Annotated in this window: 55 protein-coding genes (2 of these 55 only partly in view); 36 read left to right on the forward strand and 19 right to left on the reverse strand. The window is 71.5% G+C overall.

Annotation, left to right across the window (positions count from 1 at the left end):
* The 10 genes from RAN62_RS24020 to RAN62_RS24065 all read left to right on the forward strand — a co-directional run.
* Positions 1-297, forward strand: the 3' end of a protein-coding gene (locus RAN62_RS24020) for a cellulase family glycosylhydrolase (protein WP_305786999.1). Its footprint begins 1,242 nt before the window's first position; 297 of the gene's 1,539 nt are visible here — the last part of the coding sequence; its start codon lies off the left edge, out of view; it ends in the stop codon at positions 295-297.
* A gap of 113 nt (positions 298-410) precedes the next feature.
* Positions 411-1,049: a PASTA domain-containing protein gene (locus RAN62_RS24025; protein WP_305787000.1), complete on the forward strand. Its 639-nt coding sequence runs from the start codon at positions 411-413 to the stop codon at positions 1,047-1,049.
* A 35-nt stretch (positions 1,050-1,084) separates the two neighbouring features.
* A complete protein-coding gene (locus tag RAN62_RS24030) occupies positions 1,085-3,130 on the forward strand; it encodes a cellulose binding domain-containing protein (protein ID WP_305787001.1) in 2,046 nt (681 codons plus the stop codon).
* Between the two features lie 425 nt (positions 3,131-3,555).
* Positions 3,556-4,077: a hypothetical protein gene (locus RAN62_RS24035; protein WP_305787002.1), complete on the forward strand. Its 522-nt coding sequence runs from the start codon at positions 3,556-3,558 to the stop codon at positions 4,075-4,077.
* On the forward strand, positions 4,070-6,370 hold the full coding sequence (locus RAN62_RS24040) for a hypothetical protein (RefSeq protein ID WP_305787003.1): 2,301 nt from the start codon (positions 4,070-4,072) through the stop codon (positions 6,368-6,370). Before RAN62_RS24035 ends, RAN62_RS24040 begins: the two co-directional genes overlap by 8 nt.
* 3 nt (positions 6,371-6,373) lie before the next feature.
* Positions 6,374-7,246 (forward strand): hypothetical protein, encoded by an 873-nt coding sequence (locus RAN62_RS24045; RefSeq protein WP_305787004.1) that lies wholly within the window; start codon positions 6,374-6,376, stop codon positions 7,244-7,246.
* Positions 7,243-8,442 carry an OmpA family protein gene (locus RAN62_RS24050; protein ID WP_305787005.1) on the forward strand — a complete coding sequence of 400 codons (1,200 nt, stop codon included), beginning with the start codon at positions 7,243-7,245 and terminating at the stop codon, positions 8,440-8,442. The genes RAN62_RS24045 and RAN62_RS24050 overlap by 4 nt, the downstream gene beginning before the upstream one ends.
* A 16-nt stretch (positions 8,443-8,458) precedes the next feature.
* Positions 8,459-9,724, forward strand: coding sequence for a hypothetical protein (locus RAN62_RS24055; protein ID WP_305787006.1), 1,266 nt, complete (start codon positions 8,459-8,461; stop codon positions 9,722-9,724).
* Between the two features lie 19 nt (positions 9,725-9,743).
* A complete protein-coding gene (locus RAN62_RS24060) occupies positions 9,744-10,970 on the forward strand; it encodes a helix-turn-helix domain-containing protein (protein WP_305787281.1) in 1,227 nt (408 codons plus the stop codon).
* A 41-nt stretch (positions 10,971-11,011) separates the two neighbouring features.
* On the forward strand, positions 11,012-11,401 hold the full coding sequence (locus RAN62_RS24065) for a hypothetical protein (RefSeq protein ID WP_305787007.1): 390 nt from the start codon (positions 11,012-11,014) through the stop codon (positions 11,399-11,401).
* A 6-nt stretch (positions 11,402-11,407) separates the two neighbouring features.
* Here RAN62_RS24065 and RAN62_RS24070 read toward each other — a convergent pair whose 3' ends face one another.
* Positions 11,408-11,530, reverse strand: a complete 123-nt coding sequence (locus RAN62_RS24070; RefSeq protein WP_305787008.1) for a hypothetical protein — start codon at positions 11,528-11,530, stop codon at positions 11,408-11,410.
* 45 nt (positions 11,531-11,575) lie between these two features.
* On the opposite strand from RAN62_RS24070, the gene RAN62_RS24075 reads away from it, so the two are divergent.
* The 3 genes from RAN62_RS24075 to RAN62_RS24085 are packed head-to-tail and all read left to right on the forward strand — an operon-like array spanning position 11,576 to position 13,958.
* A complete protein-coding gene (locus tag RAN62_RS24075; RefSeq protein WP_305787009.1) occupies positions 11,576-12,382 on the forward strand; it encodes a transporter substrate-binding domain-containing protein in 807 nt (268 codons plus the stop codon).
* 2 nt (positions 12,383-12,384) lie between these two features.
* Positions 12,385-13,179 (forward strand): amino acid ABC transporter permease, encoded by a 795-nt coding sequence (locus tag RAN62_RS24080; RefSeq protein WP_305787010.1) that lies wholly within the window; start codon positions 12,385-12,387, stop codon positions 13,177-13,179.
* 5 nt (positions 13,180-13,184) lie between these two features.
* The gene (locus RAN62_RS24085) at positions 13,185-13,958 is read left to right on the forward strand and encodes an amino acid ABC transporter ATP-binding protein (RefSeq protein ID WP_305787011.1); all 774 of its coding nucleotides are present in this window, start codon (positions 13,185-13,187) and stop codon (positions 13,956-13,958) included.
* Here the strand turns inward: RAN62_RS24085 and RAN62_RS24090 are convergent.
* Genes RAN62_RS24090 through RAN62_RS24110 form a run of 5 tightly spaced genes read right to left on the reverse strand, consistent with a single transcriptional unit; the run spans position 13,924 to position 17,360 of the window.
* The gene (locus tag RAN62_RS24090) at positions 13,924-14,307 is read right to left on the reverse strand and encodes a hypothetical protein (protein WP_305787012.1); all 384 of its coding nucleotides are present in this window, start codon (positions 14,305-14,307) and stop codon (positions 13,924-13,926) included. The genes RAN62_RS24085 and RAN62_RS24090 overlap by 35 nt on opposite strands.
* Complete coding sequence (locus RAN62_RS24095; protein WP_305787013.1) at positions 14,304-15,431, reverse strand: molybdopterin-dependent oxidoreductase; 1,128 nt, start codon at positions 15,429-15,431, stop codon at positions 14,304-14,306. The genes RAN62_RS24090 and RAN62_RS24095 overlap by 4 nt, the downstream gene beginning before the upstream one ends.
* Positions 15,404-16,069 carry a class I SAM-dependent methyltransferase gene (locus tag RAN62_RS24100; RefSeq protein ID WP_305787014.1) on the reverse strand — a complete coding sequence of 222 codons (666 nt, stop codon included), beginning with the start codon at positions 16,067-16,069 and terminating at the stop codon, positions 15,404-15,406. Before RAN62_RS24100 ends, RAN62_RS24095 begins: the two co-directional genes overlap by 28 nt.
* Positions 16,066-16,704, reverse strand: coding sequence for a TIGR04282 family arsenosugar biosynthesis glycosyltransferase (locus RAN62_RS24105; protein ID WP_305787015.1), 639 nt, complete (start codon positions 16,702-16,704; stop codon positions 16,066-16,068). The genes RAN62_RS24100 and RAN62_RS24105 overlap by 4 nt, the downstream gene beginning before the upstream one ends.
* Positions 16,701-17,360, reverse strand: a complete 660-nt coding sequence (locus RAN62_RS24110) for a glycosyltransferase family 2 protein (RefSeq protein WP_305787016.1) — start codon at positions 17,358-17,360, stop codon at positions 16,701-16,703. The genes RAN62_RS24105 and RAN62_RS24110 overlap by 4 nt, the downstream gene beginning before the upstream one ends.
* Positions 17,361-17,503: 143 nt before the next feature.
* Between RAN62_RS24110 and RAN62_RS24115 the strand changes: the two genes are divergently transcribed.
* The 4 genes from RAN62_RS24115 (at position 17,504) to RAN62_RS24130 (ending at position 21,740) form a co-directional block, all read left to right on the forward strand.
* Positions 17,504-18,562, forward strand: a complete 1,059-nt coding sequence (locus RAN62_RS24115) for an NAD-dependent epimerase/dehydratase family protein (protein WP_305787017.1) — start codon at positions 17,504-17,506, stop codon at positions 18,560-18,562.
* Positions 18,563-18,726: 164 nt separating this feature from the next.
* Positions 18,727-19,989, forward strand: coding sequence for a hypothetical protein (locus RAN62_RS24120; RefSeq protein WP_305787018.1), 1,263 nt, complete (start codon positions 18,727-18,729; stop codon positions 19,987-19,989).
* A 54-nt stretch (positions 19,990-20,043) separates the two neighbouring features.
* On the forward strand, positions 20,044-20,727 hold the full coding sequence (locus RAN62_RS24125) for a response regulator transcription factor (RefSeq protein ID WP_305787019.1): 684 nt from the start codon (positions 20,044-20,046) through the stop codon (positions 20,725-20,727).
* Complete coding sequence (locus RAN62_RS24130; protein WP_305787020.1) at positions 20,724-21,740, forward strand: sensor histidine kinase; 1,017 nt, start codon at positions 20,724-20,726, stop codon at positions 21,738-21,740. The genes RAN62_RS24125 and RAN62_RS24130 overlap by 4 nt, the downstream gene beginning before the upstream one ends.
* On the opposite strand, the gene mtnP is transcribed toward RAN62_RS24130, so the two are convergent.
* Positions 21,709-22,512 (reverse strand): S-methyl-5'-thioadenosine phosphorylase, encoded by an 804-nt coding sequence (gene mtnP / locus RAN62_RS24135; protein ID WP_305787021.1) that lies wholly within the window; start codon positions 22,510-22,512, stop codon positions 21,709-21,711. The genes RAN62_RS24130 and mtnP overlap by 32 nt on opposite strands.
* A 118-nt stretch (positions 22,513-22,630) precedes the next feature.
* On the opposite strand from mtnP, the gene RAN62_RS24140 reads away from it, so the two are divergent.
* Positions 22,631-24,538, forward strand: coding sequence for an acyl-CoA dehydrogenase family protein (locus tag RAN62_RS24140; RefSeq protein ID WP_438874539.1), 1,908 nt, complete (start codon positions 22,631-22,633; stop codon positions 24,536-24,538).
* 159 nt (positions 24,539-24,697) lie between these two features.
* On the opposite strand, the gene RAN62_RS24145 is transcribed toward RAN62_RS24140, so the two are convergent.
* The 3 genes from RAN62_RS24145 to RAN62_RS24155 form a co-directional block, all read right to left on the reverse strand.
* On the reverse strand, positions 24,698-25,378 hold the full coding sequence (locus tag RAN62_RS24145; RefSeq protein ID WP_305787282.1) for an NADPH-dependent F420 reductase: 681 nt from the start codon (positions 25,376-25,378) through the stop codon (positions 24,698-24,700).
* Positions 25,379-25,442: 64 nt separating this feature from the next.
* Positions 25,443-26,093 (reverse strand): DUF6308 family protein, encoded by a 651-nt coding sequence (locus tag RAN62_RS24150; protein WP_305787023.1) that lies wholly within the window; start codon positions 26,091-26,093, stop codon positions 25,443-25,445.
* A 118-nt stretch (positions 26,094-26,211) separates the two neighbouring features.
* A complete protein-coding gene (locus RAN62_RS24155; protein WP_305787024.1) occupies positions 26,212-26,478 on the reverse strand; it encodes a GlsB/YeaQ/YmgE family stress response membrane protein in 267 nt (88 codons plus the stop codon).
* A 137-nt stretch (positions 26,479-26,615) separates the two neighbouring features.
* On the opposite strand from RAN62_RS24155, the gene RAN62_RS24160 reads away from it, so the two are divergent.
* From RAN62_RS24160 to RAN62_RS24175, 4 genes are all read left to right on the forward strand, one after another.
* Positions 26,616-27,290 (forward strand): response regulator transcription factor, encoded by a 675-nt coding sequence (locus RAN62_RS24160; RefSeq protein WP_305787025.1) that lies wholly within the window; start codon positions 26,616-26,618, stop codon positions 27,288-27,290.
* Complete coding sequence (locus RAN62_RS24165) at positions 27,287-28,651, forward strand: HAMP domain-containing sensor histidine kinase (protein WP_305787026.1); 1,365 nt, start codon at positions 27,287-27,289, stop codon at positions 28,649-28,651. The genes RAN62_RS24160 and RAN62_RS24165 overlap by 4 nt, the downstream gene beginning before the upstream one ends.
* 125 nt (positions 28,652-28,776) lie before the next feature.
* Positions 28,777-29,319 carry a GerMN domain-containing protein gene (locus RAN62_RS24170; protein ID WP_305787027.1) on the forward strand — a complete coding sequence of 181 codons (543 nt, stop codon included), beginning with the start codon at positions 28,777-28,779 and terminating at the stop codon, positions 29,317-29,319.
* Positions 29,320-29,368: 49 nt separating this feature from the next.
* Positions 29,369-29,737 (forward strand): TM2 domain-containing protein, encoded by a 369-nt coding sequence (locus RAN62_RS24175; protein ID WP_305787028.1) that lies wholly within the window; start codon positions 29,369-29,371, stop codon positions 29,735-29,737.
* An 89-nt stretch (positions 29,738-29,826) separates the two neighbouring features.
* On the opposite strand, the gene RAN62_RS24180 is transcribed toward RAN62_RS24175, so the two are convergent.
* The 5 genes from RAN62_RS24180 to RAN62_RS24200 are packed head-to-tail and all read right to left on the reverse strand — an operon-like array spanning position 29,827 to position 34,852.
* A complete protein-coding gene (locus tag RAN62_RS24180) occupies positions 29,827-30,651 on the reverse strand; it encodes an ABC transporter permease (RefSeq protein WP_305787029.1) in 825 nt (274 codons plus the stop codon).
* On the reverse strand, positions 30,651-31,526 hold the full coding sequence (locus RAN62_RS24185; RefSeq protein WP_305787030.1) for an ABC transporter permease: 876 nt from the start codon (positions 31,524-31,526) through the stop codon (positions 30,651-30,653). The genes RAN62_RS24180 and RAN62_RS24185 overlap by 1 nt, the downstream gene beginning before the upstream one ends.
* Positions 31,526-32,614: an ABC transporter ATP-binding protein gene (locus RAN62_RS24190; RefSeq protein ID WP_305787031.1), complete on the reverse strand. Its 1,089-nt coding sequence runs from the start codon at positions 32,612-32,614 to the stop codon at positions 31,526-31,528. The genes RAN62_RS24185 and RAN62_RS24190 overlap by 1 nt, the downstream gene beginning before the upstream one ends.
* Positions 32,611-33,819, reverse strand: coding sequence for an extracellular solute-binding protein (locus RAN62_RS24195; RefSeq protein WP_305787032.1), 1,209 nt, complete (start codon positions 33,817-33,819; stop codon positions 32,611-32,613). The genes RAN62_RS24190 and RAN62_RS24195 overlap by 4 nt, the downstream gene beginning before the upstream one ends.
* Positions 33,820-33,865: 46 nt before the next feature.
* Positions 33,866-34,852: a LacI family DNA-binding transcriptional regulator gene (locus tag RAN62_RS24200; RefSeq protein ID WP_305787033.1), complete on the reverse strand. Its 987-nt coding sequence runs from the start codon at positions 34,850-34,852 to the stop codon at positions 33,866-33,868.
* Positions 34,853-34,987: 135 nt separating this feature from the next.
* On the opposite strand from RAN62_RS24200, the gene RAN62_RS24205 reads away from it, so the two are divergent.
* From RAN62_RS24205 to RAN62_RS24225, 5 genes are all read left to right on the forward strand, one after another.
* On the forward strand, positions 34,988-37,918 hold the full coding sequence (locus RAN62_RS24205; RefSeq protein ID WP_305787034.1) for a beta-galactosidase: 2,931 nt from the start codon (positions 34,988-34,990) through the stop codon (positions 37,916-37,918).
* Between the two features lie 174 nt (positions 37,919-38,092).
* The gene (locus tag RAN62_RS24210; RefSeq protein WP_305787035.1) at positions 38,093-39,091 is read left to right on the forward strand and encodes a helix-turn-helix transcriptional regulator; all 999 of its coding nucleotides are present in this window, start codon (positions 38,093-38,095) and stop codon (positions 39,089-39,091) included.
* Positions 39,092-39,123: 32 nt separating this feature from the next.
* Positions 39,124-40,110, forward strand: a complete 987-nt coding sequence (locus tag RAN62_RS24215) for a helix-turn-helix transcriptional regulator (protein ID WP_305787036.1) — start codon at positions 39,124-39,126, stop codon at positions 40,108-40,110.
* Between the two features lie 90 nt (positions 40,111-40,200).
* Entirely contained in the window at positions 40,201-40,560 is a 360-nt protein-coding gene (locus RAN62_RS24220; RefSeq protein WP_305787037.1) for a response regulator, read from the forward strand.
* The gene (locus tag RAN62_RS24225) at positions 40,557-42,020 is read left to right on the forward strand and encodes an RAD55 family ATPase (protein WP_305787038.1); all 1,464 of its coding nucleotides are present in this window, start codon (positions 40,557-40,559) and stop codon (positions 42,018-42,020) included. Before RAN62_RS24220 ends, RAN62_RS24225 begins: the two co-directional genes overlap by 4 nt.
* Positions 42,021-42,113: 93 nt before the next feature.
* Here RAN62_RS24225 and RAN62_RS24230 read toward each other — a convergent pair whose 3' ends face one another.
* A complete protein-coding gene (locus tag RAN62_RS24230) occupies positions 42,114-43,004 on the reverse strand; it encodes a calcium-binding protein (RefSeq protein ID WP_305787039.1) in 891 nt (296 codons plus the stop codon).
* Between the two features lie 187 nt (positions 43,005-43,191).
* On the opposite strand from RAN62_RS24230, the gene RAN62_RS24235 reads away from it, so the two are divergent.
* The 6 genes from RAN62_RS24235 (at position 43,192) to RAN62_RS24260 (ending at position 50,718) form a co-directional block, all read left to right on the forward strand.
* Positions 43,192-44,301 carry a trypsin-like serine protease gene (locus RAN62_RS24235; protein WP_305787040.1) on the forward strand — a complete coding sequence of 370 codons (1,110 nt, stop codon included), beginning with the start codon at positions 43,192-43,194 and terminating at the stop codon, positions 44,299-44,301.
* Between the two features lie 90 nt (positions 44,302-44,391).
* Positions 44,392-45,621, forward strand: a complete 1,230-nt coding sequence (locus tag RAN62_RS24240; RefSeq protein ID WP_305787041.1) for a cytochrome P450 — start codon at positions 44,392-44,394, stop codon at positions 45,619-45,621.
* Positions 45,622-45,670: 49 nt separating this feature from the next.
* Positions 45,671-46,750: a BMP family ABC transporter substrate-binding protein gene (locus RAN62_RS24245; RefSeq protein WP_305787042.1), complete on the forward strand. Its 1,080-nt coding sequence runs from the start codon at positions 45,671-45,673 to the stop codon at positions 46,748-46,750.
* Complete coding sequence (locus RAN62_RS24250) at positions 46,740-48,344, forward strand: ABC transporter ATP-binding protein (RefSeq protein ID WP_305787043.1); 1,605 nt, start codon at positions 46,740-46,742, stop codon at positions 48,342-48,344. Before RAN62_RS24245 ends, RAN62_RS24250 begins: the two co-directional genes overlap by 11 nt.
* 177 nt (positions 48,345-48,521) lie before the next feature.
* Entirely contained in the window at positions 48,522-49,607 is a 1,086-nt protein-coding gene (locus RAN62_RS24255) for an ABC transporter permease (protein ID WP_305787044.1), read from the forward strand.
* Positions 49,608-49,794: 187 nt separating this feature from the next.
* Entirely contained in the window at positions 49,795-50,718 is a 924-nt protein-coding gene (locus RAN62_RS24260) for an ABC transporter permease (protein ID WP_305787045.1), read from the forward strand.
* 329 nt (positions 50,719-51,047) lie between these two features.
* Here the strand turns inward: RAN62_RS24260 and RAN62_RS24265 are convergent, their stop codons facing one another.
* Positions 51,048-52,286 carry an APC family permease gene (locus tag RAN62_RS24265; RefSeq protein ID WP_305787283.1) on the reverse strand — a complete coding sequence of 413 codons (1,239 nt, stop codon included), beginning with the start codon at positions 52,284-52,286 and terminating at the stop codon, positions 51,048-51,050.
* Positions 52,287-52,440: 154 nt separating this feature from the next.
* Positions 52,441-52,875: an Lrp/AsnC family transcriptional regulator gene (locus tag RAN62_RS24270; RefSeq protein WP_305787046.1), complete on the reverse strand. Its 435-nt coding sequence runs from the start codon at positions 52,873-52,875 to the stop codon at positions 52,441-52,443.
* A 123-nt stretch (positions 52,876-52,998) separates the two neighbouring features.
* Between RAN62_RS24270 and RAN62_RS24275 the strand changes: the two genes are divergently transcribed.
* Positions 52,999-53,874 carry a tryptophan 2,3-dioxygenase gene (locus RAN62_RS24275; protein ID WP_305787284.1) on the forward strand — a complete coding sequence of 292 codons (876 nt, stop codon included), beginning with the start codon at positions 52,999-53,001 and terminating at the stop codon, positions 53,872-53,874.
* 1 nt (position 53,875) lies between these two features.
* On the opposite strand, the gene RAN62_RS24280 is transcribed toward RAN62_RS24275, so the two are convergent.
* On the reverse strand, positions 53,876-54,997 hold the full coding sequence (locus RAN62_RS24280) for a cytochrome P450 (RefSeq protein WP_305787047.1): 1,122 nt from the start codon (positions 54,995-54,997) through the stop codon (positions 53,876-53,878).
* Positions 54,998-55,387: 390 nt separating this feature from the next.
* Between RAN62_RS24280 and RAN62_RS24285 the strand changes: the two genes are divergently transcribed.
* Complete coding sequence (locus tag RAN62_RS24285) at positions 55,388-56,275, forward strand: DUF1996 domain-containing protein (RefSeq protein ID WP_305787048.1); 888 nt, start codon at positions 55,388-55,390, stop codon at positions 56,273-56,275.
* A 194-nt stretch (positions 56,276-56,469) separates the two neighbouring features.
* Positions 56,470-56,852 carry the 5' end (the start) of an RHS repeat-associated core domain-containing protein gene (locus tag RAN62_RS24290; protein ID WP_305787049.1) on the forward strand. It continues 3,943 nt past the right edge of the window, so 383 of the gene's 4,326 nt are visible here — the first part of the coding sequence; it begins with the start codon at positions 56,470-56,472; its stop codon lies off the right edge, out of view.

Here is a 56,852-nt window from a genome sequence, read left to right on the forward strand (position 1 = left end):
ACCAGCACGGTCAGCGCCTGGAACACCGGCCTGACCAACAGTGTGACCGTCACCAACACGGGCACGACGGCCGTCAACGGCTGGACGCTGAGCTTCGCCCTCCCCGCCGGCCAGACCATCACCTCCGGCTGGAGCGCCACCTACACGCCCGCCACCGGCACGGTGACCGCGACGAACGCGAGCTACAACGGCACCCTCGCCCCGGGCGCCTCGACCACCATCGGCTACCAGGCCACCCACACCGGCAACGCCGCCGCCCCGGCGTCCTTCACCCTCAACGGCACCACCTGCACCTGATTGGCCCGTCATACGATCACGGCGGACAGTTCCATCCGTACGCGGGAAAGTCGCGGGTCGTCACTGTCCACGATCAGATCTCCGCGGAAGGAGCCGGTCCGGTCGGCGGCACCGTGCCGTGGACGACCAGGTCCATCGCCCCGGTGGTGCTGATCGTCACCGGGCGCGGTGACCCGGGTGCCCGGCGCAGGGACCCGTCGGCGCCGATCGGCCGGACCGGTCATGTCGTTGATCCGACGTGGACAGACGCCGGGGCGCTGCCGGCCGGGACGGCGGCCGACCCGCTGTCCTTCCTGCCGCTGCCCGTGCCGCCTCCGGTCCTCACCGAGCTGCAGCTGACGATGGTCACCATTGCCGCGCTGACCCCCGAGCTGCGGAACGGCGCCGGCGACATGCTGACCGCCGACGTCGCCTGCCGGCTGCCCTTCGCCCGGTCGCACACGACGAACGCGCTCAATCACGCCGAGGCGCTCTACGACCGCGGGCTCCAGGGTCAGGTGCTGGCCATTCTCGACCGGTTCCGCGTCCGGACGCCCGGCCCGGTCCCGGGCGGCGACGTGCTGGTGCCGGACCTGCTCGGACTGGCCCGGTCGGCCGCCCGGGAGGCGCTGGAGGACGCGGGTCTCCGGGTGCGCTTCATCGGCACCGCCGGCAACCGCACCGAGGTGGTGTCGCAGGATCCGGCCGGGGGTGAGCCGGCGGCCGGCGGCTCCGCCGTCGTCGTCCGGACGGGACCGCTGGACGGCACCTGACAGTGCATTGACATTCGTCATTGTGCAAGCTCAGGATGGGAGCGCTCCCAAGTCGCTCCTATTCCGCGGAGATCGTTGTGCGAATTGTCAGTCTGGCGAGCGCCGTCCTGCTCGCCGTCACGGGCCTGAGCGCCCCGGCGCAGGCGAAAGCCGCCGCCGACACGCGCGTCGACGTCGACGTGCGGGCCGGGCTCGCCACCGTCGGGGACGTAGCGCTCGGCGTCAACCACGCCGTCTGGGACTCGCAGCTGGGCACCCCGGCCGTCACCGACCTGCTGCGGGACGCCGGCGTGTCGATGGTGCGGTACCCCGGCGGGTCGTACGCCGACATCTATCACTGGAAGGACCACACCGCACCCGGCGGGTACGTCGCCCCGGACACCGACTTCGACACGTTCATGGCCGGCGCGGCGCGGACCGGGGCCGAGCCGATGATCATCGCCAACTACGGCACCGGGACGGCGCAGGAGGCGGCCGACTGGGTGCGCTACGCCAACGTCACCAAGGGGTACGACGCGACGTACTGGACGATCGGCAACGAGAACTACGGCAACGGGCACTACGGGTCGGCGTGGGAGGCGGACGACCACGCGGACAAGAGCCCGGCGGAGTATGCGCGCACCGTGGTCGCGTACGCGGAAGCCATGAAGGCCGTTGATCCTGACATCAAGATCGGTGCCGTGCTCACGATGCCCGGCAACTGGCCCGACGGGATCGTGGGCGAGGGCGATCAGGGCACCTGGAACCAGGAGGTCCTGACCCGCGCCGGATCCGTGATCGACTTCGCCGACGTGCACTGGTACCCCGGCGGCGCCACCCCCGCCGAGGCGCTCACCAAGCCCGCCCACATCGAGGACGCCGTGCGGTTGCTGCGCGAGCAGATCGACACGTACGCGGGCGGCCGCGACATCGGCATCAGCATGACCGAGACGAACGTCGACGTGGGCAGGAACACGCAGCCCGGTGCGCTCTTCCTGGCCGACGTCTACAGCGGATTGCTCGCCCAAGGCGTCTTCACCGTGCACTGGTGGAACGTGCACAACGGCCTCGACAAGGTCAGCACGGTGGCGGGACAGACCGACTACAACGACTTCGGCCTGCTGTCCAGCGGCAACTGCACACCCTCCGGCGACGTGTGCCAGCCACCCCTCAACACCCCCTTCGCGCCCTATCACGCCTTGCAGCTCATGGGCCAGTTCGCCCACCCCGGAGACCAATTCATCGGTACGGGCTCCAGCGCCGGCCTGGTCAGCACCCACGCCGTCCGCCGGGCCAACGGCGACGTCGCCGTCCTGCTCATCAACAAGGACCCGGACGCCGCGCACACCGTCGCGCTGAACTACCACGGCTTCACGCCCGCCCCGGCGGCTCCCGTGGTGAGCACCTTCACGAACGGTGCGGCCGGGGTGACTACGGGCCCGGCCGGCTCGGCGGATTCGCAGACGCTGGCGCCGTACTCGATCAGTCTGCTGACCCTGCACCCGGCCGGCGCCGCGACCGGCCCCGCAGCACCCGCCCAGCCGGCCGCCACCGTGACCGACCGGACCGCCACGATCTCCTGGTCTGCCACCGGCCTCAAATACGAGGTCTACCGCCAGAACAACGGCGTCTCCGAGCTCCTGGGGGAGACGACCGGCACGTCGCTGACCGTCCGCAACCTCGAGCCGGGCCGCCGCTACACGGTCAATGTCCTCGCCCGCGACGCCGCCGGCCGCCTGTCCAAAGCATCCCCACCGGTGACCTTCACAACAGGAACGCCGGCGACGGCCGCCTGCACGGTCAAGTTCCGTGACACCAACGACTGGGGCAACGGCTACGTCGGCTCGATCGACATCACCAACAACGCGGCCGCCGCGGTCAACGGCTGGACACTGACCTTCACCTGGCCGACCGCCTGGCAGAGCGTCAGCAGCGGCTGGAACGCCACCTGGACCCAGACCGGCCGCACCGTCCGCGTGACCAGCGACACCGCCCTGGCCGCCGGCGCCACCACGAACGTCGGCTTCGTCGGCGCCTACAGCGGACCGAACGTCCTCCCCGCCGTCTTCACCCTCAACGGCACCGTCTGCACCAGCGCCTGAGCGCTGCCCCTGCCGGGCCACGACCAGTTGCATCGGGTCGTGGCCCGGCTGCGTGCGTCGATTTTGTCCGGCCTGCTCAGTCGTAAGCGGCGGGCGGGTCATGATCTCCCGCTGCCGACAGGAGATCCGGCCGAGGGGGTGGGCATCCGCGAAATCATGTTCCCGACAGATGTCACCCGCACGAGTGATCGCCTCGCGAGAAAAGCATGATCAGTCACGAGATTCCGAAGATCGGCAATGCGTGTTGCCTGTTGCCAGATTAGGCATGCCCGCGCGATGGATTGCTTCCGTCATGAGGAGGGTGCCAGGCTTCGCCGGTCCTCATCGGCCGGCCGTCAGCCGGACTCGCATTTCGGGAGACAGACCCCTTGCCGCCCTCCATCTTTCTCAATTACCGATCGTCGGACTGCGCCTCTCTCGCCGTCGTGGCGGAACGCGAGATCAACAATGTCCTCGGTGCGGGTGCCGTCTTTCGCGACAACAGCAGCATTCCCCTGGGCACCGATTTTCGCACTTATCTGTGGCGGCGGCTGTTCGCTTGTGAAGTCCTGCTCGCGCTGATCGGCCCGCACTGGTGGGACCCGATCGAGCCCGGTGGCCGGGCTCCTGTCATGAACCCGGACGACTTCGTGCGCCGCGAGCTCGAAGCGGCTTTGACCTGGAACATCCAGGTCATTCCCGTCGTCACCGAAGGCGTCGGCAAGCTCACCGGCCGCCAATTCCCGGCGTCGCTGGAGTCCCTGCCGTACCGGCAGTACCACGAGGTCAGGACGCGTAGCGCGGACACCGACCTGCGAGAGCTCGCGCACAGGCTCGGCGATCCCGAGAGGCAATCGTCCGCGCCATCCGCCGGCGGAGTCTCGATGCGCGACAACCGCGGCATTGTCCAGACGGGCAGCAATTCTCAGGCGACGCAGCACTTCGGATCGCGGCCGGACGATGACTGAAACGCCGGACACGGAGGAACAGGCCCCAGCCGAACCGGAAGCCGTTCCGCAACCGGAACAGCCGGTACCCGAGCCGCCGCCCGGGACCGGCGGAAGCGCTCCCGCATCGCCGCGGGTTGAGACCGGTGGTTCCGCGAGCGAGAAGGACTCGGACGCCGGCGTTCCCGAATCGGCCGACGAGCAGGACAGGGCGGCGCAGGCGAAGGTTTCCGCCGACTACGTCCGGGGCAAGCGCCCGACCGGCAAGACGGCAGGGCTGGGTGAGTCGGAAAGCCTCGACGAGGCGGCCGAACTGCGCCGCCTCGTCGATCGGGACTTTCACCGCTTCGCCCCGTCCCTGTCGTCCAACAGCGGAATCTTCACCGCCGGTGACGACAGCGTTGCGGTGCAGCAGCAGGTGACGGTCGTTGTCAACGACGCCCGGCAGATCAGCGTGCTGCGCTCCACCTACTCCGGCGAAGCCGTGCGCCAGTTCACGGAGACCTACCTGCCGGCGCCGGGCTTCGACTACATGCTGACCACTCTGACGGACAACTTCGTCGTCGTGGTGCAGGGCGTCGAAGGCTCCGGCCGGCGGGCCACCGCTGTGAACTTGCTGCACGAGCTGGGTCTGCTCCCGATCTCCGTGCTGGACGTGGACCAGGCGGTTCCGCTGCGCGACATCGTGGAGCGCAAGCTGTTCGAGAAGCGCGGCGGTTACATCCTCGACCACTGGCAGCCGCTCGAGAACAACACTCTCGACGCACTGGGACAGCTGGCCAGGGAGGCCCGCAGCCTGATCGTCGTCGTGGCGAACGGCGAGGCCGCCGCATGCCCGCTGACGGCCGGTGTGCGCCACCCGGCTCCCGCGGCACGTGATGTGCTGGGCAAGCACTTGACGTTCCAATTACGCGATCACAACTGCACCTCCTGCACCGGCCCGCTCGACGTCCCTGCCTACGTGACCCGCCGCCTCGACGAGATCGACCGGATCCAGCCGTACGCCCTGCCCGGGAAGATGCGGGAGGTCGTCGACCTGGCCCGGGTGCTGGCGGAGAACCTGCACACCGACGTGGCGACTGCGGTTCTGGTCGAGCGTGACCGGGCCAGCCTGCGCAAAATCGCCTCGGATGCGATGCGGCTGGGTCCCGGCGGGACCGGCGGCACCGAACGCTGGCAGTCCTTCCGCCTGGCCTACGCGGTTTTCGACGGGTTTCCCCTGCGGCAGGTCTTCGAGGCCGCCGAGCTGCTGGCCCGTGAGGTCCTCCCGATCTTCGAGACGAGGGAAAGCCCGCCCGACCACGTCGTCTTCGAGGGCGCGGTGTCCGAGCTGTTGCTGGACTCGATGTACATCGCCGACCCGATCGAGCAACTCGCGACCGCGGAGGTCGTCCCGCGCCGTGCCAGGCTCGTGGACCCGGCGCTCACCCGGATGATTCTGGACGTCGTCTGGAACGACTTCGACTCGGTTCATCTGCCGCTGCTGACCTGGCTGGACGTCCTGGCGGAACACCCCAGCGCGTACGTCCGGGTGCGCGCCGCCCAAGCCGCCGCCCTGCTGGCAGGCTTCGATTTCGACCAGGTCTACCGCGCGCTGATCAGGCCTTGGGCCGAGCGTGGCCTGGCCTACCGGCAGTCCGCGGCGGCGGCCCTGCAGCTGGCTGCCGCGGAGGCCCGGCTGGCAGGCCGGGTGCACCGGCAGGTGAGCGACTGGGTGCGGTCGCCCAATCCGAACCTGCAGGACAGCGCTGCCCGGGCGTTGAGCACCACCATCGGTGCTACCGATCCCATCGGCGCCGTGGACAAGCTGCGCGACCTGGCGGGACGGCCGGACCTCGCCGTCAGCAACGCCGTCGGGCTCGCGATGGTGTCGTTGTTCGCGACCGAGGCCGCGACGCTGGTGCTCGACGAGCTCACCGCCTGGGCCTCCGGCCGCAACGTGCACCGCCGCCGGCACGCGGTGCGAGCCGTCCTGCTGCTCAGCCGGACCGCCGGGGGCAAGGGCGCGACGGACTTCTCGTCGGTGCGGGACTTCGTCGGCGCCGACGACCTGCGGCTGAGCACGCTGGCGGCGCTGTGGCGGGACGCCCTCATCGGCCCGGACACGGCGGGACTCGCGTGGGAGCCGCTACGCCGGTGGTTGATCTCCGCCGACGAGGACCGCTCACTGGACAGTTTCGTCATCGATCTGGCGTCGCGCGTGCTGCTCGGCGTGGACCGCAGCCGCGCCCTCTTTCATCTGCGCCTCTGGCGGAGCCGGCACCCGCAGTCGCCGACCGTCGCGCGCCTCTTCGAGCTCGTGCAGAAAGGTTGATCAATGACGCAATACCTCACCTTCGGGGCCCGGGTGCGCCGCGCCTGGGACACGTTCTGGGAGAGCCGGCGCCCTGACCCGCCCGTCCCCGAGCAGCGCAGGCCCGACGGTCCCCGCGACACCCTGGAGTACGAGCCGCCGACCGGCTCGGAGGTCCTCGTCGTCGCTTCCCGCGGCGACGTCTTCGACCTGCACCTGATCCCCTACTTCCAGTGGTCGAGCGCCGAGATGGATCTCGACATGCTCGCCGCGCGCAGCGGGCGCTATGTGGAGCCGGCCCGGGGGCGGCTGCTCCGCGAGGTGTGGCGCACGACCCGGGCGCACGGACCGAACGACGCCGCGGCGGCGGAGAAGGCGATCAACAATCTGCAGGTACTGCGCGACGGCTGGTGCTATACGGACGACGAGGGCATGATCCGCTGCCGCCCGACGGTCCGGGTGACGCTGGACCCGCGGCTGCGCGAGCACACGTTGCCGTTCGAACTGGACCGGCTCCGCCTCGACGCGCATCACCGCTATGGCCTCGTGCACGCCGGCTATGTGGAGGAGCGCGCGCAGCGGTGGCTCAAGGTGATCAAGAGCATCGAGTCGATCGAGGAACTCGGCGTGCTGGAGCGGCAGTTCCTCGCGCCGTTCGCGGCCATGCTGACCGACAAGGACTTCGCCTCGACGATGACCCAGCTCGCCAACGTCCGCAACGCCCGCACGAACGACCTGGCCGGCGTCCTCCGGCAGGCCGGCAAGAATCACGAGAGCGTCGGCCTCTTCGAGTTCGCACGCGCCTACGACAAGGCGGTCGAAGCCTTCTCGAGGCAGATGGGCCTGGACCCGTACCACTGGATGCACGACGGCACGACCGTGGGCGGTGCCGAGTGAAGCGGCTTGTTCCCCTCTTCCTGATCGCCTTCGTGCTGCTGGCCGGCTGCACCACTCCCGAAGCGGATCCGAAGACGGACGAGGAGAAGTGCTCGTGGATGACCGGCAGCCGGGCCGGCGACGACGAGAAGCCCCAGGGCAAGATGGCCCTCTTCGTGGACCGCTCGAACTCTGTGCGCGCGGCTTCGGCCAAGGACGAGGCGCCGGACTATCCGGAGGCCCTGGACGCGGAGCTCGATGCGGCGATCGAACGAGAGGATCGAGTCGCCGTCGCGGGCTTCGACAAGGACCTCTCGTCCTTCCGGTCTCAGGGCTTCAACACCCGGTCCACCTATGACAACCCCACCAACAAGAGGCGGCAGCAGCAGACTGCGAAACAGTGCCTGACCGGCGAGGTCGGCGCGACAGCCGCCGAGAAGCCCGCGGACAAGGGCACCGATGTGCTGACCGCGCTGCGCGAGGCTGCGGACTGGGTGGGCGACAGCCCGGGGGCCAAACGGATCGTCCTCGCCACCGACGGCCTGTCCACCACGGGCTGCGCCGATCTGACGAAGGCTTCCCTCAAGGGCAAGAAGGAGGCGGAGAACATCGTCCGGGTCTGCCTCGCCAGGCAGGAGATCACCAAGACGATGCTGACCGGCGTCTCGGTGAGCCTGGTCGGTGTCGGCCGCCCCGCTGCGGGCCGGCCGAGCGCCTCCGCCCAGCAGCTCGCCTGGCTCACCGGCTTCTGGACCAAGGTCTGCTCCGCAGCCGGCGCCGACAGATGTGACGTGTCCACCCAGCCGCTGTCCAAGCCCGGCGGCTCAGGCCGGACGGACCGCGACCTGTCTGATCCCGTCGTGGGCTTCGCGGCGGTCTGGGACATCTCCATCCCGGGAGACGTGCTCTTCGACACCGACAAATGGAATCTGCGCGCCCAGGCCCACGACGTTATCGACCAGCTGGCCGTGGACATCCGCACCGCGGATTACAGCAGCGTCCAGGTCGTCGGGCACGCCGACGCGACGGGGAGCTCCGGGGACAATCTCGTCCTGTCGCGCAAACGGGCCAAGAGCGTGGCCGCCGCCCTCGCGTCGCAGCGCATCGAGCACGTCCGCTGGGCCGGACGAGGCGAGAACGAGCCGGTCTGCACCACTTCCGACGAGGAGTGCTTGCAGCGGAACCGGCGGGTCGAAATCTTGGTGCACCAGGCGTGAGAGGGACGGGACGAGCATGACCAGCACCACCGAATCCGGGCGCTGGCGGGCGCCGGTGCACTGTGACGGGCCGGGCAGCCGGACCCAGCTGCCCGTCCTGCCCCTGGACGAGACGCGGGAGTCCGAGGCCGGAATCCTCGTTCAGGCCTACAGCGACGGCAACGCCGCGCTGGACGCCGCGCACGCCGGCATCGGGCCGGCTTGCGACGCCCTGGCCCGCACGTACTGGGCCGCCGACCAGGCGGTCGAGAGGCTGCACCATTTCATCCGGAGCGGCGGCGCCTTCCGGGCCCACCGTCAGGTGCACCGGATCGACCAGCGGCACGCAGCCGACGGGCCCGAGGACCGCCGGCGCAGGCCGTGGTGGGCGCGGGACCGCGTCGTGTGGCCGGCGGTAGCGGTCAGCGCCTGCTACGACACTGTCTTCCTGGCGGACATCCTCAGCCAGCTGCTCGACTTGAGCGGCACCGCCGCGTACGTTTCCTACCTGCCCGGCGTCGGTATCGCGGTCGGGCTCGTCGTCACTGCATGGCTGCTCGCCACCGCGTACGCCCGGCGCCGCCTGCGGGCTGAGCGCACTCTGTCCCGGGCTCTGTTCGGCCGGTACTTCCGGCGGGAGCGCAAGGAGGACGACTTGCCCTGGCCGATGTGGGGGCTCGCCGTCCTCTTCGGCCTCGGCTTCATCGGCATCCTCGCCGTCTGGGCCCGCAACCGGGCGGTCCTGAGCGGCATGGACCCGCTGGACTGGCCACTCGACCAGCTCGAATACCCCATCGCGGGCCTGCTGCTCCTGCTCACCCTCGCCACCGTCGCGCTCAAGGTCATCGCCCACAACCCCTACGCGGACGACGACGAGGCCGCCCGCAAGGCGGTCACCCGGGTGGAGAAGCAGACCGACGAGCTGCGTGCCATGGCGACGACCAAGCTCGCGGAGCACAGCGTCGCGTGGAGCGCCCTGCAGCAGGTGCTGGCCGGCACCTCTGCCCAGGCCGAGCGCTTCGTCGAGACCGGCCGTGCCCGGGTGCTCGAGCTGCGCTCCGCGCGGATGGTCCCAGGCAAACCCCTGGTCGACAGGCTCACCCCCCTCACGGCCGGGCTGTGGCCGGCCGCCGGCGAGGACGGGCGCGGCACCTCGCTCGTGGAGCAGTTACGGCTGCACACCGAGGTGCTCGACTACGCCCGGGAGCTGGTCGCCAAGCATGCGCCGGCCGGGCTGGAAACGCGGCTAGCGGCGATCGACGAGCGCTTGCTCACTCAGCTGGGTGGTGCCGAGGGCGACTAGGGTGGCTATCGTGAGGGCCATGGCCAGGCCATGTCCCCAGCAGACGGCATTCGGTCCGGAGCTGCGCCGGCAGCGTCTCCAGGCTAGGCTGTCGCTGGCCGAGCTCGGTGCGAAGGTCCACTATTCCCCGAGCTACCTGAGCCGGCTCGAGACCGGCGAGCGACGCCCGAGCGAGGACGTCGCCCGCAAGCTCGATCAGGCGCTCCGGATCAACGGTGTGCTGCAGGGCATGCTGGGCAGGCCAGTTGAGCCGGACGACGGCGCCTCGGAGGGCTGGCTGTCGCCGTACGACATCCAGGCGTCCCCCGTGGCTGGGGAGATCTCGCCCAGCGTCGGCGTGGTGCTCGACGCGATGAGGCAAGGGCTGGTGCACCTCCGGGCGGTCGGGCAGGTCTCGGCCCCCGCGGCCGTGCAAGCCCTGGCCTCGGAGCAGTCTGGCTCGCTGACGGAGGCCTGTGCGGGCTGGACGGTGCTGGAACGGGCGCAGGCCCTGGTTCTCGCCTCCCGATATGCGGAGTTCGCGGGGTGGATGGCGCAGGAAGCCGACGACGACGCGACGGCTTTCCGCCTGACCAGGCGGGCCGCGGCGCTCGCTGCCGCGGCCAACGATCGCGAGCTCGTCGCCTACGCCTTGATCCGTCGCGCGGTCATTCTCCTCTGCAGAGGGCGGCAGCACGCCCGGAAGGTGATCGACCTCGCGCGCCAGGTGCGCGCCGAGGCAAGCGACCCATGGATACGTGGCATGGCCGTGCAGCGTGAGGCTCAAGGATACGCCCTGCTGGGCGAGGACGGACGGTGCCGACGGGCCCTTGACGAGGCGGACGCCCTCGTTTCGGCGCCGGCCGGCGGCGCAGACGCCATGGCTGCGGTCCCGCTCGGCTCGTCCCACGGGACGGACAGCACGACGATCCTGCGTGGTTGGTGCCTCCACGAGCTCGGTGATCCGGACGGCGCTGCGCATGCGCTGACCGCCGGCCTCCGCCAGGTGCCGGGAACGGCGAGCCGGGCCCGTTCCCGGCTGGGCGCACGGCTCGCCCTCAGCCTGACCGGCGCAGGCGACGTGGACCAGGCGTGCACCGTACTGGAGTCGGTGCTGCCGCTGGCGCCACTGGTCGACTCTGCCACCCTCCGCACCGACCTCCGCCGCGTCGGTACCGACTTGCGCCGCTGGCACAACCACGCCGCGGTACGCCTGATCTGGCCCGAGCTGACCGCCGCCACCACGGGAGCGCCCGTGGCGCAGTGACGACCACCCGGCACAACGGACCGCGACCACGGGAGTGTGACTTGTCGACCGAGACGCACATGCAGATGATCCAGACCGTGGTGGCGCGCCTGGCCTCGCAGTCCATGACCATCAAGGGCTGGTCGGTCACGGTGACCAGCGCGATCCTCGGTTTCGGCGCGACCGCGGCCCGGCCCCTGGTGGCGCTCATCGCGGTCTATGTGATCGTCGCGTTCGCCGTGCTCGACGCCTATTACCTCGCCCTGGAGCGGGCCTACCGGGAGCTCTACCGGCAGGCCGGCACCGGCGAGGTGGAACTGTGGGCGCTGGCGGTGGCCCGACCCACGCCCCGGGGGGTGCTGACCGCCTTCCGGAGCCCGGTCATCGTCGTCCTCTACGGAGCTTCGCTGCTTGTCGCGGCATCCGTGATCGCCTTCCTGGCTCTGCGGTGATCGGGCTCAGCCGGCCGGAGTAGCGAGGTGGCCGGTGAGAATGATCGTCCGGGTGCGCTGCGCCAAGGTGAGCGCCGTGACGAGGGTGAGGTGGCCGCCGGTCCGGCTCTCCGTGTCCACCGGTGTCATCGATATGATCCCTACCGGTAATGGGGAGTTGGGGAGGGGACGACCATGAACGGGTTGCGGACGGCGGCCGTGGTGGTGGCTGCGGCGGTACTGCTGGGCGGTTGTGCCAAGAAGGACACCGGCGGCACCACCGAGAGCGGCGTGGCGCTGGTCAAGTCGGGGGCGCTGACCACGTGCACCCACCTGCCGTACGCGCCGTTCCAGGCGAAGGACGACACCGGCAAGGTGGTCGGCTTCGATGTGGCGCTGATTGATCTGGTGGCTGCGAAGCTCGGGGTCAAGCAGGAGATCGTGGACACGCCGTTCGAGGGGATCAAGTCGGGGTCCGACCTCAACGCGGGCAAGTGCGATGTGGCGGCGGCCGGGATGACGATCACCGATGAGCGGAAGAAGGTGCTGGACTTCTCCGAGCCGTACTTCGACGCCACCCAGGCGCTCGCCACGGTGGCCGGCAAGGAGGTCAAGACGCTCGAGGAGCTGAAGGGCCGGCGGGTCGGGGTGCAGGGCGCGACGACCGGTGAGGACTATATCAAGGCGCAGGTCAAGGAGAAGGGCCTCGATGTCGAGGTGGTCTCCTTCAAGGATCTGGCCGCGGCGCAGCAGGCGCTGGCGACCAACCAGATCGCGGCCGCGGTCGGCGACCTGCCGGTGTGGAACGAGTATGTGAAGGCCAACCCCGGCAAGGCGGTTGTCACGGCCGGCTTCGACACGGGTGAGCAGTACGGGTTCGCGGTCAAGAAGGGCAACGCGGAGCTGCTCAAGGCGGTCAACGACGCCATTGCCGCGGCGCGGGCCGACGGGACGTACGACCAGATCTACAAGACCTGGATCGGCGAGAAGCCGGCCAGCTGACGATGAAGCTGAGTCGCCGCCGGCGGCAGCGGGTCCTCCGTGTCGCCGGCTACGTCGTGTTCGGGCTGGCCATCCTGGCCGTGGTGGCCGCCGCGGACTGGGGCCGGCTGTCCGACGCGTTCTTCCGGTCCGACGTGGCCCGGAGCATGTTCCCCGAGGCGATCACCGTCGCCCTGCGCAACACGATCCTCTACACGCTGCTGGCGTTCGTGTTCGGGCTCACGCTCGGGCTGGTGCTGGCGTTGATGCGGTTGTCGTCGATCCTGCCGTACCGGTGGTTCGCGACGGCGTACATCGAGCTCTTCCGGGGTCTGCCCGCGCTGCTCGTTCTCTTCATGGTCGGCTACGGCGTGCCGCTGGCCTTCCCGGATCGCGAGATTCCGGGCGGCGTCTACGGCTCGGTGACGGTCGGGCTCGGGCTCACCGCGGCCGCGTACATGGCGGAGACGCTGCGGGCCGGCATCCAGGCCGTGCCGAAGGGCCAGCTCGAAGCCGCCCGTACGCTGGGAATGTCGCACCCGCGCGCGATGGTCTCCATCGTCCTGCCGCAGGCCTTCCGGATCGTGATCCCGCCGCTGACCAACGAGATCATCCTGCTGACCAAAGACACTTCCCTGGTGTACGTCCTCGGGGTGACCTCCACGACGATCGAGCTGACCAAGTTCGCCGGCGACGCGCTCAACACCCGGGTCAACCCGACGCCGCTCGTGGTCGCCGGCCTGCTCTACCTGGTCATCACGCTGCCGTTGTCGCAGCTGGTCCGGGGTCTCGAACGCCGCGCCGCGAAGGAGAGGTGACCGGCATGTCCACGATCGAGATCGCCGGGCTGCACAAGAGTTTCGGCCGGCTGGAAGTGCTCCGCGGCATCGACCTGGCCGTCGAGCCCGGCGAGGTCGTCTGCGTCATCGGCCCGTCCGGTTCCGGCAAGTCGACGCTGCTGCGGTGCGTCAACCTGCTCGAGGAGCCGACCGCGGGGACGATCCGGGTGGCCGGCGTGGAGGTGACCGATCCCGACTGCGACATCGACGCCGTACGCCGGGGGATCGGCATGGTCTTCCAGCAGTTCAACCTCTTCGGTCACCTGACCGTCCGGGAGAACGTGACCATCGCGCAGCGCCGGGTCCTCAAGCGTAGCCGCGCCGAGGCCACCCGGATCGCCACGGAGAATCTCGCCCGGGTGGGCCTGGCCGAGAAGGCGGACGCGTACCCGGCGCAGCTCTCCGGCGGCCAGCAGCAGCGCGTCGCGATCGCGCGGGCCCTCGCGATGGACCCGCAACTGATGCTCTTCGACGAGCCGACCAGCGCGCTCGACCCCGAGCTGGTGGGCGAGGTGCTCGCGGTCATGCGCGGCCTGGCCGCCGAGGGCATGACCATGCTCGTCGTGACGCACGAGATGGCCTTCGCCCGCGAGGTGGCCTCGCGCGTCGTCTTCATGGACGGCGGCGTGATCGTCGAGCAGGGGCCGCCGGCCACGGTCTTCGGCAACCCGGCCGAGGAGCGCACACGAGAGTTCCTCCACCGCGTCCTCGAGCCGACCCGGGTCAGCGCGACCGAGATCGGCGCCCCCGAGTCCTGACACCTGCGCGTACCACAGCTGTCAGCGTGGCGGTGGCGATCGCGGCGTAGCAGAGCACCAGGCCGCGCCCGTAGTGACCGTCGCTCGGGCCGAGGAGCAGGGGGACGCCGACGACGGTGATCGACGCGGCGGCGGTCAGGGCGCCGGCCACGGCGGGCCGGGCCCGGGGCGGGCACCCGCGCAGGATCAGGGCGCCGGCGCCGATCATGACGGGCAGCAGGATCGCGTCGTGGGCGACCAGCACGGCGGCGAGGAATATCAGGATGCCGGGGTTCACCACCGCACCCGTCAGGCCGTACGCCGACACCAGTGCGCCCGCGACGATCAGCCCGCGCCGGATCGCCCTCATCGTGTCTCCCGCACTCGGATGGCGCCGACCCACTTGGTCTGCATGACGCCGGGGCGATTGGGCGCGATGAGCCGCGCCGGATAGCCGTGGTCGGGGTGCAGCGGCTCACCGCCGAGGCGGAGCGCGATCAGGGTCTCCGGGTCGCGCACGTGCGGTGGCGCCACGGTGCTGACGCGATAGCGGCCACCGGTTTGCAATGACTCCACCACCGCCTCGGCCCGATCGGGATCGGTTCCGGCCAGGGCCACGAGGTCGCGCAGCCGCACGCCGGTCCACGTGCCGGTCGCGCTCCAGCCCTCCACGCAGGCGATCGGGAGCGTGGCGGTGTGCTGCGGCAGCGCTTCGAGGTCGGCGAGGCTGAGGCGCGCGGTGCCCGCCGGGCCGGTCAGCACGAGCCGGTAGTCCGAGGTGACCGACACTCCGGCGGCGGCCGCGGTGCGGTTGACCGGCAGCTGCTGCGGGCCGCTGTGCGGGCGGCGCGGCGCCAGCACCGACAACGGGAGCAGGGGAGCGAAGGTCTGCCCGGCGGTGGCGGCCGTGACGAGCCCGGCCGCGGCCGCCAGCCCGGTCAGGAAGCCGCGGCGGGCGGGGGCGTGGGGACGCGTGAGGGCTTCGCGGACGACCGGTAGCTGGACGCCGATGTGGACCAGCATGGCACCGGCCACAATCCATGCGACCTGATAGTGGGCGGTGGTGAAGAAGAAGGGCATCGGCGTGTACCAGCGCGCCACGTTGAACACCCCGCTGATCACTTGGAACAGCGCTGCCGACACGAGCAGAGCGACGCCGGCCCGTTCCAGGGCGTGTGCGGCCGAACGCACCGCCGGCCGCTGGAACAGACGCGGATAGACCGACCAGAGCTTCGCACCCAGCAGGGGTACGCAGGCCAGCCCGGTCGCCACGTGCAGACCCTGCGTGACCCGGTAGAGCCCGGCCGGCCGGGACGGCCACCAGAACCACCCCGGCGGGTGCTGCACGAGGTGACTGATCATCCCGGTCACGAAGCACACGGCGAACGCGACGCCCAGCGCCAGCCCCAGCCGACTGGTCAGCCGGGCCGACCGCAGCGATGAAGTGAAACTGTCCGGAACCGGTGTCAGGCGCGTTCCAGCGAGGCGAACCACCGTCCGGCCTCCTTCCAGGTCGTCAGCACTCGTAAGGCGTTGGCCGCGGCGAGGGGCGCGAGGTCGTCCGCCGCCACCATCGCCCAGCCGAAGGGCTCACTCGGCGCGCCGCCCGGCACACTGACCCGCACCCGCCCGGACCAGCTGGGCGTTCCGGGCGGGGCGAGCTCGGCGTGCACCCGCCCCGAGCGGGCCAGCAGGTCCCGGCACCGGCGCAGCAGCCGGCCCGGGTCCCCGCCGATCCCGATGTTGCCGTCGGCCAGCAGCAGATGCCGCCACCGGCCGTGCCCCGGCAGCGCCGAGAAGACATCGCGCCGCAGCGCACTCGCGCCGCGCTCACGGGCCAGCCGGACGGCCACCGCGCTCACGTCCACGCCCAGCGCGGGCCGCCCGGGGCCGGTCAGCGCCCGGGTCAGCCGGCCCGGCCCGCACCCCACGTCGAGCGTCGGCCCGTCGCACCGGTCCAGCAGCCCCTGATCACCGGGCAGCGCCGGGCGGACCCAGGCCGCGGCGTCCACCACGTGCGTGACGCCGGCGGGGCCATGCACGGTCAGCCGGGCGGGCTCCCCGGCTGTCGCCCGGTGCAGGACGTTGTCGAAAACGCTTACGGCGGACGGCGACTCGGTCAGAACGCTCACGCCGCCACTCCCGGGCCGAGGGCGGCGACGGCCGCGCGGAACTGGCTGTTCGGCGGGCACAGCTCAGCCACGGCGTACGCGTCCTCGGCAGTGTCAACGTCTCGCAGCACCGGCAGCGTGCCCACCCGTACACCCCGTTTCCGCAGTGCGGCAAGGGTGAGCGATCCGGTGTCCCGCGTCGACATCGGCACGTCGCGCAGCACCGTCGCGTGACCGGGATCGCGCAGCCCGAGTGCCCACCAGCCCCCGTCCGCGGCCGGCCCCAGCACCGCATCGTGCAAACCGGTCGTGAGCGAATTGAGCGCAGCGCGCAAAAGCCCCGGCGTGACCTGCGGCGTGTCCATGCCGATGAGCAGGGTGGCCGTACCCGGACGAGCGGTGTCGGCAAAAGCGTGCGCGATGCGCTCACCCAGCGAGTCGCCGCGCTGAGCCATGCGGAGCCAGCCGGACGGCGCCGGATGATCGCCGTCGACAACGAACGTTCCCGCCCCGGCCGCGGTCCCGGCGTCCAGGGTGTCGGCGAGGGCGGCCGCGGCGATCGCAGCGGCCTGCTCGGGCGTGCAAGGTGGGCACAGGCGCGTCTTCACCCGGCCCGGCACCGGCGTCTTGGCCAGGACCAGGAGCTGGGTGGTCATCGGGCCAGCACCGCGCTCATGTCGCGGACAGCGCGGACCGTCCCCCGGACCGTTCCGGTCACCTTCGACCGGGTGCCGGCGGCCCGCGGACGGTAGGTGACGTCGACCTCCTGGACCGGCCAGCCCGCCCGGCCCGCGGCGATCAGCAGTTCGAGGGGATAGCCGAACCGGCGGTCACGCAGGCCGAGAGCGAGCAGGTCGGCGCGGCGGGCGGCGCGGACCGGGCCGATGTCGTGCACGTCCAGCCCGGTGGCGCGGCGCACCCGCCGGGCCAGGAAGGCGTTGGCGAGCCGGGCGTGCGCGGGCCAGGCCCCATGGTCCACCGGCCGCCGGCGACCCACGACGAGCCGGGCTGCCCCGGCCGCAATCGGTTCCACCAAGCGAGGCAGCTCGGCCGGGTCGCACGAGCCGTCGGCGTCCAGCACGCACACCACCCCGTCCGCCGGATCCACGGCGAGGATGCCGGTATGCACGGCCGCGCCGTAGCCGAGAGCCGACTCGGCGACGACCCGGGCCCCCAACCGGCGTGCCGTCTCCGCGGTGCCGTCCGTGGAACCGTTGTCCACGACCGTCACCGCGTAGCCGTCCGGCATCCGCGCGAACAGGCCCGGCAGCGCCGGCGCCTCGTTGAGACAGGGAAGAATCACGTCCACCATGGCGGCGAAGGTATCCCCGCCCACGGCGCGGGAACCGATTCCGGCTCTTACGGATCCCTTACGCCGCAACGCTTTCTTACGAACCCCTGACGGATCGCGCTACGGGCTCCCGGGTGGCGGGGCAGCGCCCTACCGTCGCCCGGATGAGCCATGTCCTCGTCACCGGCGGCGCCGGTTTCATCGGTCGCCACGTCACCGCCGCCCTGCTCGCCGCCGGCCACGACGTCCGGATCCTCGACTCGGGCCACCCCGCCGCGCACAAACGGCCGCTGCCCCCCGACATTCACGGCGTACCCGTCACGCATGCGGATCTGCGCGACGCGGATACCGTCGGTGCCGCGCTGGACGGCATCGACGCCGTCGTGCACCAGGCCGCCATGGTCGGCATGGGCGTGGATCTCGCCGACCTCCCCGCCTACGTGGGCGCCAACGACCTCGGCACCGCGGTCCTGCTGGCGGCCATGGCCAGCGCCGGCGTACGCCGTCTGGTGCTGGCCAGTTCGATGGTCGTCTACGGCGAGGGCGCGTACGAATGTCCCGTCCACGGCCCGGTGCGCCCGGCCCCGCGCGACGTGGCCGACCTGCGCCGGGGCGAGTTCGACCCGCGGTGCCCCCGATGCGCGGCGCCGCTGGATCCAATGCTGGTCGACGAGGATGCCCCGCTCGAACCGCGCAGCGTCTATGCCGCGACCAAGGTCGCTCAGGAGCACTTGAGCGCGGCCTGGGCGGCGGGCACCGGCGGCACGGTGGCCGCCCTGCGCTACCACAACGTGTACGGCCCCGGGATGCCCCGCGACACCCCCTACAGCGGCGTGGCAGCGATCTTCCGCTCGGCTCTCGCCGCCGGCCGCCCACCCCGCCTGTACGAGGACGGCGCCCAGCGACGCGACTTCGTCCACGTTTCCGACGTCGCCCAAGCGAACGTGGCCGCCCTGGAGTCGACGGCCGCGGGTGCGGCAGCGGGGGGTCTCCGGGCTTACAACGTCGCCTCGGGCCGGCCCGCGACGGTGGGGGAGTTGGCGACGGCCCTCACCGCGGCGCTGGCCGGGCCCGCACCGATCGTCACCGGGGAGTTCCGCGCCGGCGACGTGCGGCACGTGGTGGCGTCCCCGGCCCGGGCCGCCGCCGAACTCGGCTTCACCGCCACGATCCCCCCGGCCGAGGGTTTCGCCGCCTTCGCTGACGCGCCGCTCCGCGGATGAACCGCCATCGCTCGACCGGATGCGCGAACGAGCAGTTCGCTCATGCGCGAGGCGGCACTGCGAGGGAGCCCGTGCGGAGCACCGCGAGGGGAACCGCGCGGAGCAGTGCGAGGGGGACCGTGCGGGCCGGGCGCCGGGGGGATGTGGTGGCGGCCGGGGGAGCGGTGGGGTTGTTCGCGCTGGCCGTGGGCGTGGGGGCGGTGCTCTATCTGCTCGGGCGGCCTGTGCACGCCAGTGCCGCGCCGATCACGGGGCTGTGGCGGCCGCACGGTGGCCCCGGGTCGCCGCTCGCTGTGGGCTGCGCGGTCCTGGTCGTGGCGCACGGCCCCGGGCTGAGCAGGACTTTGCCGTGGGGGCGGCTGCTCGGGGCGGCGTACGCGGGCTCGGTGTCCTGGATTCTCGCCCTGGCGCTCGTGGACGGGTGGCATCGCGGCGTGACCGGGCGGCTGACCACCGATCATGAGTACTTGAGCGAGGTGCCGGGCGCCGGTGGGGTGGCCGGGGTGCTGCACGGGTTCGCCGGTCGGATCGTCGACGGGCAGGCGGACTCGTGGACGACGCACGTGGCCGGGCACCCGCCGGGCGCCTTTCTGATCTTTATCGGACTCGATCGGATCGGGCTCGGGGGCGGGACGTGGGCGGCGCTGGTCTGTGTCGCCGGGGCCGGGGTCGCCGCGGTGGCCGTGCCGGTGACGCTGCGCACGCTCGGTGACGAGGATGCCGCGCGGGCCGCGGTGCCGTTCCTGGTGCTCACACCGGGCGCGGTGTGGCTCGGGGTTTCCGCGGACGGGCTGTTCACGGGGGTCGTCGCAGGCGGGCTGGCGTTGCTCGCGACCGCGCTGGTCCGGCGCAGCCCGCTCCTTGGACTCGCCGCCGGCTCGGTGCTGGGCTTCAGCCTCTTCCTCTCGTACGGATTCACGCTGCTGATCGTCCTCGTCGCGGCCGTCGCCCTCCTGGCCCGCCGCTGGAGTGCCCGGGTGATGACCGCTGCGGTGATCGGGGCGGCAGCACCGGTGGTGGCCCTCGCGCTGGCCGGTTTCTGGTGGCTCGACGGCATGCGCCTGGTCAGCGTGCGCTATTACCAGGGCATCGCGGCGGTCCGCCCGTACGCCTATTGGGTGTGGGCCGACCTGGCCATCCTGGCCGTGAGCGCGGGCCCGGCCGCAGCCGTCATCCTCCGCCGCGCCGCCGTTTTGCGCCGTGTGGTCCCGCCCGTGGTGCTGCCGGTCGCGGCCCTGCTGCTCGTGGTGGCCGCGAGCCTGTCCGGCTTCAGCAAGGCGGAGGTCGAGCGCATCTGGCAGCCCTTCGTCCCCTGGCTGCTGGCCGGCGCCGCCCTCATCCCGCCGCCGGACCGCGCCCGCCGCTGGCTGCCCGCCCAGGCGACCGTGGCCCTGCTGGTCAATCATCTGCTGCTCACCACGTGGTGAACGGTAAGAATTCCACAAGGTCCGTCGGCGCCGGGGCAGGCTAGCCTCGGCGGAATGCCCCATGTCCTCGTCGTCGACGACGATCCGACGGTCAGCGACGTCGTGCGCCGCTATCTCGAGCAGGCCGGCTGCCGCGTCCGGCTCGCCGCCGACGGTGCCGCCGCACTGACCGCGGCCGCCGCCGAACGGCCCGACCTCGTCGTGCTCGATCTCATGATGCCGGGGATCGACGGGCTCGAGGTGTGCCGCCGGTTGCGCCGCCGCGACCCGGATCTGCCCGTGGTCATGCTCACGGCGCTCGGTGAGGAGGCCGACCGGGTGCTCGGGCTGGAGGTGGGCGCCGACGACTACGTCACCAAGCCGTTCTCGCCGCGGGAGCTGGTGTTGCGGATCCGATCGGTGCTGCGCCGCAGTGGTCCGGCGAGCGAGCCGGCCGTACTCTCCGACGGGGGTCTGGTCGCGGACACCGGGCGGCGCGTCGCGTCGCTGGACGGGCGGGTGCTCGCGCTGACCGTCCGGGAGTTCGACCTGCTCGCGTTTCTGATCGGGCATCCGCGGCGCGCCTGGTCGCGGGCCGAGCTGCTGGCCGAGGTGTGGGGCTGGCAGTTCGGCGACCAGTCGACGGTGACGGTGCACGTGCGGCGGCTGCGCGAGAAGATCGAGGCGGATCCGGCCGCGCCGCGGCGCATTCTGACCGCGTGGGGCGTGGGCTACCGCTACGAGCCGGTGCCGGCGTGACGGATCAGTTGCTCATCGGCGCGTACGCCCTCGGCGCCGGAGGCGTGGTCGGCCTGGCCGGCCTGATCGCCCTGCGCCTGCTGCACCGCCGCTCGATCGCCCTGCACATCGCCGTGCTGCTCGGCTGCACCGTGGCGGCGGTGGTGGCCGGGGTGGTGACCGTGGCCACCGCGATGTTCCTGTCGGCGCACGATCTGCAGGTCGTGCTGATGACCGTCGCGGCCGCCGCGCTGGTCAGCCTGGCCGGCGGCGTCCTCGCGGGCCGGCGGCTCGCGGCCGCCGCCATGTGGACGGCCCAGGCGCGCGAGCGGGAGCGGCACCTCGAGGCGGGCCGCCGGGAGCTGGTCGCGTGGGTGTCGCACGACCTGCGGACCCCCTTGGCCGGGCTGCGGGCGATGGCCGAGGCGCTGGAGGACGACATCGTCTCCGACCCGGCCACGGTCGCCGACTACCACCGCCGGATCCGCATCGAGACCGACCGGATGAGCCGGCTCGTCGACGACCTGTTCGAGCTGTCCCGGATCAACGCGGGCGCACTCAGGCTCACGTTGGCCCGGGTCGCCCTGGCCGACGTGGTGTCCGAGGCGCTGGCCGCCGCGGCGCCGCTGGCCGCCGCCCGCCGGATCCGGCTGGTCGCGGCGGAGCAGGGCTGGCCGACCGTGCTGGCCAGCGAGCCCGAACTGGCCCGGGTCGTCACGAACCTGCTGGTCAACTCGGTGCGCTACACCCCGGCCGACGGGACCGTGCACGTCGAGGCGGGCGCGGGCGGCGACGGCGCCTGGCTCGCGGTCTCCGACACGTGCGGCGGCATCCCGGAGAGCGATCTGCCCCGGGTCTTCGACGTGGCGTTCCGCGGCCAGCGCGCGCGCAGCCCCGAACCGTCGGGCACCGGGGGCGGGCTGGGGCTGGCGATCGTACGGGGGCTGGTGGAAGCGCACGGCGGACAGGTGGAAGTGGGCAACATCGGCGCCGGCTGCCGCTTCACCGTCCGGCTGCCGCAGCCGGGTCGCTGATGATCGCGCCCTCCGGCGACCGGCGGCACGCGCAGCCGTCGCCGGGGTCCGCTTGGGCGATCGCCTCGGCGAGAACGGTCCGCGCCGCGGTGACATTGGCCCGTACGGTCTGCGCCACCAGATCCGCGGTGACGCTCTCCGCGCTCTCGTGCCAGCAGTCATAATCGGTCACGAGTGCCAGTGCGGCGTAGCAGAGCCCGGCCTCGCGGGCCAGCGCGGCCTCGGGCACGGCGGTCATGCCGATGACGTCCAGCCCCCACGACCGATAGAGCCGCGACTCCGCGCGGGTGGAGAACTGCGGGCCCTCGATGCAGCAGTACGTCGCCCCGTCCACCGTTCCGTCCGGCCCGGCGGTCAGGAGCACCTTGCGCAGCCGCCCGCAGTAGGGCTCCGCCATCGGCACGTGCCCCACCACCCCGCCGCCGAAGAACGTGCCCGCCCGGGCGCCCCGGGTCCGGTCGACGATCTGGTCCGGCACGACCAGGGTGCCCGGCGCCAATCGCTCGGTCAGGCTGCCCACCGCGCTGACCGCGAGGATCTGCCGGACGCCGAGCTCGCGGAGGGCGGCGATGTTCGCCCGGTACGGGACCTCGGCCGGCAACAGCCGGTGCCCGCGCCCGTGCCGCGTCAGGAACGCCACCTCCCGCCCGGCCAGGGTGCCGACCGAGACGGGGGCGCTCGGGGTTCCGTACTCCGTCGTGATCTCCACGGTCCGGACGTCCGCCAGGGTGTCCAGGTCGTCCAGGCCGCTGCCGCCGATGACGCCGATCATGGTCTGCCTCTCTCCGGGGACTCCCACGGTGGCGCGGCGCCCGGGTGCGGCGCCAGAGAGTGAGCCTGTCGGTCATGGGTTCGTAAGGTCTACCGATCATCAACGCGACTCCCGTAGCGTGACGCTGACGAACCCGTCGAGGGGGTGGGCCGTGACCGCCGACGTCTCGGAGCAGCAGGCACGCCAGGTCGCCGAGGCGGCCCGGGAGTCCACGTGGCGCAAGCCGAGCTTCGGCAAGGAGCTGTTCCTGGGCCGCTTCCGGCTCGACCTGATCGATCCGCCGCCGGCCGCCCGCGCCACGCCGCACCCGTTCCTGGCCGAGCTCGCCGGCTATCTGGCGACCGAGGTGGACGGCTCGCGCATCGAGCGGGAGGCGCGCATCCCGGACGAGGTCTTCCACGGCCTGGCCCGGCTCGGCGCCTTCGGGATGAAGATCGACGAGGCGTACGGGGGACTGGGCCTGTCGAATCTCGACTACTGCCGCGCGCTGACCCTGGCCGGATCGGTCAGCCCCGCCGTCGGCGCCCTCCTCTCGGCCCACCAGTCGATCGGGGTCCCGCAGCCGTTGAAGCTCTTCGGCACGCCCGGGCAGAAGCGCGAGTTCCTGCCCCGGCTGGCGGCCGGCGAGGTCTCCGCGTTCCTGCTGACCGAGCCCGACGTCGGCTCCGACCCGGCCCGCCTGAGCACCACGGCCATGCCGGTCGACGGCGGTTACCGGCTCAACGGCGTCAAGCTCTGGGCCACCAACGGCACGGTCGCCACCCTGCTCGTCGTGATGGCGCAGGTGCCCGGCCAAGGCATCACCGCCTTCGTGGTCGAGGGCGACGCCCCCGGCATCACGGTGGAGCGCCGCAACGCGTTCCTCGGCCTGCGCGGCCTGGAGAACAGCGTCACCCGCCTGCACGACGTCTTCGTCCCGGCCGCGAACGTCATCGGCGGCGTCGGCAAGGGCCTGCGCATCGCGCTGACCACGCTCAACACCGGCCGCCTGTCGCTGCCGGCGCTGTGCCTGAGCGCGAGCAAGCGGGCGCTGACCATCGCCCGGGAGTGGTCGGCGGCCCGGGTGCAATGGGGCCGGCCGGTGGGCGAGCACGAGGCCGTCGCCACGAAGGTCGCGTTCATCGCCGCGGCCACGTACGCCATCGAGTCGATGCTCGATCTCTGCTGCGTCCTGGCCGACGACGACCGCAACGACATCCGCATCGAGGCGGCGCTGGTCAAGCTCTTCGCCAGCGAGACGGCCTGGCGGGTCACCGACGAGCTGGTCCAGATCCGCGGCGGGCGCGGCTACGAGACGGGCGAGTCGCTGGCCGCCCGCGGCGAACGCGGCGCCGAGGCCGAGCAGATGCTGCGCGACATGCGGATCAACCGCATCTTCGAGGGCTCGACCGAGATCATGCATCTGCTCATCGCCCGCGAGGCCGTCGACGAGCACCTCGCCGTCGCCGGCGACATCATCGACCCGGCAGCGGGCCTCGGCCGCAAGGCGCGCGCCGGCGTCCAGGCCGGCGCGTTCTACGCCCGCTGGCTGCCCACGCTCGCGGTCGGCCCCGGCCAGACCCCTTCCGCGTACGCGGAATTCGGCCGGCTGGCGGCCCACGCCCGCTATGTCGAGCGCTCCTCCCGCCGCCTCGCCCGGTCGACGTTCTACGCCATGTCCCGCTGGCAGGGCAAGCTCGAGCGCAAGCAGTCGTTCCTGGGCCGGATCGTCGACATCGGCGCCGAGCTGTTCGCCATGTCCGCGGTGTGCGTCCGCGCCCGCTCCGACGCCCGCCCCGAAGCCGTCGAGCTGGCCGACCTGTTCTGCCGCCACGCCCGGCTGCGGGCCGAGGCCCTCTTCGACGCGCTGTGGACGAACACCGACACGGTGGACGTGGAGGCGGCGCGCCGGGTGCTCGGCGGTCGCTACGCGTTCCTGGAGGAGGGCGTGCAGGCCCCGCCGGCCGACCACCCGTGGGTGGCCCGCTACGAGCCGGGGCCCGCCACCGTGCCCGACGTCCGCCGCCGCGTGCCGCCGCCCGCTTAGGGTCTGTCCCGCGGATCAAGGCGGCCGCCGCCGGGCCCAGCTTCCGCCTCGCGGCGCGGTGCGGAAGGTCCGATACAACCCCGGTATCGGACCTTCCGCCCCACTTGCGAGACGAAACCTGGACCTCGCCGGCGACTCGCCTGATCCGCGGGACAGACCCTAGCCCTTACGACTCGCTGCGGCCAGGGCGTCGCGGATGACCTGCGCGCTCGCCGGCGTACCGGGAAGCTCGCCGTAGGGACCGTATGGGGTCACGTAGACCGGGGTGTCCCGCTGGGTGCGCCAGTTCTCGGCGAGCGGCCCGGCGTCCACGGCGTCGAAGCCGAGGCTGTCGAGCAGCTCGGTGACCGCCGCCTTGGCGGCCGCGTCGTCGCCCGCGATCGGCAGCGCGGAGCGGTCCGGGCTGCCGGCCGGGCGGCCCAGCGCCCCCAGGTGCCCGACCCAGATGTTGTTGAGCGCCTTCACGACGCGGGCCTGCGGGAGGTGCGCCTGCAGCAGCTCGCCCGTGGTGCCGGACCCGTCCTCCAACTCGCCGAAGACCCCGTCGCGCTCCGGGTAGTAGTTGTTGGTGTCGATGACCACCTTGCCCGCCAGGGGCTCCGCCGGGACCTCGCGGTAGGCCCGGAGCGGAACGGTCACCACCACCAGCTCACCGGCCGCGGCAGCCTCCGCGGCGGTGGCGGCGCGCGCCTTCGGCCCCAGCTCAGCCACGAGATCGCGCAGCGTCTCCGGGCCGCGCGAGTTGCTCAGCACCACGTCATGACCGGCGGCGACCGCCAGCCGGGCCACGGTGCTGCCGATGTTGCCGCTGCCGATGAGTCCGATAGTCGTCATAGTCAGCGCGAACCCCGCCGCGCCCGCCCCGATTCCGATCGTCGCCCCACCGTGACGGGCAGCACACCGGCTACGCGCCGCGCTGCCTGGCGAGAATGTCGAGCAGCCGTACGTCACTGAGCGCGACGATTCGGCGTACGCGCTCGTCCTCGTGCGTGCCCAGCAGCCGCCGCACCCGCTGCAGAGCCTCGACGTTGGCCGGGTCGATCACGTCGTCGCGGACGGCCGCCCAGAACATGCGCCTGTAGCCGCGCTGCGGATGACGAGCCGCGGCGGCCTCGGCGGCCCGGCGATAGAGCCGGACGACCCGCAGGTCGAGGATCGGGAAGAGGTGCGGCCGCTTGAGGTGCAGGACCTTCGACACCTTGCTGGTACGGATCCTCGGCGCGAGCAGGAGCTCGTGCACCGCGAGCGCCTGGTCGTAGAGCCCGCCGTCCCCGGCCGGGTCGGCTTCCCGCAGATGGGCTCGCGCGGGGATCGCTGCCAGCAGGGGCTGCGTCTGCGCGCCGGCCTGAAGGAAGTGCCCCGGCTGCTGCCCGCCGATCCGGGAATGGATCACCAGGGTGCGCCGGATCTCGTCCGCGGTGATGACGTCCGGATCGCCGGTGGGCCCGAGGTCGTAGACCCGGACGGTCTTGTCGTTGCGCCGGGCATAGGCGGCGAACCGGGCGACGGGATCGGGGACGGTGTGGCCGGCGACGCTGATCACGATCGGGGACATCCGGCCATGCTCGCGCGGCGTCGCCTCCGGCACCATGGCCCGTTCAGCGGTACTCCATGGCCGCCAAGATGGCCGTCGGGCTCCCGGGGCAGGCGGCCGCCCCGGGAGCACGGGCCGGTCAGCGACGGCGGCCGTAGAGGCCGGCGACCAGGCTGACGCCGACGGCGGCCAGGGCGACCTGGATGATCAGCTCGATCCAGTCGATGCCGTCGGTGTCGGCGACGCCGATCGCGGCGGCCAGGAACGTGCCGATGAGGGCGGCCACGATGCCGATGACGATGGTGAGCCAGATCGGGATGTTCTGCTTGCCCGGGACCACCAGGCGGCCCAGCGCGCCGATGACGAGGCCGATGATGATCGCGGTGAGGATGCTGGAGATTTCCATGGACGGCGGATTCCCGGAACGGGCGGCCCGGCAAACGGGGGTGTCCCCGATGTGTCACAACCGAGCGGGTTCCGTCATGTTGTGACGATCTCGACTCATCCCGGGCCGCCGCCGCCCGGGCCGGGCATCATGCGGATATGGGTTCCGTGTTGTTGATCGAGGACGACGACCGCATCCGCCGGTCGCTGGCCATGGCGCTGGAGGACGAGGGGTACGCCGCCCGGGGCGTCGCCACCGCCGAGGAAGGGCTGGCGGCGCAGCGGCGGGAGGCGGCCGACACCGTGCTCGTCGACCTCATGCTGCCCGGGATGGACGGGTTCGCCGTCATCCGGGAGCTGCGCCGGCACGATGACGTCCCGATCGTGGTGATCAGCGCGCGCGACGACACCCATGACATCGTCGCCGGGCTCGAAGCGGGCGCGGACGACTACATCGTGAAGCCGGTCGCCGTGAAGGAGCTGGCCGCCCGGCTGCGCGCGCTGCACCGCCGGGCGCGGGGCGTGCCGGCGGGCGGCGGCTCGGCGTACTTCGGCGATCTGGAGGTATGCCCGGAGGCCGGCGAGGTCCTGCTGGCCGACCGGCCCGTGGCCGTCACGCGGACGGAGTTCCGGCTCCTGTGCGAGCTGGCCGAGCGCCCGGGGCAGGTGGTGTCGCGCGAGCAGCTGCTCGAACGGGTCTGGGGCTACACGACCGGCGACGAGCGGCTGGTCGACGTGCACGTCGGGCGGCTGCGGCAGAAGATCGAGCCCGATCCGGGCAGCCCGCGGCACCTCGTGACGGTCCGCGGACTCGGATACAAGTTGCAGCGGTGAGGCGACTGGGACTCCGGGCCCGGGTCACCGCCGCGTTCGCCGTCGGGGCGCTCGCTCTTTCGGCGGGCGTGACCCTGGTCTCGTACGAGCTGACCCGCCGCACCCTCGCGCAGGAGCGTGAGAGCACCGCCGTCCGCGCCGCCTATTTCGACGCCGCGGTGGTGGACGCGGGCCTGGCCGGGAGCGACCCGGACGTGCTGGCCCTGCTGCGGTCCCTGGACACCGGTGCCGAGCGCGACGCGCTGCTCCAATGGCACGGCCAATGGTATTCGCTGACGGCCGATCTGCCCGTACGCGCGGCCGTGCCGCAGTCGCTGCAAGCCCTGGCCCAGCGGGGCGAGGCCGGGGCGCAGCGGATCCACCGGGACGGGTCGGCCACGCTCGTGGTCGCCGTGCCGTTGTCGGCGTCGGCGGTGCTCTACGAGCTGGTGTCACTGCGCGAGCTGGAGCGTACGTTGCAATTGCTGGCGCTCGTCCTGCTCGTGGTCGCCGTCCTGGTCGCGGGCGGCGGGGCCGCCGTCGGCTGGTACGTGACCCGGCACTCCCTGCGCCCGCTCACCGCCGTCGTGGCGACCGCCCGCGACCTGGCCGGTGGCAACCTCGACGCCCGCATGGACCCGCACACCGAGCCCGAGCTGGCCCAGCTGTCGGCCTCGTTCAACCACATGGCCGACGAGCTCAGCCGCCGGATGGCCCGCGACCGGCGCTTCGCCGCGGACGTCAGCCACGAGCTCCGGTCGCCGTTGCAGACCCTGTCCGCGGCGGCCAGCGTCGTCGAACGCCGGCGCGAGGGCCTGGACGAGCGCTCGGCCGAGGCGCTCGGCATGATCACCGAGGAGATCGCCCGCTTCCAGGCGCTCGTCGACGACCTGATCGAGCTGGCCCGCAGCGACCAGCCCGCGCACCGGGAGGCCACCGACATCGCCGAGCTCGCCCGCAAGGTGCTGCGCCGGCACGGCCTGACCGCCGCGCTGGTCGAGGTGCTGCCCGGCGCGGCCCCCGAGTGGCACGTCGACCGGCGGCGGATCGAGCAGGCGCTGGGCAACCTCGTCGACAACGCGCAGAGGTACGGTGGGGGAGTCACGGCCGTACGTCTGGGTGGCTGTTCGCGGTCGTCTTCCGCCTGCTTCGTGGAGGTCGACGACGCCGGGCCGGGCGTGCTGGCCGGCCAGCGCGACATCATCTTCGACCGCTTCGTCCGCGGCCCGGTGGCGAACGGCCGGGGCACGACCGACGGCACCGGCCTGGGCCTGTCCATCGTCGCCCAGCACGCCGCCGCCCACGACGGCCGCGCCACGGTGACCGACCGCCCCGGCGGCGGCGCCCGCTTCCGCCTCGAGCTCGGCGGGTGCTCGGAGTGACGGGTCGTGGCGCGATGACGGGTCGTGGCGCGACGACGGGTCGTGGAGCGATGACGGGTCGTGGAGCGATGACGGGTCGCGGTCGGCGGGACTCCGGCGCGGGCTGTCGCATCAAGCAAACGCTCATGCTCGTTTCTGTCGTTACGCTCACCGCCTGCGGCCTGCCCGCCCAGAGCGAGCCGCACACCGTCGACCTCCCGCGCCGGCCGCTGACGGCGCCGCTGCCCAGCGTGGCGGCCGCCCGCCCGGGTGCGTACGCCGAGATCCTGTGCCTGGTCCGCGACGACCAGCTGGTCCAGGCCGTACGCCGCATCGACGCCCCGCCCGACGCCCAGCTCCAGCTGACCCACCTGCTGGCCGGCCCCGACGAGGCGGAGCGCAACACCGGCCTGACCAGCGCCCTCACCGGTCTCACCCTGACCGTGTCGAGGTCCCCCTCCGGCAGCGAGGCCCGCGTCGAGGTCTCCGAATCCGACGAATCGGCCGCCATCGTCGACGACGCCCTCACCTACGGTCAGATCGTCTGCACCCTCACCTCCCGCGCCGACGTGAGCGCCGTCGTCTTCACCCGCCACGGCCAGCGCCTCGAAGTCCCCCGCGCCGACGGCTCCCTCTCCCGCGACCCCCTCACCGGCAACGACTACGCCGCCCTCATCGCCCCGAATTAGGGAGCCGGGCTGCGGCGGGCCCGGACCGGCCGGAGCTATCGTGGGCGCCGTGGATCCAGCCGCCTCCAACCGTCCCGCCGCGAGCTTGTCCGCGGTGAACGCGCCGGCCGAGCTGCCGGCCTGGGAGCAGCTCCGGGTCCGCCAGGCCGAGTCCGACTACGCCGCCGTCGCGAAGGACGTCCGCATCGCCTACGCCCTCTGGTGCGTCACCGGCATCCTCGGCGGCCACCGGTTCTATCTGGGCGACACCGCCCGCTCGATGGCCATGCTCTTCACCCTCGGCGGCCTGGGTCTCTGGACCCTCGCCGACGTCTTCTTCCTCGCCCGCCGGGTCCGCACCGTCAACCGCACCCGCCGAGCCGCCGTCATGGCCCGCTACCACCTCCTCGACGGCGCCGCCGAACCGACCGGCCGTTAGCGTGCGCGCACGCCTGACCTGGGACCTCCAGCCTGGCCGCCACTCCGACTCGAAAGCACCCTGCCCGACCTCCCCGGCCTGCGGAAAGCTCAGTCGTCCACGTCCTCCTTGACCCGCGCCACCAGCTGCGTCGGGTTCACGAAGCGCAACGCCACCACCAGCAGCACCAGCATCATCCCCGTGTAAACGACGGCCATCGCGTCCACCGACTGCTGCGCGCGAATGCCGGCGGCCGACATGGAGTAGAACAGCGCCACGACAAGCGTCTGCGAGTCCGGCCCCGCGGTCAGAAACGTCAGTTCGAACATGCCCACCGTGCGCACCACGACCAGAATGCTCGCCGCCAGGATGCCCGGCACGAGCAAGGGCGCCAAGATCCTGACAAAGATCTGCCGCGTACGCGCACCGCACATGCGCGCCGCCCGTTCGACCGCCGGGTCGATCTGCTCGATGAACGGCGTCATGGTCAGGATGACGAACGGGATCGACGGGACGAGGTTGGCCAGCACCACCCCGGAGAGGTGCCCGGCGAAGCCGTACTTGTAGAGCACCGTGGCGAGCGGGATGCCGTACGTCATGGGTGGCATCAGAATCGGCAGCAGGAACAGCAGATAGAGCGCGCGCCGTCCGGGAAAGGAGCGGCGGGCCAGCACGTACGACGCCGGCACTCCCACGAGTACGGAGATGACCGCCACGAGCAGGCACACGGCGAGCGTGACGCCGAGGACGGGCAGCAGCGTGAATTCGTCCCAGGCCTGGCCGTACCAGTCGGTGGTCCAGCCCTCGGGCAGCCACGTGTCGAACCATCGGGTGCCCAGCGAGTTGACGACCACCGACCCGACCACGCCGGCGAGGCCGATGAAGAAGATGATGACCGCGGTCCACATGAACCACGTGCCGATCCGGAGCCGCATCAGCCTTTGCCTCCGCTCGTGGTGCCGGTGTAGAGCAAGCTGCGCAGGCCCAGCACCACGGCGATGACGATCAGCTCGACCAGCCCCATGATGAGCGCGGCCGCACTGCCTCCCGCGTAGTCGTAGCGCACATAGGCGGCCTCGTACGCGGCGATGGAGATGACCCGGGTGGTGCCGGAGGGGTCGCCGACCAGGATGGCCGATGGGAACACGCTGAAAGCAAGCACGAACGTGAGGCAGAACGTGGTCGCCAGCCCGGGGGCGAGCAGCGGCAGCGTGATCCGGAAGAACCGCTGGGCCCAGCCCGCGCCCAGCGTCGCGCCCGCCTTCTCGAGGCTCGGGTCGATGCCGGACAGGTACGACAGCACGAGCAGGAACGCGAACGGGAAGCCCGTGATCACCAACGACAGGAACACACCCCAGTAGTTGTGCACGAGCGTCACTGGCGAGTCGATGAAACCGATTCCCGTGAGTGCTCTGTTGACCCAGCCGGCCGGTCCGAGGAAGTTCAGCAGTCCCTCGGCCGTGAGCACGGTTCCCAGCGTGATGGGGACGACGAGCACCGTGGTCAGCAACCGTTTCCCGCGGAACCGCCCCCGCATCCGGTACGCGATGGGAACCGATGCCAGCACGTTCAGCAGCGCGGCCGGCAGGGCGATTCGCAGCGTCGTCATGATGGTGTCGCGCTGGTAGGCATCGGCGAAGAACTCGCGGTACGCCCCGAGCGGCCCCCCTTGCGCGGGCTGCAACGACAAGCCGAGCCCGTAGCAGAACGGATAGATGAACAGCGCCGCGACGAACACCGTGGCCGGCACCAGCAGCAACAACTGACGATCGATGCCACGATCGGCCAGCCGGTGGCGAAGAGCGACCATCACGCGTCCTCCGGAACGATCGGGAAGATCAGCAGCCGGTCCGGGTCGAGGGCCACCTCCGCCTGGTCGCCGGGTCGCAATCCCTTGCCCGTACGCAGATGCAGGCGGACGCCGCCGGCGGTGTGCACCTCCGCGGCCACCTCCCGCCCCTGGTACTCGACGACACCGACGGTCACCGGGATCCCGTGGCCCAGATGCACGTCCTCGGGCCGGATCGCCACCTCCACTGAGTCACCGCTGGAAACGGTTCCCACGGCCGTTCCCGTCAGGCGCAGCCCGTCGCCTTCCACGACATTCCCGGCGACCGCCCGCATCGGCAGGATGTTGCGATAGCCCATGAAGCCGGCGACATGCCGATTCGCGGGCTGCGTGTGCACCTGCTCGGGCGTCCCGATCTGTTGCACCCGCCCGTTGCGGAGCACGACCAGCCGGTCCGACATGGACAGCGCCTCCTCCTGGTCGTGCGTGACGTAGACCGTGGTCAGCCCGAGCGACTGGTGCAGGCGCCGGATCTCCGTCCGCATCTCCAGCCGCAGCATCGCGTCGAGGTTCGACAACGGCTCGTCCATCAGCACCAGCGACGGCTCGAGCACCACGGCCCGGGCGATCGCCACGCGTTGCTGCTGGCCGCCGGAGAGCTGTCCCGGCAGCTTGCCCGCGTGCTCCTCCAGCCGCACCAGCCGGATCGCCTCGTCGGTGCGGCGGGCGACCTCGGCGCGCGGCCGGCGCTGCATCTTCAGGCCGAAGGCGACGTTGCCGCGGACCGACATGTGCGGGAAGAGCGCGTAGTTCTGGAACACCATGCCGAATCCGCGCCGCTCGGCCGGCAGCGTGTCGAGCCGGGTGTCGTCGCGCCAGATGCTGCCCCGGCTCAGCGGCAGCAGCCCGGCGAGACAGTTCAGGGCCGTGGACTTGCCGCATCCGGACGGGCCGAGCAGCGCGATGAATTCGCCCCGCTCGATGGTCAGGTCCAGATCGGCCAAGGCGTCGCTGCTGCCGAACCGTCGCGTGACCTGTTCCAGCCGCAACTGTCGCCATGCAGCCCCACCCGCCGTTCCCGGCCGGGCCGCCGGCTGACCTTGAGTCACTTCTTCACCTTGTTCCCGCCGACTTCCCGGTCCCACTTGTCGAAGGCCGCCACGAGGGCCTTGGCCTCCAGCGGCACCTCCAGCGGATTGCCGGCGATCAGCTGGTCGTACTCCGCGCGCCCGAATTCCTCGATCGCCTGGCGGCTGTTCTCCGGCGCCATCGACAGCGGCACGTCCTTGACCGCCGGGCCCGGATAGAAATAGCCCTTGTCGTACGCCTTCGCCTGCTGCTCCGGCGTGAGCATGAACCCGATCAGGGCCAGCACCGCGGCCTGCTTGTCGGTCGAGACGCCCTTGGGCACGACGGCATAGTGCGCGTCGGTGATCCAGTGGAAGCCCTCGAGCGTGCCGACCTTCGCCTCCTTGGGCACCGTGCCGAGCACCCGCGGATTGATGTCCCAGCCGGTCGTCGAGGCGATCATCTTCGCGGACCCGTTGGCGAGGTTCTTCATCGTCTCACTGGTGCTCGACGGGTACAGAGTCACGTACTTGTCGAGCTGTTTCAGGTAGTCCCACGTCTTGTTCCAGCCGTTGACCGGATCCTTGGGATCGGTGTCGCCGAGCAGATAGGGCAGGCCCATGAGGAAAGTGCGGCCGGGGCCCGAGTTCGACGGCCGGGCGTACTGGAATCCGCCGGGGTTGGCCTGGGCCCAGGCGAGCAAAGCCTGCGCGTCCGCCGGGGGAGTGGCCACGTTCTTGGGCAGATATTCGATCAGCGGGCCCGACGGATAATAGGTGACCGTGACGCCGGCGTTGCCCGCGAGTTTCTGCATGGCCGCGGCGCCCGGCAGATAGTTCGCCATGCCGGTGAGCCGGTTCGCATAGGCCGGCAGCAGATCCACCCAGAGCCCCTGATCGATGCCGGCGGCCAGCCCGTCGACCCCGGTGAGCACCAGGTCGATGTCGACCCGGCCGGCGCCCTGCTGCGCCTTCACCTTGCCGACCAGTTCCGGAGCCGTCGCCTTGGTGTAGGTCACCTTGCTGATCACGTCGCCGTTCTTCGCCGTGAAGTCGTCGATCATCGGCTGGGTGAGCTGCAGGTTGCCCGCCACGTCGAGCACGTTGACGGTCTGCGGCGACGACGGCTTGCCGGGCACCGGCCCGCTGGTCGTCCCGGCGTTGTTGTTCTGGTCCGGGGCACTGCACGCGGCGAGTCCGGCGGCGGCTGCGGTCATGACGAGGAACTGGCGTCTGCTGGACGGCATGGCACTGCTCCTAAGAAAGATCCGCCGAGGGGACCGGCGGGAAGAGTCAATGGGGTCGGACGACGTCGGTGGAGGAGCGCACGATCAGCTGGGTGGGCAGCTTGCGGTGGGCGGGCGGATGCGCGGGGTCCGCCATCGTCTCCAGCAGCAGGTCCACGCCGGCCTGCCCGATCCGCTCCATGTCGACGCCGATCGTGGTGAGCGCCGGGCTGACCAGGCTCGACAGCAGGATCCCGTCGAAGCCGATCACGCTGATCTCTTCGGGAACGTGGAAGTTCCGGTCCCGTAAGCGGTTGAGCAATCCCAGCGCCGTGAGGTCGTTGAAGGCCAGTACGGCCGTGACACCGGTCCTCAGCACCACGTCGGCCATGGCGGCGCCGCCCTCCACGGTCGGCGGGGCGGTGCCCACCTCGATCACCTCGATCGGCCGCGACTCGGCGGCCGACCGCAACCCGCGCAGGCGTTCCCGGTTGGCCCAAGAGGTGCGTGGCCCCGCCACGTAGGCCACCCGCTTGTGTCCCAGCACGTGCAGATGGAGCAGGGCCTGCGTCATGCCGCTCGCCGCGTCGAGGGTCACCGACGGGAAGGGCGTGAGCCGCCGGTTGAGCAGCACGATCGGGACCTTGCCGTGCAGTGCCCGCAGTTCCTCGTCGCTGGAGCGCGGCGAGCACAGCAGAAACCCGTCGACTTGTCTCAGGAGGGCCCGGATCAGCAAGGTCTCGACGGCCGGGTCCTCGTCGATGTCGCTGAGGAAGACCGAGTGGTCGAGCGCCCGGGCCCGGGTCTGCGCCGCCTTGACGACGCCGGCGAAGAAGGGGTTGGCCAGGTCGGGCAGCACGATGCCGAGGTTGCCGGTGCGCCCGGTGCTCAAGGCCCGGGCGGTGCGGTTGGGCACGTAGCCCAGCTCGCGGACGGCTCTCTGGACCTGTTCCCGGGTGTCGGGTCGCACCCCGCCGGGGTTCGCCAAGGCTCGGCACACCGACGACGCGGACACCCCGGCCAGCCGCGCCACGTCTTTGATCGTCACGGTCATGCCGCTCTCCCCGCCGTGGAAGACATCGACCTGCGTCAGTCTGGAACCGTTTCCGGAATATTGTCAACCGATGTCAGAAGCGTTGACGAACGTCGATAGGTGAGCGTTGACTGGGCGGGTCGAGAGGCGGCACGGATGAGCACACGGACAGGCCGGGCGGTCGCCGCGGCCCTGCTGGTGACGGCCCTGCTGGTGCTGACGCCCCGGCCGGCCGGGGCGACGGCGCCGGTCACCGCGGGCCCGGCGGCCACGGCGGGCACCACGGTCGGCTTCGACCGGTACTCGATGATCATCGGCGGCGAGCGCACGTATCTGTGGTCCGGCGAGATGCACCCCTTCCGGCTGCCGAGCCCGCGGCTGTGGCGCGACGTGCTGCAGAAGTTCAAGGTCAACGGGCTCAATGCTGTGTCGGTCTACTTCGACTGGGGCTACCACTCGCCCGCGCCGGGCGTCTACGACTTCACCGGCGTCCGCGACATGGACCGGTTCCTGCGCACGGCGGAGGAAGCCGGCCTCTACGTGATCGCGCGCCCCGGCCCGTACATCAATGCCGAGACCGACGGCGGTGGCTTCCCCGCCTGGCTGACCACGCAGGCCGGCCGCGCCCGCAGCGACGCCCCCGACTATCTCGCCGCCACCGACGAGTGGCAGAGCGCCATCGACCCGATCATCGCCCGGCATCAGCTCACCACAGGCGGCGGCTCGGTCATCCTCTATCAGATCGAGAACGAGCTCGCCGCAACCGGTTCCAGCCAGGCCAACTATCTGAAGCACCTGTACGACAAGGCGCGCGCCGACGGCATCGACGTCCCGATCTTCCACAACGACAAGGGGCGAAACGGCTACTGGGTGCCGCCGAGTTCCGGCGTTCCGGGAACGGTGCCAGGGCCGGTCGACATGTACGCGTTCGACGGCTACCCCGGCGGCACGTGCCGCACCGACGGCACCCCGAGCACGCCCAGCACCGCACCGGACTGGGGCATCCAAGGGGCGGGCGGCGCCAAGGGCGGCGCGACGGCCTCACCCGAGACGCCCGGCTTCACGGCCGAGTTCGGCGGCGGCTGGTTCGACTACTGGGGCAGTGTCGGCACCTATCCCTGCACCGCCGTGCGCCAGGGCAACGGCTACGAGCGGGTCTTCTACGGCACGAACATCGCCAACCGGCTGACCGTGCAGAACGTCTACATGGCCTTCGGTGGCACGTCGTGGGGCTGGCTGCCGGCACCGGTGGTCTACACCTCCTACGACTACGGTGCCGCGATCGACGAGGCGCGCCGCATCCGCCCGAAGGCCGCCGCGCTCAAGGAGCTCGGCTACTTCGTCCAGACCGTGCGGCCGCTCACCAAGGTGGAGAAGGGCCCCGGCGTCCCGGCCTCCACGCCGGCCGTGAAGATCGAGCACACCCTCAACCCCGACACCGGCACGCACTTCTACTTCGCGGCGCACAACCCGTCCAGTGCCACCACCGACGACCGGTTCACCTTCCCGCTGCAGACCGCCGACGGTACGTACACCGTGCCCGCCCGGCTCGACGGTCAGGACGCCAAGACCTTCGTCGCCGATTACGACCTCGCGGGCCAGCACCTCGTCTACTCCACGTCGGAGATCGAGACCCACCTGGACGACGGGGTCGCGTTGCTCTACGGCCGTGACGGTGAGGACGGCGAGACGGTCCTGCGCTACCCGAGCGAACCGGTGGTGCGTGTCCTCGACGGCAGCGCGGCCGTCACCTATGACGACACGACCGGCGATCTGCGGCTCGCGTACACCCATCAGGGTCTGATCCGGGTCAGCATCACGGAACCGGGCCGCCGGCCGTTCATCCTGCTGCTCGCCGACCAGACGACCGCCGACGCCTTCTGGCGCGTGGACAGCGACGCGGGCCCGGTGCTGGTTCACGGGCCGAGCCTGGCCCGCACCGCCGAGAGCCGCGGCCCGGTCCTCGCCCTCACCGGCGACACCAGCACCCCGGCCGGCCTCGAGGTCTGGGGCCCGGCCGGAACGCGGCTCGTCACCTGGAACGGTGTGCCCGTCAGCGTGCGGCCGACCGGCAGCAAGAGCCTGCGTGCCGTCGAACCGTTGCCCGGCCCTCGGTCCGTGACGCTGCCCGACCTGACGAAAGCCACCTGGAAGTACGCGCCGGAATCTCCGGAATCGGTTCCCGAGTTTGACGACTCCGCTTGGCGCACGGCCGATCTGACCACTACCAACAGCACCACGCCTCCGCCGGCCGGCCAACCGGTCCTGACGGCTGACGACTACGGCTTCCACCACGGCGACATCTGGTACCGGGGCCGCTTCACCGGTGCCACCCCGGAAACGCTGAGCCTGGAATTCGGTGGTGGCGGTGCCGGCTTGGTGCAGGCGTGGCTCGACGGGACCTACCTGGGCCAGACCGTGCTGAGCACCGGGGTCGCCGCGCCGCCGACGCGGGGCACGGCCACTCTGGCCGTACCGGAAAATATGCGGACCGACGGGCCGCACGTGCTCTCGGTCATGGTCCGCAACGATTCGCACAACGAGGACGGCGGCGTCAACGACGCCCACAAGGAGGGGCGCGGGCTGATCTCGGCATCGCTCGGCGCCGCCGTGTCATGGAAGATCCAGGGCGCCACGGGTACGGAGAAACTGCGCGGCCCGCTCAACAACGGCGGCCTGTTCGGCGAGCGCAACGGCTGGTACCTGCCCACCTTCCGCGACCGCACCTGGACCCCGGCGACGGTGCCTGCCACGACTGCCGCGCCCGGGACCTCGTGGTACCGCACCAGCTTCGACCTGCGCGTGCCGGCCGGCCACGACGCGTCACTCGGCCTGACCATCGGCGACCCGTCGGTGCCCCGCTCCGGCGGCCACTACCGGGTGCTGATCTTTCTCAACGGCTGGAACATGGGTCAGTACATCGCCGACGTGGGCCCGCAGCACACCTTCGTCCTGCCCACCGGCGTCCTCGACCCGCACGGCCGCAACACCCTGGCCCTCGCGGTCACCAGCGACGGTGGCCCCGGGAACGCCCTGGAACCGGTTCGACTGACCAGCCTCGCCACCGTCCGGTCCCCGGCCGGCTGACCCGGCGCCGCGCACAAACCGCCGGATTACGAAATGATCTTCGTCAGGCGAACGGCCGTATTCGAATAATTGCGCCGGAGGCTGGTAACGTCGGCCGGAGGGCGGCACCATTCCGGACTCCGCCGGAAGGTGAATGCGGACAATGACCCACCACCTGCCTCCAGGCGTTCGGCAATGACCGGCGCGGCCGTGAACGGCCGCCCCACCGGCGACAGCGCCGTCACGCTCGCCGACATCCGCACCCGCGACAGCGACCTCGCCGTCGAGACCGCGAGGCGCATCGCCGAGCACCGCGCGCAGATCACCGTCGACGACCCGCGCGCCGTCGATTTCCGCATCAGCACTGCACAATCGCCCACGCTCAGCGTCGATGTGGTGAGCGCGGGCGGCGTCCGCTACGTCACCACGGGCGAGCCGATCGACTTCCTGCTCGCCGGCACGCTCGAGCGGGGCCGGATCCAGCTGCGGGCGGGGAACGAGGAGGTGCGGCTGGCCCGGCGGGACGGTTTTCTCTATCCGCTGGAAAACGGTTACCACTCCGATTGTTCCGATCCGGCGCTCATCGATCTGCGCATTCCGTCGGCATATGTCGCCCAGCTCGCCGAGGAATTGACCGGAATACCCGCGGCCGCCTTGCGATTTCGATCTCTGGCCCCGGTCTCGGCGCCGATGGGCGAATACTGGGCGGCGACGGTCCGGTTCATCGCCGGCCGGATGCACGCGGCGGAGGGCGGGCCGCCGCCGCTGATCGTCGACCAGTTGCTGCGGCTGGGCGCCTCGGCGGTGCTCGCGGTCTTCCCGAACACCAGCATGACCACGGGTCCCCGGCCCGAGACCGCCACCACCGCCACGGGCGTCGTGCGCCGGGCCGTGGCCTTCATCGAGGCCTGCGCCGACCAGCCGCTGACGGCGGAGGAGATAGCGGCCGCCGTGGGTCTGGGTGTGCGCTCGGTGCAGCTGGCCTTCCGCCGGCAGCTGGACACCACGCCCATGGCCTACCTGCGGCGGGTCCGGCTGGAACGAGCGCGCCAGGAGCTCCAGGACGCCGATCCGGGCACCGGCGTCACCGTCGCGAACACGGCGCGCCGCTGGGGTTACCTGAGCCCGAGCCGGTTCGCCGGCGACTACCGGGCGGCCTTCCGGGAGAGCCCGGGGCACACCTTGCGGTCCTGACGGAGGCCGGCGATGACAGAACGGGCGGCACCATGAGCGACGACGGTGGGCTGCGACCGCAACGGTGGCGCACGATCCTCTCCGACGAGGGGCTGGCCCGGCAGGAGCTGGCCCGTCTTCTCGCCCCGGCCGGGCTGACGCTCGACGCCGCGGCCGGGAGCGGCTTCCGGCTCGGCGTCGACGCCGTCCGGCTCGGGCCGCTGCTGGCGGTGAGCATGTCGTTCGCGATGCCGCTGACCGCGACGATGGCCGGTCTCGGCGGCTACCACTTCACCCTGTCCGACGCCGGCCGGGGTCAGCTGGTGCACGAGGGGGCGAGGGTCGAGGTCGACCGGGGGCATGCCGCCGCGGCCGGGCCGGGGGACGCGGTGACCTTCCGGCACGGCGCCGACTTCCGTCCGCTGGCGCTGATCGTGGACGAGGCGGCGCTACGTCAGGAGCTGGCGGTCCTGACCGGGATGCCGGCGGCACGCCGGCTGCGCTTCGCCTCGAGCCTGACCGTCACCAGCGGTGCCGCGGCGAGCTGGTGCCGGACGGTCCGATCTTTCCGGGCCGAGGGCCTGGCGGGCGACAGCCTGCTGCAGTACCCGCTGATCGCCGAGCACATGCGGCATCTCGTCGTCGCCGGCGCGCTGCTGTGCCTGCCGCACAGCCACCGGGCCGAGCTCGACCAGCCGGCGGCCCCGATGCATCCGGCGTCCCTGCGCCGCGTGGTGACGGCGATCGAGGACCGTCCGGAGCAGCCGTTCTCTGTCGGCGACCTCGCCGCGATCGGCCGGATCAGCGTCCGGACGCTGCAGATCGGCTTCCAGCGGCACCTCGGGATGTCGCCGACCGCCTACCTCCGGCAGGTCCGCCTGGGCCGCGCGCACCAGCTGTTGCTCGCGGGGCTGCAGGGGCAGGAGACCGTGGCCGCCGTGGCCCACCGCTGCGGGTTCGCCCATCTCGGCCGGTTCAGCCGCGCCTACCGGCAGCGCTACGGCGCCGCCCCGTCGGAGACGCTGCGTCTGGGGGACTGACCCCGGCGTGTCAAGATTCGAGAATCCCGGTTAAGGCGAATTGTCCGTTTGTATCGTGAGGACACATGCCTGAGGAGCGGACGGGATCCGGTGAGCACGATTCTGGTCGTCGACGACGAACCCGACCTGCGGTTCATACTGCGCCGCTTCTTCACGCGGGCCGGGCACGAGGTCACCGAGGCGGGTGACGGGGCCGCCGCGCTGGAAGCCGTGGCGCGGAAGCGCCCGGACCTGGTGGTGACCGACATGATGATGCCGGTCATGGGCGGAGCGGAGCTGATCCGCCGGCTGCGGGCCGATCCGGCGACCGCCGCCATCCCGATCTTGTCGGTCAGTGCCGACTGGCAGGTCGCCGACGGTGCCGACGCCGCCCTCGCCAAGCCCTACCAGCGCGCTGAGCTGGTCGCCGTGGCCGAACGCCTGCTCCAGGAAGGACGCGTGAAGCAGTGAAGCATCTGGGGACCGGGCTGGCGGACCTCGACCTCATCCTCGGCGGCGGGCTGCTCCCCGGCTCGGTGGTGGTCGTCTCCGGGCCGCCCGGCACCGGCAAGACCATTCTGGCGCAGCAGATCTGCTTCGCCGTCGCCACGGCCGAGCGCAAGGCGGTCTACTACACCACGCTGTCGGAGCCGCACGCCAAGCTCGTGAACAACCTGCGCCAGTTCTCCTTCTTCGACCCCGAGGCGCTGGGCAATCGCGTGGAGTACGTGCACCTGGGCGATCTGCTGCGCGACACCCAGGCCCCGCTCGATCCGCTGATCGACGAGGTGGTGCGCAAGGCGCTCGACGACGAGCCCGCCATCGTGGTCATCGACAGCACCAAGATGCTGCGCGACTTCGTCAGCGACCACATGCTGCGCGCGGCGCTCTACGACCTCACGAGCCGGGTGGCGCACAGCGGCGCCGTCCTGCTGCTGCTCGGCGAGTACACCGAGGAGGAGGTGCACACCGGGGTGGAGTCCGCTCTGGCCGACGGCATCATCATGTTGTCGTTGGAGATCCGGGAGCCGGTCGACCGGCGCGGGCTTCGGGTGCGCAAGATGCGCGGCGCGGCGCCGCTCGGTGGGACGCACACCGTGCACATCACGGGAAACGGTTTCAGTGTCTATCCGCGCCTCGAAGCGTTCCTGCCGACCGACATGCCGGCCCGGGGCAAGCGGATCACTTCCGGCATCAGGAACCTCGACGCTCTGATGGACGGCGGCATCCCCGACGGTGACGGGACGGTCGTACTGGGCCCGTCCGGTGTCGGCAAGACGATCGGCTGCCTCGGATTCGTCGCCGAGGGGCTGGCGCGGGGCGAGCGCTGTCTCTACGTCACGTTCCAGGACACCATCGGGGAGCTGGAGGAGATGGCGGCCCGGTTCGGCTGGGACTTCCACGCCGCCCGCGAGCGGGACCAGCTGATCGTCGCGCACGTTCCGGTCGGCGCGCTCGACCTGGACCTGGACGTCCTGTCGGCGATGATCCGGCGCCATCTGACCGACGGATCGATCCGGCGCGTGGTCATCGACAGCCTGGCCGAGATGGCGCACGCCGCGCGCGAGGCGCAGCGCTTCCCCGCGTACCTGCGCAGCATGCTCGGCATCATCCGCGCCGCCGGCGCGTCGCTCTGGGTGACCAGCGAGATCCGCCTGCTCGGCCCGGTCGAGGATCCGCTCGCCGGGCTCATGTACCTGTTCCACAACGTGATTCAGGTGCGTTTCGTCGAGCATTGCGCCGAGATCGGCCGCGTGCTCAACATCGTCAAGATGCGCAACAGCAAACACACCCTCGGCATGTACGCCTGCCATGTCGACGACAACGGCGGCTTGCTCGTGGGTGAGCAGCTCGAGCGCGTCACCGGCATGCTCGGCTGGAGCGTGCTGCGCGACTGCCCGCCGTTGCCGGTGGCGGACACCCAGGCATGAGTACGGCGCCCCGGGGCCGGGGCGCCGCGCTCGTGCGTGCTCACCTCTCGCGGTTCACCGGCTCCGGGGCCGGGGCGCCGCGCTCGCGCGTGCTCACTTCTCGCAGTTCACCTTGGTGCCGGCGGCGCGTACGTAGCAGGCGTCGCCCTTGACATGCTTGCCTCCGTCGAGCCGGTCGCGGGCGGTCGCGCTGCCGGAGCCGGGGGAGTACTCGCCGACCAGGTAGTCGTCGCCCTTCTCGCCCTTGACCACGTCGTTGCCCGCGCCGCCGGTGATGCGGTCGTTGCCGTCGCCGCCCAGGAGGTAGTCGTCGCCCTCGGTGCCGTAGATGGTGTCAGCACCGTCGGGAACGTCGCCGTCGAGCTCACCGCCGACGATCGAGTCGTTGCCCGCGCCGCCGTGCAGCGTGTCGGCGCCGCCGCTGCCGGACACGGAATCGTTGCCCGCGCCGGCGTAGACGGTGTCGTTCCCGCCGCCGCCGTTGATGCCGTCGTTGCCGGCCAGCCCGTAGAGCCGGTCCTTGCCGGCGCCCCCGAGCAGGTTGTCGTTGCCGCTGCCGCCGTCGATCCAGTCGCCGCCCGTGCCCGCGATGAGCTGGTCGTTGCCGGTGCTGCCCCACGCCTTCATCGGGACGGACGTCTTGTTCCAGAGGAAGTCGTTCTTGTCGCCGAGCAGGACCGTTACCTGCGTGGTCTTCTTCGCGGTCGTGCACTTGACCTTGGTCTTGTCGCCCTTGACCGCCTGGCAGCCCTTGCCGGCCTTGACCGCCACCTTGTCGTCGAGCGTGACCGTCCGGCCCGAGACCGTGACGACCAGGGAGTTCGCCTGGCCCGCCGCCGCGGTGAACTTGACGACGGTGCCGATCACCTGCGCCTGCCCGGTCGTGGCGGCCGAGGCCGGCGCGGCGAGAAAGGCGGTCGTGGCCACCATCGTCGCGGCGGGTACGGCGACGGCCGCGAGCATCGTGCGCTTGCTGAGATTCATGCTGTCCCCCGTGCTGGATCCGTTTGCTGTGAACGAATCCTAAGAGGACGGCTCCGCCCGATCCCTCCCTGATTCGTGCCAGGAACCGGTTCCCGCAGAATCTGGAAATGTTGTTAACTGTGTTATAAATTGGCAAGCATCGATGTATGGCCCTGGAGCGAGGGAGTTGATCGATGTGGTGACAACGATGTCGGGCCGCGTGACGGCGGTGCTGGCGGTGGCTGTCCTGGCCGCCGGTGTCCAGGTGGCGCCGGCCGCGGCGGGTACGCCTGTCATGGCGGCCGGCTCAGGCGACGGGTGGGCGCGGATGGGGCAGCAGCGGCCCCTCGTGGCGGCGGCGACGGCGATCCGCTGGGAGGTCGAACGGCACGACTACCCCGGCTACGCGGGCATCGTGCTCGAGGACAAAGCCGTCGCCCTGTGGTGGAAGGGCGCCGTGCCCGCCTCGATGAGCCGCGTGATCACGGCCGCGACCCGCTCGGCTCCGGTGGAAGTGCGGGCCGCGCAGTACTCGCTCGGCGAGCTGCGTACCGCTGCCGCGCGGTTCCGGGCCGGGAACGCGGGCGTCGAGAGCGTCAAGTTCCAGCCCGACGGGAGCGGCCTGATCGCGAGCATGCGCGGTGGCGCGGCCCGGGCGGCGGACGCCGGCGTCCCGGTCACCGTCGTGCATGAGCCGGCCCTCCAGCCCATCAGCCGCGACGACGACTGGGCGCCGTGGAAGGGCGGCGCGACCATCGTCAACGCCACCCGGTCGACGGCGTGCACGGCGGGCTTCGGCGTCCGCGCGAACGGTGCGAGCTATCTGCTGACCGCGGCCCACTGCGGTCAGACCGGCGACCGCATCCAGGACGCCCGCGGCGAGTTCATCGGCACGGTCGGGAACCGCAACCAGGACCACGACGTCGCGCTGATCCCCACGAGCGGCGTGGACGGATACGTTTACGTCGGCACCCCGACCGACGGCGTCGTCTCCCCGGTCGAGGGCTGGGGCTGGACCTTCGTCGGTGAGTACCTGTGTCAGAGCGGTGTCAGCAGTTCCCGCGAGCTGGGCCGGCCGGTGTGCAACCTGAAGGTGTTGTTCTACTACGACGACAAGGAGGACCTGGTCGAGGCGGAGCAGACCGAGGGGCAGACCGCGGCGCGCCCCGGGGACAGCGGCGGCCCGATCTATTCGGTGTCGGCGAGCGGCAAGCTGGTCGCCAAGGGCACGACCACTCGGGTGGCCGGTGCTCGGATCGGCTTCCAGGACTACGGCACCGCGTGGCGCGACTTCGGCATCACACCCGCCACGCGATGATGCTTGCCGCGGCGGCGTCGGCGGGCCGCGTCGCGCTTGCCCCGCGATGACCCTTGCCCGGCGCGGCTCCGGCGGTCCACTCTGGACTGCGTGATCAGTGAACTCGCGCAGAGCTACGATCCGCTCGGAGTGCACGCCGAGGACCCGTACCCCTTCTATGCCGAGGCCCGGCGCCGCGAGCCGGTGTTCTGGTCGGAGCGGGTGGACGCCTGGGTGGTCACGCGCTTCCGGGACGTGGAAACGGTCCTCAAGGACTGGGAGGGCTTCTCCTCGGCCAACAGTCTGCGCGCGATCCGGCCGCTCTATCCGGCGACCCTGGCCGCACTGGCCGAGGGCCTGCCCCCGAAGCCGGACCACGTCACCTCCGACGGCGAGGTGCATCGCCGGCTCCGCCAGCCCTACTCCCGGCATCTGACGGCCCCGGGGCGGATCAAGGGTCTGGAACCCGGGATCCGTGCCCGGGCCGACGCGCTGGTGGACTCGTTCGCCGCGTCCGGACAGGCCGATCTGATCACGCGGTTCGCCCAGCCGCTGCCGTTGGAAACCGCTTCCGGAATGTTCGGAATCGCGCCCCCGGACGTGCCGATCGTCAAGGAGGGCAGCGAATCCGCGTTCCGGCTCGGCAGCGCCGACCTGTCGGAGGCGGACGAGGAAGCTGCGGCGCGCGCGGTCGTCATTTACAAACAACTGCTCGCCGAGTACGTCCGGCAGCGCCGGCTCGCCCCGACCGGCGACCTGATCAGCGACGTCACGGCGGCGCTCGTGGACGGCGACGGGCCGCTGACTCCCGACGAGACGGCGGAAGTGGCCGGATCATTGGCGAGCACCTTCGGGGCGGGGCACATCACCACGGCTGACCTCATCGGCAGCGCCCTCAAATTGCTGGTCGGGCATCCGGAGCAGTGGGAGTTGCTGGTCCGCGAGCCGTTGCTGATCCCGGGCGCGATCGAGGAAGTGCTGCGCTTCGAGGCGCCGATTCCGACGATGTTCCGCCATGCCACCCGTACGGCGGAGATCGGTGGGGTGGAAATCCCGGCCGGCGCGGACGTGCTGGTGGTGTTCGCCTCGGCGAACCGGGACGAGGAGCGCTACGCCGACGCGGACCGCTTCGACGTGACGCGGAAGCCGGCGCGGCACTTCGCCTTCGGCGCGGGCGTGCACACCTGTGTCGGCGCGGCGGCGGCCCGGTCGCAGGCGCGCATCGCGCTGCAGGTGCTCACCGAACGGCTGCCGGGACTGAAGCCGGTTCCCGGACGCGAGATTCCGATCCGCCGGTCGATCAACGTCCGTGGCCCGCTGGCTCTCGAGCTGACGTGGTGATCCTCAGTGGACCCTTTACTAGATCGACCATGGTGAGTTTACTGGGGAGGTGAGGAGAGCCCTGCGAGCGGTCGCCGCCGGAGCCACGGTCGTCGCGCTCACCGCCTGTGTCAGCAACGACGAGACCGCGACCCCGCCGCCGCCGTCCGGCAGCAGCAGTTCCGGCGCGGGTGCCGTCCTGCCGGGGGAGCCCGACGTGAACGGCGACGGCAAGGTGGTCATCGGGGTGCTCAGCCCCGGCGACATCAACGACAACGGCTACTACGAGAGCTTCGTGGTCAAGGCCGAAGCCTTCGCCCGGAAGCAGGGCTGGACTGTCGTGAAACGCGGAAAGGTACCGGTTTCCGAAGCACTCACCGCGGCCCGGGCGCTGTGTCAGCAGAAGGCCGACATGGTGGCGATCGGCGCCAGCGAGCTGAAGGACGCCATCCCGGCTTCCGAGGAAGCGGTCTGCGAGAAGACCGCGTGGTACGTGCCCTCGTCCGCCAACGTCCCGCAGACCCCGAAGATCATGCTGTCCAGCGACGACCCGAACCAGTCGATGCTCGTCGCCGGATATGCCGCCGGGCTCCTGATGCAGCCGAAGGGCGCCACGAAGGCCGGCTTCGTCACCGGGCCGGAGGCCGACTTCACGAAAATCGCCTCGGCCGCGTTCCAGGCCGGACTGCGCGAGCTGATCCCGGCGGCGACGGTCGTGACCACGTACACCGGGGACTTCGACGACTCGGGCAAGGCCCGCGAGGCCACGCAGGCGCAGCTCAGCCAGGGCGTGACGACGATCTATCCGTACCTGGGCGGCGCGACCGACGCGGCGACGGCGCTGGCCAATTCCGCTCGGGCCGTCACCCTCACGCCGGGCACGGACCGGTGCGCCTCGACCGATCCGTCCTTCGACATCTCCGTATTGTTCGACCCGGGCGACTATTTCGCGGCGGCGCTCGAGCTTTATGCCAAGGGACAGCTCGCGATGGGCGTCACCAAGACGTGGCAACTGGGCGTGGACCCGTACCCGACAGTGAAGTTGTGCCGCGGCACCGCCGAGCAGAACGCGAAGCTCGCGGCCTTCATCGCCGACATCGGCCGCGGCACGATCGACCCGGTGGCCGAGGTGCGGCGACTTGGCTCCTGAGCCGGCCCTGCGCCTGCGGGGAATCACCAGACGGTACGGGCCGGTGGTCGCCTGCGACGCCGTGGATCTCACCGTGTCGCGCGGGGAGATTCACGGGCTCCTGGGCGAGAACGGCGCGGGCAAGTCGACACTCATGCGGATCCTGCTCGGCCTGGAGACGCGCGACGCCGGAACCGTCGAGCGCGACGGCCGTCCGGTCACCGTCACCGGGCCGAGGGAGGCGGCGGCGCTCGGCATCGGCATGGTCCACCAGCACTTCAGCCTCGTCGATCCGCTCACCGTGTGGGAGAACGTCATCCTCGGCGACCGCGGCCCGGTGCGGCGGGCGGCGGCGGTGGCGTCGGTGCGAGAGGTGTCCGCGCGCTACGGTCTGGCGATCGATCCGACGGCCCGCGTCTCGGCCCTGTCGGCGGGGGAGCGGCAGCGGGTGGAGCTGCTCAAATGCCTGCGGCGGGATCCGGCTGTGCTGGTCATGGACGAGCCTACGTCGGTGCTGACAGGGGCGGAGTCGGCGGAATTGTTCGCCGTCCTGCGCCGGATGGTGGCGGCCGAGGACCGCGCCGTGGTGCTGATCAGCCACAAGTTGCCCGAGATCATGGCGGCGACCGACCGGGTCACCGTGCTGCGGGCCGGTCGCGTCGTTTTCCGGAGTCCGACCGCCGCCACGACGCCCGCCGAGCTGGCCCGCGAGATGGTCGGGCGTGAGGTCTCGCTCGGCGCGGCGGTCGGCGTGCTGAGCTCTGCCTCCGCGCCGGCCTCTTCCTTGCCTGCGCCTTCCTCGGCCGCTCCTTCTCCTCCCGTTTCTTCCCCGGTTGCGTGCTCCTTGGCTGCGGCCTTGGCGCCTGCTTCACATTCGATCGCCGGCGACGGGCCCGCCTTGCGCGTTTCGGAACTGACCGCGCCCACCCTCGACGGCTTGCGGCTGGAGGTCCGGCCGGGGGAGATCGTCGGGCTCTACGGCGCCGAGGGCAACGGCCAGAGGATGCTCGGCGACATCTTGAGCGGCCTGACGGTCCCGGACGCCGGCACGGTCGAAGTGGCCGGCGCTGTGGTCGACCTCCGCCGCTCCGGCGCCCTGCACGACGCGGGCCTGGGCATGGTTCCCGAGGACCGACACCACGCCGGCGTGGTCCTCGACATGAGCGTCGCGGACAACTTGGTCATGACTGCTTTGAGCGAAGTGAGCACTCGCGTCGTCGTCAACCGCCGCCGTCTGCGCGCCCGGGCCCGCCGCCTGGCCGACGAGTACGGGATCACGGCCGCCTCCCTGGACGCGCCGCTGCGCACTTTGTCGGGTGGCAACCAGCAGCGCGTGGTGCTGGCCCGGGAACTGTCGGCCCGCCCCCGGGTTCTCGTCGCCGCCCAGCCGTCGCGCGGGCTGGACATCGGCGCCGTCGAGGACATGTACACCCGCCTGCGCCGGTGCGCGGAAGACGGCATAGCCGTGCTGATCATCTCCACGGAGCTGGCGGAGGTTCTCGCGCTCACCAGCCGGATAGCGGTCATCGCCGGTGGCCGCATCGCCGGAGAAACAGCCACGGCGGACGCCACAGCCGAGCACCTCGGCCTCCTCATCGGCGGCCTCCGTTCATGAGCGCCTACGTCCATGGTTCTCGTTCGTGTCAGTGGTGCGCGCTCGTGGCCGTCGCGCCGCTGGGCGCCGACCGGTGCCGTGCGCATCCTCCGGCACCCGACGAGCCGGCCCGGCAGGGAATGGCGGGCTTCCGCGGCGCGGTGCGCTGGTGATGGTCTTGTCCGGCGTGGTGCGGTCGTGACGCGGCTGGAGGGTGGGCTGCGCGGCTCGGCGGGTGTGGCGTATGCATTGCAGAACAGGGCCGTGGCCGGGGTTTCGGCCCTGGCCGTCGTGGCCGCGCTCGCGCTTTCGGGGATGCTGATCGCCGTGACGGGCGGGTCGCCGGGTGCCGCGCTGCGCGCTCTGGTGCAGGGCAGCCTCGGGGACGCGACGGCCGTGAGCATGACCCTGCTGTACGCGGCGCCACTCCTGCTCGTCGCGGTCGGCGCCTGTGTGAGCGCCCGGGCCGGGGCGTTCAACATCGGGCAGGAGGGGCAGGTGCTCATCGGGGCGCTCGCCGGGGCCGCGGCGGGACTGCGGCTGGCCGTACCCGGGCCGCTGCTCGTGGTCGTCGTGCTGCTCGCCGCGGGGCTGGCGGCCGGGGCGTGGGCCTCGCTCAGTTCGCTCATGCACGAATTGCGCGGTGTGGACATCGCCGTGAGCACGCTGCTGATGACGTTCCTCGCGCAGCAGATCGTGGCGTACGCGGTCACCACGCCCTGGCTGTTGCAGGAGTCCCGGCTCGGGGCGGCCGCCGCGCTGCCCCAGTCGAACAAGGTGCCGGCGGGCGGGCTGCTCGGATCGTTCGGTGACTATCCGGGGCTGCAGGTGAACGCGGGGCTGCTCGTCGGGCTGACCGCGGCGGTGCTGATGGCCGTGGCACTGCGGCACACCCGGTGGGGTTTCCGCCTCACGATGACGGGACTGAACCCGGCGGCGGCGCGTCATGCCGGCGTACCTGTGGGCCGGATGGGCGGGATGGCCCTGGCGGTCTCCGGGGCGCTCGCCGGCGTGGCGGGGGCCGTGCTGCTGACCAGCCCGCTCAGCACGAACCGGCTGCAGCCCGGCGGCTCCCTCGGACTCGGCTGGGACGGACTGCTCGTTGCGCTCATAGCGCGCAACCGGCCACTGCTCACCATTCCCGTCGCGGCGCTTTTCGCCATGCTCCGCTCGGGCGGCGGCTTCCTCGCGGCGACCGGCGTCCCCAGCTACCTGGTCGACGTCGTCAAGGCCCTGCTGACGCTGGCATTCGTCGCCCCGGCCCTGCTGCGGAGGGCGGCGTGAGCCTGCGGAGGGCGACGCGCGCTTGCGGAGGGCGACGCGAGCCTGGGGACACTTGTCGCTGCGGAGGGCGACGCGAGCCCGGGGACACTTGTCGCTGCGGTGGGCGCCGTGAGCCTGCGGAGGGCGGCGTGAACCCGCGGAGCGCATCGGTCGTTGCCGGGGGCGGCGCGAGGCCGCGGGGGACCGGATGAGTCTGGCTGCGGATCTGGAGACCGTTCTGTCCAGCGGCATCCGGCTGACGGCGCCGTTGGCGTTCGCCGCGTGCGGGGAGTACCTGGCGGAGCGGGGCGGTGCGCTCAACGTGTCGGTCGAGGCGATGATGCTCGGGGCGGCGTTCGGGTCGATTGCCGTCGCGGACGTCACCGGGAGCGCCGCGACCGGGTTGCTCAGTGGCGTTCTGATCGGTGCGCTCATCGGGATCGTGCACGGATTGCTCACTTATCGAGTGCACGTCAACACCTTCGTGGCGGGGCTGGTGCTCAACGCGCTCGTGCTCGGGTTGACCAGTTATCTCGTGACCATCGGCGAGCTGGGCAGTCACCATGTCGCTCAGCTGAGCGTGCCGGGGCTGCGCGACCTGCCGGTGCTAGGCGGTCCGCTGTTCGTGGAGCGATGGCCGGTCTATCTGCTCGTTCTGATCGTTCCGCTCACGTGGTGGCTGGTGGAGCGGAGCCGCTGGGGCTTGGAGCTGCGCGCGGCGGGGGAGGATCCCGCGGCGGCGGACATGACGGGCATTCGCGTCAATCTGTGCCGCGGGCAGGCTCTGGTCTGGTGCGGTGCGTTGGCGGGACTGGGCGGCGCCTATCTCGCGGTCGGCGAAGTCGGGTCGTTCAACCAGAACATGACGGCCGGCCGTGGCTATCTGGTGATCGCGGCCGTCATTTTCGGCGGCTGGCGTCTCGGCCGTACGCTCGCCGGCTGCGCGCTGTTCGGACTGGCCGACGCTTCCCGGCTGGCGCTGCCGGCGCTCGGCTTCACCGTCAACTCCCAGCTGCTCGTGTCCGCCCCGTACCTGCTCGCGCTGGTCGCCATGCTTCTCTTCACCACTCGCCATCGCCGCCCCGGAGCCCTCGCTCAGCCCTTCCGCCGGCACGCCCCCGACCCCGGGTAGCGCTCACGCGCCCGGCCCCGGGTAGCGGTCACGCGCCCGGCCCCGGGTAGCACTCACGCGCCCGGCCCCGGGTAGCACTCACGCGCCCGGCCCCGGGTAGCACTCACGCACCCGACCCCGGATGACATCCACGCGCCCGCCCCGCGCGACCGGATCGCCAACGCGCACCGCGAGGCGGAGCACGGCCACACGCAAGCGGAGTTTGTGGTCACGCTCTGACGGCGGGAAGCAAGGCGGAGCGCGGCCACACGCAAGAAAGGCGGCCACACGCAAGGAAAGACAGTGGTCGGCGGAAGGAGGCGGAGCGCGGCCCACACGCAAGGGAAGCGCTACGACGGCGCACCGGGAGAGCCGGCGCGGCGTGCGAGCTGCGCTCTGACGGCGTACACAATGATCCCGAGAGCGACCACCCCCGCGCCGGCGGCGATCGACGGTCCGGGCAGGGCGAACGCGAGCGCGAGGCACCCCACGAGCCCGACCGCCGGCACGATCCGGGCCAGGCGGCGGCCGGGCAGCGTCCACGCGGAGGCGTTGGCGACGGCGTAGTAGAGCAGCACGCCGAACGACGAGAAGCCGATCGCGGCCCGGAGGTCGGCGAACGCGGCCACGACGGCCACCACGGCGCCGACGGCGAGTTCCGCCCGGTGCGGCACCTGAAACCGCGGGTGTACGGCCGCCAGCCCGCGTGGCAGATGACGGTCCCGGGCCATGGCCAGCGTCGTGCGCGAGACGCCGAGGATGAGCGCGAGCAGCGAGCCGAGGGCGGCCACGGCGGCTCCGGCGCGGACGACGGGACCGAGCTCCGGGGCGACGGCGTCGGCGAGCGGGGCCGTCGAGTCGGCGAGGCCGGGGCCCAGGGCGCTCAGGACCGCGACGGCGACGGCCGTGTAGACGACCAGCGTGATGCCCAGGGCCAGCGGGACGGCGCGGGGGATCGTGCGGGCGGGGTCGCGTACCTCCTCGCCGAGGGTGGCGATGCGCGCATATCCGGCGAAGGCGAAGAAGAGCAGGCCGGCGCCTTGCAGGAGGCCCGTGGCGGTGGGGTCGGCGCCGGCCGAGAGGCGGAGCGGGGAGGATGTCAGGCAGGCGACGACCACGGCGGCCAGGACGAGCAGGACGACGGCGACGATGATCCGGGTGAGCAGCGCCGACTTCCGGACGCCGAAGTAGTCGACCGCGGTCAGGGCGGCCACCGCGGCGACGGCGACGACATGGGCGTGCTCGGGCCAGGCGTAGAGCCCGACGGTCAGCGCCATGGCGGCACACGACGCCGTCTTGCCGACCACGAAGGTCCATCCGGCCAGGTAACCCCAGAACGGGCCGAGGCGCTCCCGGCCGTACACGTAGGTGCCGCCGGAGGCGGGATAGCGGGCCGCGAGCCGGGCCGACGAGCTGGCGTTGCAATAGGCCACCACAGCCGCGAGGCCCAGGCTGACGAGCAGGCCCGAGCCCGCGGCCGCGGCGGCCGGGGCGAGCGCGGCGAAGACGCCCGCGCCGATCATCGCTCCGAGCCCGATGACGACGGCGTCGGTCAGTCCGAGCCGGCGGGCGAGGACATTGGTACTCAGCGACCGAACTCCTTGCTCAGCACTTCGCGGGTGACTGCCGCGGCCAGTCTCTCACTGTGGACCACGGCGCGGCGACAGTGCACGCCAGGCTGTCGTGGTGCCGGGTCGGGCCGGAGCCCGCGCTGTGCGCTCGTCGGCTGGGGGATGTCTGTCCCTAGAGCGGTTCGAGCGGCTGCCACGGGAGCGGTGATGACAGGATCATTGTGCTCGACGGTGGCCCGTACGCGGCCAGGCGGTCGATCACGGCCTCGAACGCCTCGATCGACGGCGTCGCCACCTTGATGAGGCTGCACGTGTCGCCGGTCACGCGGTGGATCTCCAGGACCTCGGGCCAGTGCGGCACCGCCTCGTCGCGCAGCACGCAGGCGGGTCCGTAGCACGACATGCGGATGAGAGCCGTCACCTCGCGGCCGGCCCGGGCGAGGTCGACGTGCGCGTGGTAGCCGGTCACCACGCCCGCCTCCTCCAGCCGGCGCACCCGCTCGGCGACGGCCGGCGGGGAGAGGTGCACCCGGCGGGACAGCTCGCTGTACGACAGTCGCGCGTCCGCCTGCAGCTCGCGGAGTAGGGCCCAGTCCATGGCGTCCATGCGGCTACTTTACGTTCGGAAAGCGTTCAGTCCTCATGCCTTCGCCACGGAAAGGCGTGGGTGCGGGAAGCCGTTGATGCGGCATTCCGCCGGGGGTGCCACCGGCGAGATCATTGGCCGGTGATGTCGCAGACCCCGGCCGTCCGGCCCACGACCGCGGCGGAGCGCGCCGAGCGTTCCGCCCGCAACGACGGGCAGCCCACGCTCGAGTTCGGGCGGCGGGTGCCCTACGACGCGTACGTCAGGGCCAGCACCCTGCACACGCTGCAGCAGCCGCTCGGCACCGACCCGGGCGAGATGTCGTTCCTGGTGGTCAGCCAGATCATGGAGCTCTACTTCAAGCTGATCCGGCACGAGCTGCTCGAGGCCCGGAAACTCGTCCGCGCCGACCAGGTCTGGCCCGCGCTCGCCCCGCTGCGCCGCGCCGCGCTGCACCTCGAGGGGCTCAACGCCGCCTGGCAGACGCTGCGGTGGATGACGCCCGCCGACTTCAATCAGTTCCGCGACTTGCTGGGCGAGGGTTCCGGCTTCCAGTCGGCGATGTACCGGCAGGTCGAGTTTCTGCTCGGCCTCAAGACGGCGGCCCTGATCCGGCCGTTCAAGGGCACGCCGGCGTACGACGAACTGACCGCCCTGATCGCCGAGCCGAGCCTGTGGGACGAGGTCGTCGCCCTGCTCGCCCGGCACGGCCACGACCTCAAGCCCGAGCTGCTGGGCCGCGACTTCGCGGTCGAGCACGAGGCCGACCCGAGCGTCACCGAAGCCTGGGTGCGCGTCTATCGCGACCCCGGCCCGGACAACCACCTGCGGCTGCTCGGCGAGGCGCTCACCGAGGTGGCCGACCGGTTCGGCGACTGGCGCTATCTGCATCTCAAGGCGGTCCACCGGACGATGGGCGCCAAGGTGGGCAGCGGCGGGTCCGCGGGCGCGGGCTATCTGCGGCGGAGCATGGAGCGCACCGTTTTCCCCGAGCTGTGGACCTCGCGTACGGAGATGTGAGTCACGGCGTCCGGACCACGTCCAGGCGGACGAGGCCGCGGTGCATGAGATTGGGTACGTACGGCGCCTCGAAATCTTCGGCCAGCCGCAACCCGGGCAGTCGCCGGGCGAGCGTGGTCAGGGCGGTGTGCGCTTCCAGCTTCGCCAGTTGCGCGCCGACGCAGTAGTGGATGCCCCGGCCGAACGACAGGCTCGGTTCGGCGGGGGCGTCGTGGTTGGCGGAGCCGATGACCGCGAAGACCTGGGCGCCGGCGGGGACGCGTACGCCGGAAAGCTCGGTGTCCCGCACCACCTTGCGGAACGAGCCCTGCACCGGCGGGTCCAGCCGCAGCGTCTCCTCGATGATCTCGTCCACTCCCGTGTCGTCGCGCAGGGACCGCAGCAGCGCGCTGCCGATCAGGTTCGCCGTGGTCTCGTGACCGCCGAAGATGAGCGTGAGCAGCAGGCTGACCAGCTCGGGCGTGTCGTACGTAAGTAAGTCACTGAGTAAGTCGTCGCCCGGGGCCGCCCGGCGCTCCTCGACCAGCGCGGCGAGATAGCGCTCGAACGCGACCGAGCCGTGGGCGGCTTCCCGCTGCCGCTCCGGCGTCACGTCGAACGACGTCAGCACCTTCAGCTCCTCGGTCCAGGCGCGTACCTGACCGGCGTCGGCGGGCGGGATGCCGAGCATCTCGCAGATCACGCGCAGGGGGAGCGGGAGCGCGTACGCGGCCATGAGGTCTGTGCTCGAGTCGGCGGCGAAGCCGTCGATCAGCTCGTCGGCGATCACCTGGATCCGCGGCGCGAGCTGCCGGGTGCGGCGCGGCGAGAAGGCGGCGGCGACCAGGGCGCGGCTGCGGCCGTGGGCGGGCGGATCCTCGTTGAGCAGGACCTTCAGTTCGGGATGGCCGCCGGCCAGGATCTCCCGTACGCCGTCCGCGGCGACCAGCGGCGTGCGGATGAGGAAGTCGTTCGAGAACCGGTCGGTGTCACCGAGCACGGTCCGTACGTCGTCGTACCGGGTGACGACCCACACGCCGAACGCGTCGGCGTACGTCACCGGAGCCTCGTGGCGGGCCCGTTCGTAAAGCGGATACGGATCGGCCACGTGAGCCGGGGAGAAACGGTCGAACTCCAACGCCATACCCGCCTTCGGACATCGACAGTGATCGCGGTCAGCGTAGCGGCCGGGGGATAACAGTTTCCGCCCCAAGTCTGGCCCGACGGCTCGTTCCCGGCCGCCGGGCGGCCCTTCCCTGGTCGCGGCCCTGTCCCGGGGCGGGCGGCGCTGCCTAGCATCCCGGCTGTGTCAGTCAGCCGGGCCGTCCGTGCCGGGATCGCTGCCCTGCTCGTAGCCGGGTGCGCCTCCTCGCCGTCCGCCACCTCTCTCCCGTCCGCGGCTCCCTCCTCCTTCTCTTCGGCGCGGTCGCCCTCTCCGTCGCCGTCGTCGTCCCCGTCGCCATCCCCGTCGCCTTCCGTCTCGAAGTCGGCGTCAGCCAGTCCGGCGGCCACGGTCGCCGCGGCCGGGGGCTGGGTGCCGGTCGACCGGGCGGCGTGGCGCCGGCAGGTCGCCGCGTACGAGGCCACCGAGCCCGACCCCGCCCCGGCCGACGCGGGCAACCTGCCCGAGTTCCGCGCCGACTGCACGTACAGTCACCGCAAGGCGGACGATCCGATCGTCTTCCCGGGCCTGCCGGGGGCGTCGCACATGCACTCCTTCGTCGGCAACAAGGCCGTCGACGCGGACACCACCGTCGGCGACCTGCAGAAGTTCACGGCCACGACGTGCGAGCCGAAGGTGGACCACTCCGCCTACTGGGTGCCGACGCTCTACGACAACGCGACCGGCAAGCCGGTGGAGACGACCGGTTTCCGCGTCTACTACCGCTCGCTGCAACGTACGTCGGACGGGCAGATGCCGATGCCCAATGGTCTCCGCATGATCGCCGGCGATGCCAAGAAGAAGGTGCCGACCCCGCGCGGCGCCCAGGGCCAGTTCTACTGCGCCTTCTACGGTCCCGGCGACATCGACGGCATCGCCCGCAGCACCAACGGCAACTGGCCGATCTGCGGCGGCGACGCCACGCTGCACTACCAGATGCGCTTCCCGGACTGCTGGGACGGCAAGCACCTGGACAGTCCCAACCACAAGGACCACGTCGCCTTCGGCAGCAACGACGCCTGTCCGGCCGATCACCCGGTCAAGATTCCGTCGCTGACCTTCGACATCCAGTACGGGGCCAAGGGCTCCAAGGCCGGCTACTACTTGTCCTCCGACCCCGACGGCAAGAGCGCCTCCTCGATGCATGGCGACGCCTTCGTCTCCTGGGTCGCCGGCGCCATGAACCAGCGCGTGAAGAACTGCATCGTCCAGCGCCGCACGTGCAACAACGACGGCTACGATCCGTTCTCCTACAACTGAGGTCACTGCAGCCGGCCGGCGACCGGCTGTTCGTGCTGTTCGAGAGCCGCCACCAACCTGGTCGAGGTTCACCTGTGGGTGCGCGGCTGATCTTATGAGGCTCGGTCCTCGTGGCCGGGTCTCGCGGAACGGCCCCATGCATCCATTCGCTACCTTCTCTGCTGAAGATCCACGGAGAGGTCGTGAGGTGCAGCATGGCGAGACCGGTCGACTGGGACGTTCTGGACATGTCCGGCGACCCGACGCCGGGGGATCCGGCCCGGTTGCGGCAGCTGGCCGGGCGGTTCCACGACTTCGCCGAGACGGCGCACCGGGCGAAGCTGGCTGTCGAGTCGTTGCAGGGCGACGGCTCGCTGCTGACGTGGGTCGGGTTGTCGGGGGACGCGTTTCGTAAGCAGTTCGGGGACTTCCCGAACCAGGTGAACAAGCTCTACCAGTCGCACCTGATGGCCGGTGACGCGCTGGAGGACTTCGCGCCCGTGCTGGAGAGCGCGCAAGCGCAGGCCGACCGGGCTCTCGTGGACGGGCGGGCGGCGGCCGAGAAGCTGCGGTCGTTGCAGGGTGCCCTCGACATTGC

Source organism: Symbioplanes lichenis, assembly GCF_030709675.1.
GTDB lineage: Bacteria > Actinomycetota > Actinomycetes > Mycobacteriales > Micromonosporaceae > Actinoplanes > Actinoplanes lichenis.

Coding starts and splice junctions, on each gene's coding strand:
- RAN62_RS24180 (WP_305787029.1), bottom strand. CDS start 30,651: ATGCGGCTCCGGATCGGCACGTGGTTCATGTGGACCGCGGTCATCATC.
- RAN62_RS24210 (WP_305787035.1), top strand. CDS start 38,093: ATGACCGGCGCGGCCGTGAACGGCCGCCCCACCGGCGACAGCGCCGTC.
- RAN62_RS24205 (WP_305787034.1), top strand. CDS start 34,988: ATGAGCACACGGACAGGCCGGGCGGTCGCCGCGGCCCTGCTGGTGACG.
- RAN62_RS24040 (WP_305787003.1), top strand. CDS start 4,070: ATGACTGAAACGCCGGACACGGAGGAACAGGCCCCAGCCGAACCGGAA.
- RAN62_RS24055 (WP_305787006.1), top strand. CDS start 8,459: ATGACCAGCACCACCGAATCCGGGCGCTGGCGGGCGCCGGTGCACTGT.
- RAN62_RS24230 (WP_305787039.1), bottom strand. CDS start 43,004: ATGAATCTCAGCAAGCGCACGATGCTCGCGGCCGTCGCCGTACCCGCC.
- RAN62_RS24260 (WP_305787045.1), top strand. CDS start 49,795: ATGAGTCTGGCTGCGGATCTGGAGACCGTTCTGTCCAGCGGCATCCGG.
- RAN62_RS24275 (WP_305787284.1), top strand. CDS start 52,999: ATGTCGCAGACCCCGGCCGTCCGGCCCACGACCGCGGCGGAGCGCGCC.
- RAN62_RS24150 (WP_305787023.1), bottom strand. CDS start 26,093: ATGTCCCCGATCGTGATCAGCGTCGCCGGCCACACCGTCCCCGATCCC.
- RAN62_RS24030 (WP_305787001.1), top strand. CDS start 1,085: ATGGGAGCGCTCCCAAGTCGCTCCTATTCCGCGGAGATCGTTGTGCGA.
- RAN62_RS24185 (WP_305787030.1), bottom strand. CDS start 31,526: ATGGTCGCTCTTCGCCACCGGCTGGCCGATCGTGGCATCGATCGTCAG.
- RAN62_RS24155 (WP_305787024.1), bottom strand. CDS start 26,478: ATGGAAATCTCCAGCATCCTCACCGCGATCATCATCGGCCTCGTCATC.
- RAN62_RS24075 (WP_305787009.1), top strand. CDS start 11,576: ATGAACGGGTTGCGGACGGCGGCCGTGGTGGTGGCTGCGGCGGTACTG.
- RAN62_RS24170 (WP_305787027.1), top strand. CDS start 28,777: ATGCTCGTTTCTGTCGTTACGCTCACCGCCTGCGGCCTGCCCGCCCAG.
- RAN62_RS24110 (WP_305787016.1), bottom strand. CDS start 17,360: ATGGTGGACGTGATTCTTCCCTGTCTCAACGAGGCGCCGGCGCTGCCG.
- RAN62_RS24270 (WP_305787046.1), bottom strand. CDS start 52,875: ATGGACGCCATGGACTGGGCCCTACTCCGCGAGCTGCAGGCGGACGCG.
- mtnP (WP_305787021.1), bottom strand. CDS start 22,512: ATGATCGGCGTCATCGGCGGCAGCGGCCTGGACGACCTGGACACCCTG.
- RAN62_RS24160 (WP_305787025.1), top strand. CDS start 26,616: ATGGGTTCCGTGTTGTTGATCGAGGACGACGACCGCATCCGCCGGTCG.
- RAN62_RS24080 (WP_305787010.1), top strand. CDS start 12,385: ATGAAGCTGAGTCGCCGCCGGCGGCAGCGGGTCCTCCGTGTCGCCGGC.
- RAN62_RS24235 (WP_305787040.1), top strand. CDS start 43,192: ATGTCGGGCCGCGTGACGGCGGTGCTGGCGGTGGCTGTCCTGGCCGCC.
- RAN62_RS24115 (WP_305787017.1), top strand. CDS start 17,504: ATGAGCCATGTCCTCGTCACCGGCGGCGCCGGTTTCATCGGTCGCCAC.
- RAN62_RS24200 (WP_305787033.1), bottom strand. CDS start 34,852: ATGACCGTGACGATCAAAGACGTGGCGCGGCTGGCCGGGGTGTCCGCG.
- RAN62_RS24090 (WP_305787012.1), bottom strand. CDS start 14,307: ATGAGGGCGATCCGGCGCGGGCTGATCGTCGCGGGCGCACTGGTGTCG.
- RAN62_RS24045 (WP_305787004.1), top strand. CDS start 6,374: ATGACGCAATACCTCACCTTCGGGGCCCGGGTGCGCCGCGCCTGGGAC.
- RAN62_RS24070 (WP_305787008.1), bottom strand. CDS start 11,530: ATGACACCGGTGGACACGGAGAGCCGGACCGGCGGCCACCTCACCCTC.
- RAN62_RS24085 (WP_305787011.1), top strand. CDS start 13,185: ATGTCCACGATCGAGATCGCCGGGCTGCACAAGAGTTTCGGCCGGCTG.
- RAN62_RS24060 (WP_305787281.1), top strand. CDS start 9,744: ATGGCCAGGCCATGTCCCCAGCAGACGGCATTCGGTCCGGAGCTGCGC.
- RAN62_RS24280 (WP_305787047.1), bottom strand. CDS start 54,997: ATGGCGTTGGAGTTCGACCGTTTCTCCCCGGCTCACGTGGCCGATCCG.
- RAN62_RS24195 (WP_305787032.1), bottom strand. CDS start 33,819: ATGCCGTCCAGCAGACGCCAGTTCCTCGTCATGACCGCAGCCGCCGCC.
- RAN62_RS24125 (WP_305787019.1), top strand. CDS start 20,044: ATGCCCCATGTCCTCGTCGTCGACGACGATCCGACGGTCAGCGACGTC.
- RAN62_RS24215 (WP_305787036.1), top strand. CDS start 39,124: ATGAGCGACGACGGTGGGCTGCGACCGCAACGGTGGCGCACGATCCTC.
- RAN62_RS24105 (WP_305787015.1), bottom strand. CDS start 16,704: ATGACCACCCAGCTCCTGGTCCTGGCCAAGACGCCGGTGCCGGGCCGG.